The organism is Rufibacter hautae (assembly GCF_008271695.1).
Lineage (GTDB): Bacteria > Bacteroidota > Bacteroidia > Cytophagales > Hymenobacteraceae > Nibribacter > Nibribacter hautae.
Genome location: NZ_VKKY01000003.1, coordinates 517,870 through 575,540, shown reverse-complemented (window position 1 = coordinate 575,540; position 57,671 = coordinate 517,870). Strand labels below are relative to the sequence as shown.

Annotated in this window: 42 protein-coding genes and 1 pseudogene (2 of these 43 only partly in view); 28 read left to right on the top strand and 15 right to left on the bottom strand. The window is 50.9% G+C overall.

The features are described 5' to 3' along the window. On the bottom strand, nt 1–1,032 hold the 5' portion of the coding sequence (locus FOA19_RS18835) for a SusC/RagA family TonB-linked outer membrane protein (protein WP_149092390.1). 2,181 nt of this gene lie to the left of the window's left edge; only the first 1,032 of its 3,213 coding nucleotides appear in the window; it begins with the start codon at nt 1,030–1,032; its stop codon lies beyond the left edge, outside the window. Nucleotides 1,033–2,512: 1,480 nt separating this feature from the next. Between FOA19_RS18835 and FOA19_RS18830 the strand changes: the two genes are divergently transcribed. From FOA19_RS18830 to argH, 12 genes and pseudogenes are all read left to right on the top strand, one after another. After that, complete coding sequence (locus tag FOA19_RS18830; protein WP_149092389.1) at nt 2,513–5,512, top strand: SusC/RagA family TonB-linked outer membrane protein; 3,000 nt, start codon at nt 2,513–2,515, stop codon at nt 5,510–5,512. Between the two features lie 14 nt (nt 5,513–5,526). Continuing rightward, a complete protein-coding gene (locus FOA19_RS18825) occupies nt 5,527–6,939 on the top strand; it encodes a RagB/SusD family nutrient uptake outer membrane protein (protein ID WP_149092388.1) in 1,413 nt (470 codons plus the stop codon). Nucleotides 6,940–7,125: 186 nt separating this feature from the next. Next, nucleotides 7,126–7,806 (top strand): hypothetical protein, encoded by a 681-nt coding sequence (locus FOA19_RS18820; protein ID WP_149092387.1) that lies wholly within the window; start codon nt 7,126–7,128, stop codon nt 7,804–7,806. A 743-nt stretch (nt 7,807–8,549) separates the two neighbouring features. Continuing rightward, a pseudogene (locus FOA19_RS18815) lies at nt 8,550–9,095 on the top strand (GNAT family N-acetyltransferase); the annotation flags it as partial. Between the two features lie 118 nt (nt 9,096–9,213). Beyond that, nucleotides 9,214–10,410, top strand: a complete 1,197-nt coding sequence (argG, locus tag FOA19_RS18810; protein WP_149092386.1) for an argininosuccinate synthase — start codon at nt 9,214–9,216, stop codon at nt 10,408–10,410. Beyond that, entirely contained in the window at nt 10,397–11,389 is a 993-nt protein-coding gene (gene argC, locus FOA19_RS18805; RefSeq protein WP_149092385.1) for an N-acetyl-gamma-glutamyl-phosphate reductase, read from the top strand. Before argG ends, argC begins: the two co-directional genes overlap by 14 nt. 365 nt (nt 11,390–11,754) lie before the next feature. After that, nucleotides 11,755–12,891 carry an aspartate aminotransferase family protein gene (locus FOA19_RS18800; RefSeq protein WP_149092384.1) on the top strand — a complete coding sequence of 379 codons (1,137 nt, stop codon included), beginning with the start codon at nt 11,755–11,757 and terminating at the stop codon, nt 12,889–12,891. A 75-nt stretch (nt 12,892–12,966) separates the two neighbouring features. After that, a complete protein-coding gene (locus FOA19_RS18795) occupies nt 12,967–13,923 on the top strand; it encodes a Rossmann-fold NAD(P)-binding domain-containing protein (RefSeq protein WP_149092383.1) in 957 nt (318 codons plus the stop codon). Between the two features lie 253 nt (nt 13,924–14,176). Continuing rightward, nucleotides 14,177–14,974, top strand: a complete 798-nt coding sequence (gene argB / locus FOA19_RS18790; protein WP_223808982.1) for an acetylglutamate kinase — start codon at nt 14,177–14,179, stop codon at nt 14,972–14,974. 145 nt (nt 14,975–15,119) lie between these two features. Further along, a complete protein-coding gene (gene proC / locus FOA19_RS18785) occupies nt 15,120–15,941 on the top strand; it encodes a pyrroline-5-carboxylate reductase (RefSeq protein WP_149092382.1) in 822 nt (273 codons plus the stop codon). 154 nt (nt 15,942–16,095) lie between these two features. Next, nucleotides 16,096–17,160 carry a M20 family metallo-hydrolase gene (locus FOA19_RS18780; protein WP_149092381.1) on the top strand — a complete coding sequence of 355 codons (1,065 nt, stop codon included), beginning with the start codon at nt 16,096–16,098 and terminating at the stop codon, nt 17,158–17,160. Between the two features lies 1 nt (nt 17,161). Beyond that, nucleotides 17,162–18,493, top strand: a complete 1,332-nt coding sequence (argH, locus tag FOA19_RS18775) for an argininosuccinate lyase (RefSeq protein WP_149092380.1) — start codon at nt 17,162–17,164, stop codon at nt 18,491–18,493. Between the two features lie 294 nt (nt 18,494–18,787). On the opposite strand, the gene FOA19_RS18770 is transcribed toward argH, so the two are convergent. The 3 genes from FOA19_RS18770 to FOA19_RS23440 all read right to left on the bottom strand — a co-directional run bounded on the left by FOA19_RS18770 (nt 18,788) and on the right by FOA19_RS23440 (nt 22,596). Beyond that, nucleotides 18,788–20,563, bottom strand: coding sequence for a cellulase family glycosylhydrolase (locus tag FOA19_RS18770; RefSeq protein ID WP_149092379.1), 1,776 nt, complete (start codon nt 20,561–20,563; stop codon nt 18,788–18,790). 138 nt (nt 20,564–20,701) lie between these two features. Then, nucleotides 20,702–22,099: a sodium:solute symporter family protein gene (locus FOA19_RS18765; protein ID WP_149092378.1), complete on the bottom strand. Its 1,398-nt coding sequence runs from the start codon at nt 22,097–22,099 to the stop codon at nt 20,702–20,704. Between the two features lie 299 nt (nt 22,100–22,398). Next, nucleotides 22,399–22,596 (bottom strand): hypothetical protein, encoded by a 198-nt coding sequence (locus FOA19_RS23440; protein ID WP_190300469.1) that lies wholly within the window; start codon nt 22,594–22,596, stop codon nt 22,399–22,401. Nucleotides 22,597–22,650: 54 nt separating this feature from the next. Between FOA19_RS23440 and FOA19_RS18760 the strand changes: the two genes are divergently transcribed. Continuing rightward, nucleotides 22,651–23,472 carry a T9SS type A sorting domain-containing protein gene (locus tag FOA19_RS18760; RefSeq protein WP_190300468.1) on the top strand — a complete coding sequence of 274 codons (822 nt, stop codon included), beginning with the start codon at nt 22,651–22,653 and terminating at the stop codon, nt 23,470–23,472. A 90-nt stretch (nt 23,473–23,562) separates the two neighbouring features. Here the strand turns inward: FOA19_RS18760 and FOA19_RS18755 are convergent, their stop codons facing one another. Both FOA19_RS18755 and FOA19_RS18750 read right to left on the bottom strand, forming a co-directional pair. After that, nucleotides 23,563–24,312, bottom strand: coding sequence for a LytR/AlgR family response regulator transcription factor (locus tag FOA19_RS18755; protein WP_149092376.1), 750 nt, complete (start codon nt 24,310–24,312; stop codon nt 23,563–23,565). Between the two features lie 194 nt (nt 24,313–24,506). After that, nucleotides 24,507–25,526 carry a sensor histidine kinase gene (locus tag FOA19_RS18750; RefSeq protein ID WP_149092375.1) on the bottom strand — a complete coding sequence of 340 codons (1,020 nt, stop codon included), beginning with the start codon at nt 25,524–25,526 and terminating at the stop codon, nt 24,507–24,509. Nucleotides 25,527–25,734: 208 nt separating this feature from the next. Between FOA19_RS18750 and FOA19_RS18745 the strand changes: the two genes are divergently transcribed. The 4 genes from FOA19_RS18745 to FOA19_RS18730 all read left to right on the top strand — a co-directional run bounded on the left by FOA19_RS18745 (nt 25,735) and on the right by FOA19_RS18730 (nt 31,868). Next, nucleotides 25,735–28,164 (top strand): TonB-dependent receptor, encoded by a 2,430-nt coding sequence (locus FOA19_RS18745; protein WP_149092374.1) that lies wholly within the window; start codon nt 25,735–25,737, stop codon nt 28,162–28,164. Between the two features lie 661 nt (nt 28,165–28,825). After that, a complete protein-coding gene (locus tag FOA19_RS18740; protein ID WP_149092373.1) occupies nt 28,826–29,230 on the top strand; it encodes a DUF983 domain-containing protein in 405 nt (134 codons plus the stop codon). A 69-nt stretch (nt 29,231–29,299) separates the two neighbouring features. Next, nucleotides 29,300–30,172 (top strand): helix-turn-helix domain-containing protein, encoded by an 873-nt coding sequence (locus FOA19_RS18735; protein ID WP_149092372.1) that lies wholly within the window; start codon nt 29,300–29,302, stop codon nt 30,170–30,172. Between the two features lie 100 nt (nt 30,173–30,272). Next, on the top strand, nt 30,273–31,868 hold the full coding sequence (locus FOA19_RS18730) for a PQQ-dependent sugar dehydrogenase (protein ID WP_149092371.1): 1,596 nt from the start codon (nt 30,273–30,275) through the stop codon (nt 31,866–31,868). Nucleotides 31,869–32,082: 214 nt separating this feature from the next. On the opposite strand, the gene FOA19_RS18725 is transcribed toward FOA19_RS18730, so the two are convergent. Beyond that, on the bottom strand, nt 32,083–32,403 hold the full coding sequence (locus FOA19_RS18725; protein WP_149092370.1) for a DUF962 domain-containing protein: 321 nt from the start codon (nt 32,401–32,403) through the stop codon (nt 32,083–32,085). A gap of 293 nt (nt 32,404–32,696) precedes the next feature. Here FOA19_RS18725 and FOA19_RS18720 point away from each other — a divergent pair, with 293 nt between their 5' ends. Beyond that, nucleotides 32,697–33,386 (top strand): energy transducer TonB, encoded by a 690-nt coding sequence (locus FOA19_RS18720; RefSeq protein ID WP_223808981.1) that lies wholly within the window; start codon nt 32,697–32,699, stop codon nt 33,384–33,386. A gap of 125 nt (nt 33,387–33,511) precedes the next feature. On the opposite strand, the gene polX is transcribed toward FOA19_RS18720, so the two are convergent. Further along, on the bottom strand, nt 33,512–35,224 hold the full coding sequence (gene polX, locus FOA19_RS18715) for a DNA polymerase/3'-5' exonuclease PolX (RefSeq protein ID WP_149092368.1): 1,713 nt from the start codon (nt 35,222–35,224) through the stop codon (nt 33,512–33,514). Between the two features lie 599 nt (nt 35,225–35,823). Here polX and FOA19_RS18710 point away from each other — a divergent pair. The 5 genes from FOA19_RS18710 (at nt 35,824) to FOA19_RS18690 (ending at nt 41,856) form a co-directional block, all read left to right on the top strand. Continuing rightward, nucleotides 35,824–36,219 (top strand): hypothetical protein, encoded by a 396-nt coding sequence (locus FOA19_RS18710; protein WP_190300467.1) that lies wholly within the window; start codon nt 35,824–35,826, stop codon nt 36,217–36,219. 70 nt (nt 36,220–36,289) lie between these two features. Next, on the top strand, nt 36,290–36,694 hold the full coding sequence (locus FOA19_RS18705) for an EVE domain-containing protein (RefSeq protein WP_149092367.1): 405 nt from the start codon (nt 36,290–36,292) through the stop codon (nt 36,692–36,694). A 69-nt stretch (nt 36,695–36,763) separates the two neighbouring features. After that, nucleotides 36,764–38,314, top strand: a complete 1,551-nt coding sequence (locus tag FOA19_RS18700) for a hypothetical protein (RefSeq protein ID WP_149092366.1) — start codon at nt 36,764–36,766, stop codon at nt 38,312–38,314. Between the two features lie 217 nt (nt 38,315–38,531). Beyond that, nucleotides 38,532–40,079, top strand: coding sequence for a hypothetical protein (locus tag FOA19_RS18695; protein ID WP_149092365.1), 1,548 nt, complete (start codon nt 38,532–38,534; stop codon nt 40,077–40,079). 226 nt (nt 40,080–40,305) lie between these two features. Next, nucleotides 40,306–41,856 carry a hypothetical protein gene (locus FOA19_RS18690; protein WP_223808980.1) on the top strand — a complete coding sequence of 517 codons (1,551 nt, stop codon included), beginning with the start codon at nt 40,306–40,308 and terminating at the stop codon, nt 41,854–41,856. Nucleotide 41,857: 1 nt separating this feature from the next. Here the strand turns inward: FOA19_RS18690 and nhaA are convergent, their stop codons facing one another. After that, a complete protein-coding gene (gene nhaA, locus FOA19_RS18685) occupies nt 41,858–43,045 on the bottom strand; it encodes a Na+/H+ antiporter NhaA (RefSeq protein WP_149092363.1) in 1,188 nt (395 codons plus the stop codon). A 680-nt stretch (nt 43,046–43,725) separates the two neighbouring features. Between nhaA and FOA19_RS18680 the strand changes: the two genes are divergently transcribed. The 4 genes from FOA19_RS18680 to FOA19_RS18665 all read left to right on the top strand — a co-directional run bounded on the left by FOA19_RS18680 (nt 43,726) and on the right by FOA19_RS18665 (nt 47,413). Further along, on the top strand, nt 43,726–45,174 hold the full coding sequence (locus FOA19_RS18680; protein ID WP_149092362.1) for a hypothetical protein: 1,449 nt from the start codon (nt 43,726–43,728) through the stop codon (nt 45,172–45,174). Nucleotides 45,175–45,253: 79 nt separating this feature from the next. Next, nucleotides 45,254–45,826 (top strand): bifunctional pyr operon transcriptional regulator/uracil phosphoribosyltransferase PyrR, encoded by a 573-nt coding sequence (gene pyrR, locus FOA19_RS18675; RefSeq protein ID WP_149092361.1) that lies wholly within the window; start codon nt 45,254–45,256, stop codon nt 45,824–45,826. After that, entirely contained in the window at nt 45,813–46,736 is a 924-nt protein-coding gene (locus FOA19_RS18670; RefSeq protein ID WP_149092360.1) for an aspartate carbamoyltransferase catalytic subunit, read from the top strand. The genes pyrR and FOA19_RS18670 overlap by 14 nt, the downstream gene beginning before the upstream one ends. A gap of 266 nt (nt 46,737–47,002) precedes the next feature. Then, nucleotides 47,003–47,413 carry an STAS/SEC14 domain-containing protein gene (locus FOA19_RS18665; protein ID WP_149092359.1) on the top strand — a complete coding sequence of 137 codons (411 nt, stop codon included), beginning with the start codon at nt 47,003–47,005 and terminating at the stop codon, nt 47,411–47,413. Between the two features lie 120 nt (nt 47,414–47,533). Here the strand turns inward: FOA19_RS18665 and FOA19_RS18660 are convergent, their stop codons facing one another. Then, complete coding sequence (locus FOA19_RS18660; RefSeq protein WP_149092358.1) at nt 47,534–49,078, bottom strand: TolC family protein; 1,545 nt, start codon at nt 49,076–49,078, stop codon at nt 47,534–47,536. A gap of 108 nt (nt 49,079–49,186) precedes the next feature. Then, on the bottom strand, nt 49,187–50,476 hold the full coding sequence (locus tag FOA19_RS18655; protein ID WP_149092357.1) for an aminopeptidase P family protein: 1,290 nt from the start codon (nt 50,474–50,476) through the stop codon (nt 49,187–49,189). A 222-nt stretch (nt 50,477–50,698) separates the two neighbouring features. Between FOA19_RS18655 and FOA19_RS18650 the strand changes: the two genes are divergently transcribed. Continuing rightward, entirely contained in the window at nt 50,699–52,192 is a 1,494-nt protein-coding gene (locus FOA19_RS18650) for a S8 family serine peptidase (RefSeq protein ID WP_149092356.1), read from the top strand. Between the two features lie 104 nt (nt 52,193–52,296). Here the strand turns inward: FOA19_RS18650 and FOA19_RS18645 are convergent, their stop codons facing one another. From FOA19_RS18645 to FOA19_RS18630, 4 genes are all read right to left on the bottom strand, one after another. Beyond that, the gene (locus FOA19_RS18645; protein ID WP_149092355.1) at nt 52,297–54,768 is read right to left on the bottom strand and encodes a M56 family metallopeptidase; all 2,472 of its coding nucleotides are present in this window, start codon (nt 54,766–54,768) and stop codon (nt 52,297–52,299) included. Beyond that, a complete protein-coding gene (locus tag FOA19_RS18640) occupies nt 54,761–55,138 on the bottom strand; it encodes a BlaI/MecI/CopY family transcriptional regulator (protein WP_149092354.1) in 378 nt (125 codons plus the stop codon). The genes FOA19_RS18645 and FOA19_RS18640 overlap by 8 nt, the downstream gene beginning before the upstream one ends. A 191-nt stretch (nt 55,139–55,329) precedes the next feature. Next, nucleotides 55,330–55,788 (bottom strand): hypothetical protein, encoded by a 459-nt coding sequence (locus FOA19_RS18635; RefSeq protein WP_149092353.1) that lies wholly within the window; start codon nt 55,786–55,788, stop codon nt 55,330–55,332. 227 nt (nt 55,789–56,015) lie between these two features. Beyond that, nucleotides 56,016–57,671 carry the 3' portion of a TonB family protein gene (locus FOA19_RS18630; RefSeq protein ID WP_149092352.1) on the bottom strand. The gene runs 330 nt beyond the window's last position, so the window shows 1,656 of its 1,986 coding nt (coding positions 331–1,986); the start codon falls outside the window, past its right edge — the gene reads right to left on this strand; the stop codon is at nt 56,016–56,018.

Genomic DNA, 57,671 nt, shown 5'->3' with positions numbered 1-57,671 from the left:
TGCCTGACGATACTGAGGAGAAGTTGGGTCCAATGAGTTCCACTGGTACACCAATAAGCTTGGATCAAAAGGGGCACCGTAAGAAGCATCTTCGGTGAAAGGAACAACTAAGTCCAGAACACCATCACCGTTCATGTCACGCTGATTGAAATATTCATCTTCATCTGGGCCGTAGAAAGCACCGTAACCAGCACCATATTGTTTCTGGTATTTAGGAGCAGTGCTTTTGTCAACAAAACCCATGGTCACACCATTGTTCATAGTGATACCCAGGCCTCTTCTACCTTTTTTGGTAGTGATCATGATCACACCGTTAGCGGCACGCGAGCCATAAAGTGCAGTTGCAGCAGCACCTTTCAGCACGCTCATTGATTCAATGTCATCTGGGTTGATGTCAGCGGCAGCGTTACCGTAGTCATAACCACCACGACCGGTTCTTTGGTTAGCAGAGTTAGTGTTCGCGTTGCTGATCGGAACGCCATCCACCACGAATAGAGCTTGGTTGTTACCAGTGATTGATTTGGTACCGCGCATTACCACGTTGGTAGAACCACCCATGGTGTTGTTTTGCGTGATGTTCAAACCGGCCACTTTACCAGCCAAGGAGTTAACCGCGTTTGGGTTACGAGCAACCGTAAGCGCCTCACCTTGTACCTGCTGTGCAGCATAAGGCAAAGAGTTCTTGGTTCTTTCAGCTCCCAAAGCCGTTACCACAACTTCTTTCAATTGTTCTGCATCAGTAGCCAATCTTACGTTGACAGAAGTTTGGTTCCCAATGGCCACTTCCTGGTTTGTGTAACCAATGAAAGTGAAGACGAGTGTACCACCACTTGCAGGCACGCTAATGGTATAACTTCCATTAACATCCGTAGGCACCGCGGTAGTGCTTCCTTTGAGTTGGACAGTCACACCTGGCATTCCCTCGCCAGTGCTTGCGTCTGTGACTTTCCCTGTAATAGTCCTATTCTGTGCCGCGGCTTCTTGAAGCACCACGGAGAACAGAAAAAGAACTAAAAGTAAGACTTTCTTCATGTTAGGTTGTAGTTAGGTTATAAATGGTTTTATCGTTGCCTAATATTAAGCTATTCTAGGCTTACAAACAAGGTTTTTCAGTTTTCAAAAATCTAAAGCGCGCATTTTTTCCAAAATCTGCCATTAGTGGCAAAATCCGAACTTTACTCTAATGTTATTTGAATGTTTTGTTTTGGTCAATTTCTCAGCCTCAAAAGATTATTGTAGGCAAAAAAACCACTCTCACGTGGAAAATACAGGCTTTCACCGTTAAACTCTCTAGTTTTGTTCTTAGTAAACTTTATAACTATATTAAAATAATACAATTGCATTTCCACCCCCTTCTATCTACTTTGACACCATGGCCTTAGTATGTTTATAATCCATAACCTCAAATGGCGGATGATTTTCCATATGGGGAGAAGATTTTTGTTTACAAGCCATTTTCTGAAGATTAAGCAAGAAACTGTTTTCTAGAATTACTTCAATCAAGTTTTCAACTGAGGTATTAGTGGCAAAAAGGACAAACAAGCAACTTTCCGATATAAGAAGTGACTTTCCCTTTGCCTAACTTGACGGCCCTTTCACCAACTCAGGGCCTTATTGCTCACCTTGTGGAATGCTTGTACCTTCTAAACTTCCCAAGGACACTCTATCCGTCTCATCTTATTAACTAGTATACATCATATGTACAATAAAGCTTTACCTCAAGGTATTAAAGGCAAACCTTCTTGGCTTTGCACCTTTCTCATTCTCACAAAATAATTACTATTCTATACAGATAAGATAATATTTAAATTGCGGCTTTAAAAATTGGGTTTTTATCAAATAGACACTTTGTCTAATATTAAAACAATCTAATTTATTATTCTTAGTAAATTGTATTTATAACTTTTCAAATATTTAACAGTTAATTGATAATCTTTTTACAAAATAATTTAATACAGATTTATTTATAGCAATGCCTACTTGGTTTTACACCTTACAATTCAAATAGTCGCTGGCTTCATCCTATATTCAAAGTAGGCATTGCTTACTAGAAGTCTTAGAAGTTTTTGTGGCAGAACTACTTAGCCACTGACTTTTGGATGAACCCAGGCAACTACATGGGGATATTCAAACGTCTAGGTTATGAAACCAACTACAGTTAGTTATGGCAATGCATAAGTACATTCGGCAACCTTCTATCAGTAAAACTATTAGGAGTGAAAATCGTTACAGGTTGTATTCTCTCATTTGTCTTGTTTTCGCTTCCAATCTGATCACCTCTTACTCTCAAATCCTCCTTTAGATATCTAAGTAAAACTATATAGATTACTAAGATATTTATTCCTTTGACTATAAATTAACTCTAAACCATCAATCATCAAATAACCATATGTTAAGTAACCTATATTAGGAGAAAACATAAAAAAACAAACTAATAGCGCAATGGTTATTAGTTCATATTATTAATTGTTATTTTTATAAACTTCATTTACCTAAACAAACAAAAACCAACATGAAGAAAATCTTACTATTAAGTCTTTTCTTGCTGTCTATGGTTCTACAGGAGGCCGTGGCACAATCAAGGACGATCACAGGAAGGGTAACTGATGCTGCGACAGGCGATGCCATGCCTGGGGTAACAGTTCAACTCAAAGGAACCAGCACTGCTGCGCCTACAGATGTAAATGGTAGCTACACCATTTCTGTACCGGCTACTGGGGGAACTCTCGTCTTCTCTTTTATTGGATACACCAACAGAGAAATTGCAATTGGCAGCCAATCAACTATAGATGCACGTTTGTCTACTGATGCTCGCACTCTGAGCGAGGTAGTAGTCACCGGCTATGGTACCCAAACAAAACTGGAGCAAACCGGTGCTGTGTCACAGGTAGGTGGAGCAGAAATTGAGAACATCCCTATGTCTTCTGTTGACAAGGCCCTACAAGGCCGGGTGGTTGGGCTACAATCAGTTGGCGCCTCAGGTCAGCCGGGTTCTGCCCAGCAGATCCGCATCAGAGGTATTGGTTCTATCACAGGCTCTTCCGCTCCGCTCTTCGTGGTTGACGGGGTTCCTATCAACTCTGGTGACTTATCCAGAAACACAACTACTGCAAATGCCTTAGCCGGTATTAACCCCAATGACATAGAGAGCATTAACATACTAAAAGATGCCTCTGCTGCTTCTATTTACGGTTCCAGAGCGGCCAATGGGGTAATTGTAATCACCACAAAAAGCGGTAGAGCCGGAAAGACTAAAGTACGTTTTGACGCCGAGTATGGGGTTGCCAAGCGCGCATACTACAATGAAAACACCCGTATGCTCTCTACTGCAGAAAACATCGAACTGCTTGGTGAAGCTTTGAAAAACGATGGCTACTGGGACTTTTATGAGCTGAATGAAGAAACCATTGGGGCGTTCATACAAGAGAACTTCGGACTAGACCCAGAAGTGAATACTAACTGGGAAGATGAAGTATTGCAAACCGGTAAAACCCAGCAGTATAACCTTGCTGCCTCCGGGGGAGATGAAAAAACTACCTTCAATATTTCTGGTGGTTATTTCAACCAGGAAGGCACCACCCTCAATTCTGAGTTCACCAGATACTCTGGTGGATTTAATATCAGACACAGCTTAAATCAGAAGTTGGCCGTAGGCACTAACCTTTTGCTTTCTACTACTTCACAAACTGGTCCGCTCAACAGTGGTTTCTTTGCCAACCCTATTCTGGCCGGTTTGTTCCTGATGCCTTCCCTAGGCCTTGATTCAGAACCACAAGGTCCTTTCAACCCACTTCGTTTAGCAGAATTGGACAAAAACGAGAGCAACACCTTAAAAGCAATTGGAAGCTTTAATGCTGAATATAAAATCTTGCCAGGTCTATCTTTAACCACTAAATATGGTATTGACTACAACAGTCTGGAAGAAGACAACTACCAAAACCCCTTCTATGGTGATGCAGAATCTGTAGGCGGAAGCTCCACCAGGTATTACACCCGCTATTTTAACTGGGTATGGACCAATCTGTTGAATTACACCTGGGACATCAACCAGGACAATGCTTGGGTAATAAACCTGAAAGGTGGTTATGAAGCGCAGAAATCCTCTATCTACACATCTAATGTGTATGCTGAGAACATGCCATTGAACATTGATTTCACGGCTCCTTCGAATGCTGCCACTCCAATCACTGCCAATGGTGCAAATGAAGGTTATTCTTTCGCCTCTATACTTTCTTTAGGAGATATCTCTTATAAAGGCAAGTATGTATTGTCTGGTTCCTTCAGAAGGGATGGTTCTTCAAGATTTGGTTCTGAAAACAGATACGGTAATTTCTGGTCTGTTGGTGCCAGCTGGAACGTTGACCAAGAAGAGTTCATGCAAGAATACGACTGGATCAATCAGTTGAAACTGAGAACTTCCTATGGGGTAAATGGTAACGCTGGCATTGGTAATTATGATTGGAGAAGAACTTATTCTTATGCCAGTACTTACGAAGGCTCTGTAGCCGCTACGCCGTCATCACTTGGTAACCCAAACCTGACATGGGAGAAAAATAAGCCCTTTGATGTGGGGATTGATGCGATTTTGTTTGACAACCGGTTGAGCTTTACCGCTGACTATTACTCTAGAACTACTTCTGATTTGTTGTTGAACCGTCCGCTTTCCTTAACAACTGGTTTCCCCAGCATTCTGGAAAACATTGGCGCCATGAAAAACAGCGGCTTTGAACTTGCCATTTCCGGCACCCCTATCCAGGTGGGGGATTTCAAGTGGGATTTGAGTTTTAATATCTCTAGAAATAAAAACGAGATCACAGAACTTGCGGTGGACAAGCAACAAACTGGTGGTTTCATCAGACAAGTGGGTTATGATATTTACCAGTTCTACATGCCCATCTGGGCTGGGGTGGATCCTGAGGATGGCATGCCGATGTGGTATACAGATGCTTCTCAGTCAGAGACCACCAAAACTTACTCCCAGGCTGCTTATTCTTTGACAGGAAAATCTGCCTTACCAACCGCTTTTGGTAGCGCAGGCACCACGCTTACCTACAAAGGTCTGACCCTTGATGCCTTGTTTTATTATAGCTATGGCAACTACATCCGTGACCCTTACTTCCAGTATTTAAACAGTGGCGGATGGTACTTGAGCGGATACAATCAAAGAGCAACCCAACTTGACAGATGGCAACAAGAAGGCGATCAGGCTTCTGTGCCTATGCTTTCTTATGATAATGACTTACGTTATCGCAATTTGTCTACAAACAACCTGAACAAAGGTGATTTCATTCGCCTGAGAGATGTTACATTGGGGTATAGCTTACCAGCTAGTTTAATTGGGAACTTAAAAATGTCTAACGTAAGAGTTTACCTAAGAGGAACAAACTTAGCTACTTGGGTGAAAGATGACAATCTTCCTTATGATCCTGAAGCAGGGGGAGTTACGGGAACCACCAACTTTGAAATTAGTGTTCCTAAAACAGTCACTTTTGGTATTAACGTTGGCTTCTAATCTAAAAAGACCTCATGAAAAATAATTATAAGGTAATGCTTTTGGCTGGGCTGCTTTCTGCAGGCATGCTCAGTTCTTGCGGTGATGACTTTCTTGAAGAGACACCCTCAACGGGCATCAACGCAAATGAAGCCCTCCGCACAGACAATGATGTCCTGAGTGCCTTAAGAGGGGCATACGGCGGTTTGGCCTCCACAAACTTGTATGGCCTAAACCTACCAGTGTTAGGAGATATGCTCGCCGACAATTTGTATGTCGCTACTTCAAACTCTGGTTATTTCAACTCTCTTTCTGGCTACAACTTCTTGAACAACAGTGCAGAGGTAACGGAGATCTGGACTGGGGCTTATGACGTTATCAACCGGACAAACGCGATTATCAACTCTTCTCCTACTGTAACTGATCAAGAGGCGGTAGACCAGTACAAAGGCGAGGCATATGCATTAAGAGCCCTACTGTATTTTGAGTTGGTTCGGCACTTTGCAAGACCTTACAATGAAACTGCCAATGCCTCGCATTTAGGTGTGCCGCTTGTCTTGAAAGAGTTTGAATACAATGCGCAGCCAAGTCGTAATACGGTAGCTGAGGTTTACGCCCAGATTCTGTCTGACCTTGACAAAGCCTACACCATGATGACCTTGGATGAAGGAACGGTACGGTTATCCAAATATGCCGCCCGTGCTTTGCAAGCAGAGGTAAATCTTTACAAAGGCGATTACGCTTTGGCTTTACAACAAGCGGAGGAAGTGATTAACGAAAGCGGTGTTGAGCTGCTGCCTTATGAGTCTGTCTTGTCTTATTGGGCAGAGACAGATGCCACTAAACTACAAGGCCTAGAGTCCTTGTTTGAGGTTTCCGCTACCCAAACGGAGAACAACGGGGTAAACGAATACGCATACTTCTTCAACCAGGGTGGTTACGGACAGAACTTGGCAACGCCTAGCCTTTACACCCAGTATTCACCTGATGACATCAGAATACAGTTGATTACAGTAGGTAGAAGAGGTGCCGGTGATAACCCAGCCTACATTGTCACTAAATACAATGCTATTTCTGGCGACGCAGAAGACAAAGTAGTGATCCGGATGTCTGAAGTATACCTCATTGCCGCCGAAGCAGCGCAGCGCACCGGAAACGAGGAACTCGCCCGGACGTACCTGAACACTTTGGTAGCCGAGAGAGAACCAGGCAAAGAGTACACCTCCACCGGAACCCAGCTTTTGGATGACATTATCGCGGAGCGTAGGAAAGAGTTGGCTTTTGAAGGTGATCGTTTTGCTACTCTTAACAGGCTTATGGTTGATATCACCGGAAGAAGAAGAGCTCCCAATACCCTGGCCTACTCTGACCCTAAAAGAGTATTGCCAATTCCACGTACGGAGGTAACTGCTAACCCTAACATTCAGCAGAATCCAGGTTGGGAATAATAGGTAATAGATGAATTTATCTTTCAATTATAACCTAAACTATTAAGCTAATAAGCCCTCAGATCTACTGAGGGCTTATTTTATTTCAACTTGATTCAAAATCACTTGCGCTCAATTTAACTAGCTTCATAAGCGTTGCTATTTTAGTAATACTCTACTTCAACTTACACCTTTCCAGCATTCAACATGAACCCAAACAAACTTTTATGGTTGGTATTGCTGCTCATAGCATGTACCAGCATCAAAACCAGCGCCCAGGTTTATTTAGAAGAAGTAAACGGCAGACCTATCAGGATCAACCAGTACGTGAACGTGGAAGGCTCTCCCTTTTTACAGGAGGATTTTAGCAAAGGAACCATCACGCTCCCCAATGGCACTACCCACAAAGACGTAGAATTGAAGTTTGATATGGTGGAAGGCTTGCTGCAGTTCAAGAACAAACACGGCATAGTGATGGAACTCACCCAACCGGTATCTTCCTTCAGCATCAACTACTCACCAGACAAAATCACAGAACAGACCAGAACCTTTGTAAGTGGGCAAACCGTTGACAAAAATGCATTGGACAACACGTTTTATGAAGTCTTGTCTACCGGCCCAGTGAGCCTGCTGAAAAGGGACTTCAAGGTAATAAGAGAAGACAAGGCATTCAATTCAGCTACGGTCACCAAAAGGATTGCCGAAGTCACGATCTATTACCTTAAACAGGGTGATGAACTTACCAAAATAAAAAACGAGGAGAAATCGGTTTTGTCTGCGCTGAAAAACAAAAAAGATACTCTGAAAGGCTACATCACCGCTAATAAACTGAACCTTAAAAATGACAAAGATTTAACCCAACTCATCAACTACTATAACACCATTTAAGTAAAAACGGGCCATAAACGCCAAAATAGCAACGTCCTTGAAGAACTTATCTTTTATTGTTCTTCAAGGACGTTGCCCTTATATCTCCATGCCCACCAATGATTTTCATGAACCGCACCAGAAGAGATTTCAGATTCATCCTAATTAATCATGCAGGTCAGTTGCATCTAAACTCAGACAGGCAAGGTCAGGACATAGCAGTAATCTAAGCTTTTCATCTATGCTTCGGTTTAGCCTTATTTCTTGAAAAATAGCCCCAAAACGCAAACTCTTCAATAGGGGAAACTCCTGAACTTCATGCTTTGCCTTAATTGAATTACCTGATGTAAATTAATTTTTCATTAAGAAATGAACCAAACCGTTGGTATTTTCATTTTTTTAATGAAATATTTGCGGAAGCTTTCAAGCAGAAGCTACCATTTTTTACACGATCCTAAATCAATGAATAAAAAGTCGCTTTTATCAGTTGTTGTGGCAACGGTAAAACGCTCCGTCCTAAGGAGTGCGCTTTTTTCTGTTCTGTCCAGAACAGTTTTTTGTCAACCTCTTTACCTTACCCGATCCAGGCGCTAGGCCACCGGCGCAGGTTGTGATAGACAACCAACCCGGATGCATTCCTGTATACCACCTCTTAGGCTGGTAGCAGTACCCCCTTTCCCTTTTTTAATTTTATTAACAAACATATAGCGATGCGTACATACGCCTCGGCTGTAGCGTTGCAGCCTATTGCATCTGTTCCTTCCATGGAAACTTCTAATAACGCTTTCACAGTAGTGGTGGCTACTGAGGAGCACACTCCCTTTGCGCAACATATTTGTGATGAAATGGAGTCCTCGGCAAAGGCCCGCGGCACCGGCATTGCGAAGCGCTCCCCAGACTACGTGGCCCTGAAGATGCGGGAAGGCAAAGCCGTGATCGCGTTTGATGGGGAAGGCAACTGGGCTGGGTTCTGCTACATTGAAACGTGGGGCCACGGCGAGTACGTGGCCAACTCAGGCCTGATTGTGTCGCCGCATCTGCGCAAAAGCGGATTGGCCAAGCGCATCAAACAGAAGGTATTTGAGTTGTCGCGCACCAAGTACCCTGAGGCGAAAATCTTCGGGTTAACCACGGCCTTGGCGGTGATGAAAATCAACTCAGATCTGGGCTACCGCCCCGTAACCTATTCAGAACTAACCAAGGACGAGGAGTTCTGGAAAGGCTGCCGCAGCTGCGTGAACTTTGACATTCTTACGGCCAAAAACCGCAGCAACTGCCTCTGCACGGCCATGCTGTTTGTTCCGCCAAAGGCGGACAATGAATGATTGAATGGTTGAATGATTGAGAGAATAATCTTTCCCAATCATTCAACCATTCAATCTCTCAATCATTCAATAAAATTCATTCTCTCAATCACTCATTACACCCATGAAAAAAGTAGTTCTCGCGTTCAGTGGCGGCTTAGACACATCTTTCTGTGTGAAGTACCTGCTGGAACAAGATTATGAAATCTATTCGGCCATCGTGAATACTGGCGGCTTCTCAGAAGAGGAGTTAGCGGAGATTGCCCAAAGGGCTGAGAATTTAGGTGTAACTCACCACGTAACCTTAGACGAAACCGATAACTATTACCAGTCTTGTCTGAAGTACCTGATTTTCGGGAATGTGCTCAAAAACAACACCTATCCCCTATCGGTGAGCGCGGAGCGGATTTCTCAAGCCGTAGCCATAGCCAAGTACGCCCAGGAAATCGGTGCCGAAGCCGTAGCGCACGGTAGCACTGGCGCCGGTAACGATCAGGTTCGGTTCGACATGGTGTTCAATATTCTGGTGCCCAATGTGCAGGTGATTACGCCAATTCGGGATTTGAAACTGTCGCGTGAAGAAGAGATTGCCTACCTGAAAGAACGCGGCGTGGAGATGGATTTTCAGAAGGCGCAGTATTCTATCAACAAAGGCATCTGGGGCACCTCGGTGGGTGGTAAAGAGACCTTGACTTCGCACCAAGCATTGCCGGAGTCTGCGTACCCTACCCAGCTTTCCAAAGATACGCCGGAGCGCATCACGCTGCACTTCAAAAACGGCGAGCCCGTGGGCTTGAATGACGAGCAATTCGATAATCCGGTGCACGTGATCCAGAAACTACAGGAGATTGCCAGCGGCTTCGCGATTGGCCGTGACATCCACGTGGGCGATACTATTATTGGTATCAAAGGAAGAGTTGGCTTTGAAGCAGCTGCTCCTATGGTTATCATCAAAGCGCACCATGCCTTAGAGAAACACACCCTCACCAAATGGCAGTTGTACTGGAAAGACAGCCTGGCTACCTGGTACGGTAACTGGATGCACGAAGGCCAGTTCCTGGACCCTACCATGCGCAACATTGAGACCTTCCTGACCGACACGCAGAAAACCGTGACCGGAAAAGTACACGTGCTGCTGGCGCCTTACCGCTTCCAGGTAGAAGGTATTGAGTCTGCCCATGACCTCATGTCTTCCAAATTCGGTTCCTACGGCGAAATGAACAACACCTGGACCGGCGAAGATGTGAAAGGCTTCTCCAAGATCTTCGGGAACCAGACCATGATGTACCGCTTAATTAACGGCGAAGATGGCGCAGAGTAATCTTATAAAAGTGGGCATCGTGGGCGGAGCAGGCTACACCGGTGGTGAGCTGCTTCGGCTGCTGGTGCACCATCCGCACGTACACATCAGCTTTGTGCACAGCAACAGCCAGGCCGGTAAACCCGTGACCGACACCCACACCGATCTGTTAGGTGACACTGATCTGGTCTTCACCAACGAACTGGGCACCAATGTTGATGCTCTGTTCCTCTGCGTAGGCCACGGTGATGCGAAAAAGTTTCTGGATGCTAACCCTATTCCGGATACAGTAAAGATTATTGACCTAAGCCAGGATTTCCGCTTAACAGCGAAGTCTACTTCTGACAATCGTCAGTTCGTGTACGGCTTGCCTGAGCTGAACCGTGAGAAGATTAAAACCGCCGCTAACGTGGCAAACCCTGGCTGCTTTGCTACGGCTATCCAACTGGCCTTACTCCCGCTCGCGCAGAACGGCTCTTTGCCACAGGAAGTACACGTAAGCGGTATCACAGGTTCTACCGGCGCAGGACAGAAATTAGCCGAGACTTCACACTTCAGCTGGCGCAACAACAACATCTCCAGCTACAAGGTGTTTGGGCACCAACACCTGCACGAGATTACGGAAAGCCTGCAATTGCTGCAAGCTGATGCCAAACCAGCTATCAGGTTTGTCCCGTATCGCGGAAACTTCAGCCGGGGCATCATGTGTACGACCTATTTACAATCTGATTTGAGCTTGGAAGAAGCCCAGCATTTATACCGGCAGTTCTATGAAGGGCACCCGTACACCCTCATCACATCTCAAAATCCAGACCTGAAACAGGTGGTAAACACCAACAAGTGCCTCCTATATCTAGAGAAGCACGAGGACCAACTGGTGATCACCAGCATGATTGACAACCTGCTGAAAGGTGCCTCGGGCCAGGCCGTGCAGAACATGAACCTGCTGTTCGGGCTGGACGAAAGGGCTGGCTTGCAGTTGAAAGCCATCGGGTTTTAGGCTTACGCTTTCGGACTGTTTTCAAAAAACGGGCTGATAACGAAAACAGCTACTAAGGCTCCGCTGGCGCGAGCGACCCGCTCGTGTCCGCACACATGGCTGAGAGTGTTGATTCCCCACTCTTGTCATCTTGGAAAGATCTTGTGGGCAAACTAGAAAAGCAGCAGAAAAATGCCGTTATCGTTCGCTCACAAGATTTTTTCAGGATGACAAAAAGAATGATCTAAAGTGCGTGCGGAAACGAGCAGCAAGCTCGCGCCAGCGCAATTGAAACAGAACTCAGGAAAAGCCGTTTTGCGGTTTTCCTGAAATATCGACTTAAAACAGAAATCGTTTTACGTGTATCGTGATACGTGCTACCGACTATGAACCTCTTTGACGTTTACCCCCTTTTTGACATAACGCCCGTGAAGGCCCTCGGCTCTAAGCTTTGGGACGAGAACGGTACCGAGTACCTGGATTTGTACGGCGGTCACGCCGTGATTTCCATCGGCCACAGCCACCCGCACTATGTGCAGCGCCTCACCGAGCAGCTGAACAACATGGGCTTTTACTCTAACTCTGTGAAGATTCCGCAGCAGCAGGAACTCGCGGATAAGTTGGGTAAATTGAGCGGCTACGAAGATTACCAGCTGTTCCTGATCAACTCCGGCGCGGAGGCGAATGAGAATGCCCTGAAACTGGCCTCGTTCCATACGGGCCGCAAGAAGGTGATTTCATTCAGCAAGTCGTTTCACGGAAGAACCTCGGCGGTAGTAGCGGCGACAGATGACCGTAGCATTGTGGCCCCGGTGAACGAGACCGAGAACATCCTTTTCCTGCCGCTCAATGACGCCGCCGCAGTGGAAGAAGCTTTAGCCACGAACGAGGTAGCCGCCATTATTGTGGAAGGCATCCAGGGCGTGGGTGGTGTGAATATTCCTACCGTGCCCTTTCTGCAGGATTTGGAAAAACTAGCCAAGAAACACGGCGCGTTGCTGATTCTGGACGAGATTCAGTCGGGTTACGGACGTTCCGGTAAATTCTTCGCGCACCAACATGCAGGCATCAAACCAGATCTGATTACCATCGCCAAGGGCATGGGCAACGGTTTTCCGGTGGCGGGCGTGTTGATTTCCCCTGAAATTCCGGCCAAGCACGGTATGCTAGGCACCACCTTCGGGGGCAATTACCTGGCCTGCGCTGCTTCTTTGGCGGTATTGGAAGTGATAGGGCAGGAGAACTTGGTGGAGAACGCCGCTACTATGGGCGATTACCTCATGGAGAAAACCAAAGCAATTCCCGGCGTGCGAGAAGTGCGCGGACAAGGCTTGATGGTAGGCATCGAGCTGGAAAACCCTTGCGCTCCCCTCCGGAAAGCCCTGCTAGACGAGTACCGCATCTTCACCGGCTCCGCGTCCAACAAAAACACCATCCGTATTTTGCCCGCCCTGAACGTAACACAGGCCGAGTTGGATAGATTCTTAGAAGCGTTCGCCGCGCTCGTATCACGTAGCGCGTAGTTCGTCTCACGATTTTAGATGTATGTCAAACCGGTGTCGTGCTACCCAGTACGCGATACTTGATCCCATAAAAAGATGAAGCAATTCACTTCCGTTCACGACGTAGAAGATTTAGAGTCACTGGTGCGGGAAGCGCTGGTGTTGAAGCAGCACCCTTATGCTCATGAGAGCCTGGGCAGACATAAAACCTTAGGTCTCATCTTCCTGAATCCTAGCTTACGGACGCGCCTCAGCACGCAGAAAGCCGCCCAGAGTTTGGGCATGAACGTGATGGTGATGAACATGGGCCAGGAAGGCTGGGCCCTGGAAACCAAGGACGGTGCCATCATGAACGGCACCACCGTGGAGCACATTAAGGACGCCGCCGCGGTGATGGGCCAGTACTGCGATGTACTGGGCATGCGCTCGTTCCCGAAACTGCAGAACGTGGAGGAGGATTACTCCGAGGAGATCCTGAAGAAGTTCATCCAGTACGCCAACGTGCCGTTCGTAAGTCTGGAATCTGCCACTCGCCATCCGCTTCAGAGCCTCGCAGATTTAATCACCATCACCGAGCACGCCCCCAAAGGCCGTCGGCCGAAAGTGGTGTTGACCTGGGCTCCGCACGTGAAAGCGTTGCCGCAGGCAGTCCCTAACTCCTTTGCGGAGTGGATGTGCGCGGCAGATGTAGACTTTGTGATTACCTACCCGGAAGGCTACGAACTGGATCCGCAGTTTACCAATGGCGCCACTATCACCCACAACCAACAGGAGGCCTTAGAAGGCGCTGATTTCATCTATGTGAAGAACTGGTCCACCTTTCAGCCCAACTATGGTGAGGTACTCACGCAAGACGCCAACTGGATGCTCACCAACCAGCACCTTGCCAACACCAACAATGCCAAAGTGATGCATTGCTTGCCAGTCCGTCGTAACGTGGAGTTAAGTGATGAAATCCTGGATGGCCCGAATTCACTAGTGGTGAACACCGCCGCCAACCGCGAGTTCGCTGCCCAAGTGGTATTGAAGCGTCTTTTAGAAGGTATTCAGTAACAATACTGCAAAGACCTCACAGGTTTTGAAAACCTGTGAGGTCTTCCCCCCTCTTTGTCATCCTGCAAGGACCTTGTGGGCAAACCAGATAAGCCGTTGCTAAAAGTGAAGACCTCTTTTAGGGCTGATTTATCGAATATGGGCCAAAAAGAAAGCAAAGCTCTTATCCACCGCTTTCCAAACTCGCCCACAAGGTACTTTCAGGATGACAAAAATAATTTGAGCAAGTCTGGTATCTAACGTCTAACATCTAGTGTCTACCAAAATCAACGTCATCAAAATAGGGGGAAATGTATTGGATAACCCAGCGCAGTTGGAACAGTTCCTCACTGATTTTGCCTCGATACAAGGTCCGAAAGTACTGGTGCACGGCGGCGGGAAAATTGCCTCAGAATTAAGTAAACAGCTGGGCATTGAACCCAACATGGTGAACGGCCGTCGCATTACCGATGCCGATACCCTGCGCGTGGTCACCATGGTCTACGGCGGATTGCTGAACAAGAACCTGGTGGCGCAACTGCAGGCCCGCGGCTGCAACTCCCTTGGCCTGACCGGTGCCGATGCCAACGTGATTCCGGCCCATAAACGCCCCGTTACAGACATTGACTACGGTTTTGTGGGCGATGTGGAAAGTCCCGAACAGGTGAACGTGACGTTCCTAGCCTCTTTGGCCGAACAAGGTTTGACTCCGGTTTTTGCAGCGCTCACGCACGACGGCCAAGGCAGTCTACTCAATACCAACGCAGATACCATCGCCTCTACCCTAGCCGTAGCGTTGAGCCGTCAGTTTGAGGTGAATTTGATTTACCTCTTCGAGAAGAAAGGCGTGCTGTTGGATGTGGAGGATGACACCAGCGTGATTCATCATCTGCAACCGCAGTATTATGCTGAACTGAAAAAGCAGGGCGCCATTTTCTCAGGGATGCTGCCGAAGTTAGACAATGCGTTCGCCGCACTGCAGCAGGGTGTGAAAGCGGTCATTATTGGGGATGCTGCGGAAATCAAGGGAATAGCGACTGGCGAGAAAGCCGGAACCCGAATTACGTTGTAGACACTCGTAGGAACTGCGCAACTCCTGTTTTCAGCCTGATTTTCAGAAAACAAGCCGAAATCGACTTGAGGAAACTGCAAAATACCTTTCTTGCAGGGAGAACTTTTGTACCGAAGCTGGTGCGCCGGCTGCAACCTAAAGAGATATGATTGAACAGTACAAGAAAATAGCCATTCTGGGCGGCGGCAACATGGGCATTGCGTTGGCCAAAGGCATGGTGGCCTCCGGTAAATACCGCGCCGAAGACATTACCCTCACCCGCCGCAACACCAAGTTGTTAGATGCAATGGTGGAGCAAGGTTACCGCGCCTCCAACAACAACGCCCTGGCCGTAGCCGATGCTGATATTGTGGTCTTAAGTATCCTGCCGCAACAACTGGATAGTGTGTTGGACAACATCTCTGAGAGCATCGACCCGAGCCGTCACCTGTTCATCTCCATCGTGACCGGCGTGGCCGTGACCGATATCATTACTCGTTTGGGCAAAGTGGTAGAAGTGGTGCGTGCCATGCCCAACACCGCCATCGCCATCCGGGAGTCTATGACGTGTATCACGAGTAAGAATGCCTCGCCTGAAAACATCAAGCTGGTGAAAGAAATCTTCTCTGCCGTGGGCGAAACCGTGGAAATTGAAGAAGAACTCATGTCCTCGGCTACAGCACTGGTGGCATGCGGCATCGCCTTCTTTTTGCGTTCCATTCGCGCCGCAGCTCAGGGTGGCACCGAGATTGGATTCCACGCGGGTGATGCGTTGCGCATGGCCGCTCAAACCGCCAAAGGCGCGGCCTCGCTCCTACTGCATTTCGGGAGTCACCCAGAAAACGAGATTGATAAAGTGACCTCACCCAAAGGCTGTACCATTGCCGGTCTGAACGAGATGGAGCACAACGGCTTCAGCTCAGCCATGATTAAAGGCATCAAGACCTCTGCAAGCAAAGCCGAGAAATTGTATACCGATGAAAAGTAGAGACCAGGCACTGCCTTGTCTACACGCATTGCTAGTTTCGGCCTAATTTTTAAAAACAAGTCGAAAAAGAATCAGCAGATTTAATCATCCCCCTAAGATTTAATCATCCCCCTACCCCCTTCAAAGGGGGACTATCTAGTAGCGTACCTCTTAAATGAACAACACCTTATACCAAGACGCTTTAAGCTTACTCCAGCAACTTATCTCCATCCAATCCTTCAGCCGTGAAGAGGCAGGAACGGCGAAGGCGATTGCGCAGTTTTTACAGGCTAGAGGCGTGGAGATTCATCGTAAGGAGCACAACCTCTGGGCATTTAACAAACACTACAATCCTGCCTTGCCTACGGTGCTGCTGAACTCCCACCATGACACCGTGAAGCCCCACCCTAGCTGGACCTTTGACCCGTTTACGCCTACGGTGCAAGACGGCAAACTGATTGGTTTGGGCAGTAATGACGCTGGTGGTTGCCTGGTGTCCTTGATAGCTACTTTTCTGCACTTTTATGAGCGGAAGGATTTAGCCTATAATCTGGTGCTGGCAGCTACTGCCGAGGAAGAAATCTCAGGCAGAAACGGCATTGAGATGGTGTACCCAGAACTAGGTGCGGTGGAGTTTGCCATAGTGGGCGAACCTACCCAGATGCACCTGGCCGTGGCCGAAAAAGGCCTAATGGTACTGGATTGTGTGGCCCATGGCCAAGGTGGTCATGCTGCTCGCGAGGAAGGCGTAAATGCCATCTATGAAGCATTACCAGATTTAGAGTGGTTCTGTACGTTCCGTTTCCCGAAGGAGTCCAGCTTTTTAGGGCCAATAAAAATGAGCGTAACCATCATTCAGGCAGGTTCGCAGCACAACGTGGTGCCGGACCAATGCAAATTCACCGTGGATGTGCGCATGACCGATGCCTACCAACCAGAGGAAGTGTTGAGCATCATTCGGGAGCACGTGAAAAGTGAGGTGACACCGCGGTCTACGCGTTTGCGGCCCTCTTCCATTGACAGGGAGCACCCTATTGTGCAGTCGGGGATTAAGCTGGGAAGGAACTTGTACGGCTCCCCTACTACCTCAGACCAAGCGCTGTTGAACATTCCCTCGCTCAAGATTGGTCCAGGTGATTCGGCGCGGTCGCATACAGCCGATGAATTTATTTACCTTTCAGAACTGGAAGAAGGCATCGCCCTTTACATACAATTATTGACACCCGTTATTACCGCTTAGCATGAAACTCTGGCAGAAAGAAACCTCCGTCGCGCAGAACGTTGAAAAATTCACCGTGGGCAAAGACGCCGAAATGGACTTACAATTGGCTCCTTTTGATGTCCTGGGTTCGCTGGCACACACGCGCATGCTGGAGAGCATCGGGCTGATGGAACCGGAAGACCTGGCCGCCGTGCAGCGTGAATTGAAGGAGATTTACAAAAGCATTGAACGCAGTGAATTTCATATAGAACCGGGCGTGGAAGATGTGCACTCGCAGGTTGAGCTTCTGTTAACCCGCCGTCTGGGCGAGGCGGGCAAGAAAATCCACAGCGGCCGTTCCCGCAACGACCAGGTGCTGCTGGATTTAAAATTGTTCATCCGTCATGAAATTCGGGAGACGGTGGAAGCCGTGCATACGCTGTTCAACACCTTGCAGGAACTAAGCGAAAAGAACAAAGGTATTTTGCTGCCTGGCTACACGCACTTGCAGGTGGCTATGCCGTCCTCGTTCGGGCTGTGGTTTGGCGCGTACGCCGAAAGCCTGGTAGATGACCTGCAACTGCTGCAGGCCGCCTACAAAATCAGTAATAAAAACCCACTGGGTTCGGCAGCCGGCTACGGCAGTTCCTTCCCACTTAACCGTCAAATGACAACGGATTTGCTGGGCTTCGAGGCGCTGAACTACAACGTGGTGTATGCCCAGATGGGCCGCGGCAAGACGGAACGCAGTGTGAGCATGGGTTTGGCCTCTATTGCCAGCACCCTTGGCCGCATGGCCATGGATGTGTGCCTGTACATGAGCCAGAACTTCGCCTTCGTGACGCTACCTGATGAACTGACCACTGGTTCCAGCATCATGCCGCACAAAAAAAATCCCGACGTGTTTGAGATCATGCGCGGCAAATGCAACCGCTTGCAAGCCCTACCCACTGAGATTCAGATGCTGCTGGGCAACCTGCCATCCGGTTATCACCGGGAGTTGCAGTTGCTCAAAGAAAGCTTCTTCCCGGCCTTTGGCGAGATTCGGAATTGCCTGGAGATGATGACGTTCATGCTGCCACACCTTAAGCTGAACGAGAACATCCTGAAAGATGAGAAATACCAGTACCTCTTTAGTGTGGAAGTGGTGAATAACCAGGTACTAAGCGGTGTGCCGTTCAGAGATGCGTACAAGAACGTGGGGCTAGCTATTGAGAAAGGTGAATTTATTCGGCCTGAAACGCTGAATCATACGCACGAAGGCAGTATTGGTAACCTGTGCACAGAGCAGATTGAAGGCTTGATGGAGGAGGTACTCAGCGGCTTCCAGTTTGAGAAAGTAGATAAGGCAATTGCTGAGCTGTTGGCATAATTTGTTTTCGGCACTTTTTGCTGAAAACGCAGTAGCCCTCACAGGTTTTGAAAACCTGTGAGGGCTTTTCTTTCGCCAACTGTAGCGGCGTAACACTGTTACGCCGTGGTTCTATGAAACAGAAACACCTCACACCTAGAACTCATCTGCTTCCAAAGCTGGAACATAAAGGCAAAGGCAGGTTCATCAAGACAAGTACGCTATCGCGGTGAGGAGCCACGGCGTAACAGGGTTACGCCGCTACATTTCTGTTTTGGGCCTGATTTCAAGAAAACAGGCCTAAAACAATCGGCCTTACTTCACATTGATCTCCAAAGACTGAAGCTGAAAACCGCCTTGCTCGGCTATTACTCTGAAGACGTTCTTACCGGGTTTAAGCGGGATATTTTTTAGGGTGACGGTTTTCCACTTTTTAGGACCTCCGGTGTTGGGGACGCCCATGCCGGCTTTCACCACGTCTCCGTTCACGCTGAGGGTGAGTTTACTTGTGTTGGTATCCGAAGCGACTAAGAGCTTAAGCGTGCCCGTAGTCGCTTTGTTTTCCTCGAAGGCGGTGGTGTACTGCAGCCACTCGCCGGTTTCTATGTGATTCACAAAAAACTTCTTAGAAACGCTGTCCTGGGTGATGTCGACGCCGTCGTTGCGGTAGGTGGTACCGCGGTTCCAAGGGGTGCGGGGTCCGCCGGTGGAGATGTAGTAGTTGGCGGTGTCTTTGTCCAGGTAGGCGAAACCGTTTCGGCCGAGGTCATAATTTACGGCGGGGATGGTCAGTTTCTTAACAAAACTATAGTTCCCGAACGGAATCGTTTCGGTTGATTTCACCTGGCGGAACATGGCGTCCACTACATCGGGGTGGAAGAGGTTGTTCTCTAGTTTCAGGTTCTCGGCTAGTTCCATCAAGGAGGCGTAGGCTTCGTCGGCGGATGGTTTGGGACCTTTGTTATTCCAGTAATTCAGCAGTTTCTGGTAGCCGGGCGTCATGGGCACCTCCAGCGGATTGTTGAAGCCCAATTTCTTGAGCGGCCACCAGGCCCAGCCGATGCCCTGCCCTTCCACCAGCTCAATCGCTTGCCGGAACCACACGTTGGAGTTCTCGCCGGTCTCGCCCAGCCAGATGGGCACCTTGTGCTGGTCGCGCAAGTCCAGCCATCCTTTGATGGCGCTCAGGTCGTTGTAGTTCCAGTATTTGTGAAAGCTGAGGCCCATGTTTTTGTCCCAGACCGGCAGCACGCCGTTGTAGTTATTGCCCCAGCAGTTGCCTTCAATGAAAATCAGGTGCCGTTGGTCTACCTCCCGGATGGCCTTGGTGATGTCCACCATCAGCTGGCGGAGCAGGGCGTTGTCTTTTTCGGCGCAGCCGTTCTTGTCTTCTTTGCTCTGGAAACCCCAGTTGGGCTCGTTGATGATGTCGTAGGCGCCTATCCAGGGCTCGTCTTTGTAGCGCTCGGCCAGTTTGCGCCACAGCGCGATGGTTTTCTGCTGGTTCGCCTCGCTGTCCCAAAAAGAGGGTTTGGCAGGATCGCGATCCGAGATGTTGGTATCGTTGCCTTGTCCGCCGGGGGAGGCGTGCAGGTCCAGGATGAGGTACATGCGGTTGGCTTTGCACCACTGCAGGAGGCTATCGGTCATCTGAAAACCCTTCTCCAGCCACGTGTTCTGGCCCGCTACCGGCTCCTGCTCCACGGGCAACGTGTACAGGTTATAGTGCATGGGCAGCCTCACCGAATTGAAGCCCCAGGCGGCCATGGAATCAATATCGATCTTGCGGGTGTGATTCTGCAGCCAGGCGTTGTAGAACTCCTGCGTGCGCTCCGGTCCGATCAGTTCCTCCATCTTCGCTTTGATGCGATGCTGCTGACCGGCAAACTCGGCGGTTCTGAGCATGTAGCCCTCCTGTAGCATCCAGCCGCCCAGGCCCATGCCGCGCAGGATGACTGATTGGTTCTGTCCGTTTACAATCTGTTTCCCCTCGGCCCGCAGAAAGCCTTGGGCGCGGGCTCCACCAAGGTTACAGACAAAGACAAGAATAAAAACGAAAAGCAGCTTACACAGCGAAGATTTTAGGTTCATCAAGCCGATGGTTGAAGTGGGAGAACGTGTTTTGATTCCAATATATCGATTTTCCCTCATTCTCTGGGCGGCTCAACCCCTTGTAGCGGAAGGTAGAAAATTGGGGACGTGTTTTGAGCTTCAATTTTTCAAAAAAGGTCAAAAATGCACCTCGGGCTCAGTTACCGGACCTTTGCTCAGAAGCCCTCCTAACACATAACCCGCCGTGCTGCCCAGCAAACCATACCACATAGGCTCCACCTCGGTGCCCGACAGGCGGCAGAAGAGCCACGTGCCCATGCCCAGCACCATGGAAAGGATAGCGGCCGTCGCCGAGGCTTTTTTCAAGAAAATACCCGCCACCAGCGGCACCAGCAAACTTACCAGGCTCAGGGCCGAGGACTCGCTCACCAGCTCGTGGATGTTGTTCCGGGACAAGGCAAACCCTAAGGAAATCACCGAAACGATGAGCACGCTTCCGCGGGAAAGAGCCAGCAACTTTTGATCGGTGATGTCTTTAAAGAACGGGCGCAGCAGGTTCTCGCTCAGAATGGAGGCCGGAGCCAGGATAGCGCCGCTGGCAGTACTGATGATGGCCGAGATCAAGGCCCCGAAAAACAACACCTGGATGAACATGGGACTAGAGCCCAGAATTAAATGAGGCACCAGCATCTGGGCATCGGTACCGGCTAGCTGAGGGTGCAATACTTTGGCGTACAGCGCCAGCACCAACGGCAGCAAGGCCACGGTCAGGTACAGGAACGCCGCCAGCAAGGAAGCCCAAACCGCTACCTTCTCGGACTTAGACGACATCACCCGCTGGAACACATCCTGCTGCGGAATAGAGCCCAAGCCGATGGTCATCCACAGGGCCAAGTAATTGAGCCAACCGGAAAAAGAAGTACCGGTTTTAGGCGTGATTCTGTAAAAATCGGCGGGAAGCGTGGCGGTAATCTCCGAGAAAGGCTTTTCGCGCATGACCCACCAAGTGACAATGATCAAACCCAGAATGATCATGATGGTCTGCAGGTAATCAGTGACAGATACGCTCCACATCCCCCCGAAATAGGTGTACAGCACCACCAGAAAGCTCCCGATCAAAATACCCTGTACCAGCGTGGTGCCCAGCAACAGGTTGAACGAAATGCCCAAGGCCACCATCTGCGCCGCCACCCACCCGAAGTAAGAGATCACCAGGCAGAACGAGGCGATGATCTCGGCGGAACGCCCAAACTTGACCCGGTAAAAATCTCCGAAGGTGAGCAGGTTCATGCGGTACAGCTTCCTGGCGAAGAACAGTCCCACCAGCACCAGACACAGCGCCGCGCCCAAAGGGTCTTCCACCATGCCAATCAGTCCCTCCTCCGCCACCTCGGCGGAGGCTCCCAGAATTGTCTCGGACCCGAACCAAGTGGCAAATACCACCGCCGTGGCCATGGGCAGCGGCAAAGCCCGTCCCGCCAGCATGAAGTCAGAGGTATTGTGTACCCGGCGGGCCGCCCAGAGCCCAAGCAACACATTGAGCACCAAGTACAGGAGCACGAAGAAAATTAGCATAGAAAGGCAGTTTGCTGTTTAGCGGTTGTTTTCTGGAAATTGGGCTAAAAACAGGCGGCAAGATAGCCGTTTTGCCTTATTCAACTTAAAACAAAGGAAATCCATTTCTAAGGAAAAGCGGTGCTTCAGGCTGGAATTCGGGCTTGGTTTTGACAATTACTATAATTCACCTATATTTAGTAGACCCCTGATTTACAAATATCTATCCCATATTAAATATTTTATTAACCATATACTCCCCCTAACTTATGAAAGCCTCCCTACTTATTAAAAAACAAAAAGAACTGTTTCTACTACCCCTATTTTTCCTGAGTCTCTTCTATGGGATATCTGCCCAAGCTTCCCACATAAGGGCCGGAAGCATCTACTACCAAAGTGACACTACCGCGGCCCGAAATCCATTGCGGTATTTTTTTACCCTGGTCACCTACAGTGATGCCCCGCCCGCCTTTGAAGACCTGGAAGCCACGCTGCACTTTGGTGATTGCAACAGCCAAAAGGTTACAAGGACATCGAGGACTCTGGTTACCGCTAGTTCTGGTAATTATTTCATGAATGTCTATAGGTTTGAGCATACCTACACGGGACCAGGCACCTATACCGCTACTTACACCGTAGGGAGCCAGGGAGGCATTGTCAACATCGCTTCTTCCTTAAAACGAGACTTTTATCTGGAGAGCACCATCATCGTAGATCCTACACTAACGGTAAACCACTCTCCCAAATTTCAGCACCACCCTCTGGATGTTCCTGTCCGGAACCATGTTTTCGTGCATAATTCCGGCGCCATTGATGCCGAGGGAGACAGTATCTCGTTCAAGTTGGTAACGCCTAAAGCCTCAAATGGGGTAAGTGCCTGCGGAAACCCTATTGGCGTGAACACCCCGGGCTACAGTGGTCTGGAGAATTTCCTGGGAGCTCCCGTTTCTACCGCCCCTGCCGGCGTGACCCTGAACAGAAGCACTGGTTTACTGACCTGGAATACCCCCAGCATGCAGGGAACTTACAATGTTTCCATCCTGGTGGAAGAATGGCGCAACCGGCGACTCATAGGCACCATGGTACGAGACATGCTTTTCTTTGTGTTGGAAAACCCACCGGTGGTGACGGGTGTCTCTGAAGAATGGCAAACCCAGGTTTCCGCTTTCCCTAACCCTGCCTCATCCACGTTGACCATGAAAGTGCCAGCTTTTATCCAGGTGCGGGGCACCAGCCTGTACAATGCAGTGGGAACGCCTGTTACGCTTCCGGCTCCGGTAAAGACAAAAGAGGGCTGGACCTTTGATATACAGGGTATCACCGAAGGCTTTTACCTCCTTCACCTCAGAACCGCCCAAGGGACCATGGTGCAGAAGTTCATCGTGAAACGTTAGAGAAATGGCTCTGTTTAGGGGCTGATTTCTTCTATCTGGCCCTAAAACGGGTGAACAGAATTTGCTATTCCTGAAAAGGTGGGGCTTGCCTCAGCCTTGCTGGTTCTCTCTGATCAGCCGGAAGAAGCCTTCGCGGTAGGTCTCCCCTATGGGAATGGATTTGTCCTGAATGTAAAGGGTGTTGCCGTCTACCATGCCCACTTTGTCAATGGAGATGATGTAGGATTTGTGCACGCGGTAAAAAGGCGGTTGCGGCAACTGTTCCTCTAAATCACGGAGGGTCTGGTAGGTGACCACGCGCTGTTGCGGCAGGTACAGAGACACGTAGTTCTTGAGGCCTTCTATGAACAGGATATCGGCGTAATTGATGCGCAGGAACTTGTTCTTGCTCTCGCCTTTCACAAACATGTACTCCGGGTGGGTAGGCGCCGCCGGGGCGGAAGGAGGCTGAACAGGAGTTGGACTTGGCGCGGCAAGGGCTACGGGCTGCAAGAGAGCTTGCGCTTTTTGCACGGCCTTCAGGAAACGGTCAAAGGCGATGGGCTTGAGCAGGTAATCCACCACATCGTGCTCGTAGCCTTCCAAGGCGTATTCTGGGTACGCGGTGGTGAGGATAACTTTGCATTTGTTTCCGCACAGTTTCAGGAACTGCAGGCCCGTGAGTTCCGGCATCTGAATGTCCAGGAAGACCAGATCGGCGCGGCTTTCGCTTACCCACCCCAGCGCTTCAATAGGGCTGGTGGTGCTGCCCACAAACTCCAGAAACGGAATTTTCTGGATATAGGCCTTTAACAGGGCAGACGCGTACGCCTCATCATCCACACAAATACACCTGATCATTTGGAAGGGCTTTAGTTGGTTTAGGAAAGGTAAGCGATGGAACGGTAATGTGAAACAGATACCATTTCCAAGCCTAAGCCAAGTAGAAACGTTTCTTGCCTGTTTCCAGGAAAATGGCCAAAATTCGGCTGGCTAACAGGAAGGTTGCTATTCTGTTTCAGGGCTCTTTTCCTTAAAACAGCCTCAAAATAGCGTTATAGGTTTCGGAGTTCCAGCCGGGCCTCGTGGGTAGCGCCACCGTTGGAGATGGTGAGTTGGTGCTGGTTGGGGTACAGCAGTTCTAATCGCCGCTTGATGTTCACCAACCCGATGCCGGTGCTGTGGTCTTTCTCTTGCCGATTGATGCGGTTCCGGACCTCAAACCGGAGGTCTTTCCCTACCATTTGGAGGCGAATCTGCACCGGATTGGCCGGGTCATTGACCACGCCGTGCTTGAAGGCATTCTCCACGAACGGAATAAGCACCAGCGACGCCACCCGCTGCCCGTCCACATGGCCATCCACCTGAAAATCCACGAAGAAATTATCCTCGAACCGCAGCCTGAAGATGTGGATGAAACTGCGCAGGTACTCCACCTCCTTCTGTAGTTCCACCTTGCCGTCGGGGTTGTCATGGAGCATGTAGCGCATCATGTCAGAGAGTTTGAGAATGGCATCAGCCAGTTTCTCAGAGACCGGATAGGCCTGCGCGTACATGTAGTTGAGCGTGTTGTAGAGGAAATGCGGGTTCACCTGCGATTTCAGGAAAGCCAATTCGGCCTGGGTTTTCTCGGCGCGCAGGATTTTGTATTCTTTCTCCTTCCGGAAGGCATCCTGCACGTTCCAAACCACCGCGCTGATGGCCATCATGGGAAAAGCCCTGAAAAGATTATCGGTGAGATAATAGGAGAAGGTGGTATCCGCGCCATAGTTCCTGAACCCGAACAGGACCGGATACATCATCTCTTCCAGAAAATAGCGGGTGAACGCGAACAGGAATGGCGCAAAGACCAGGCAAAGCACCAACGGAATCACCTTCTCGCGCTTCAGGAACCGCGGATACACAAAGGAATAGCAGAAGTAAAAGGTAAGCGCCAGGCTGGTAAAATACGTCAGGAACAGCAAGTACATCCAGGTGAAGGGCGTGGGTTTGCTGATGTAGGCCTCCAGGTAGCTATACCCAATGTAGAGGCCCCACGCCGCCAGATGGTAAAGAAGGGTTCTGCTTTTCTTCATGCCTCAAATCTACACTTGCATCGCCTCCCTTGCTCTTTTTTTATCCCAACCGCCGGTTTCCCGATGTCAACTCCTGTTTCAAGGCTCTTTCTGCTAAAACAGGCAGAAAACCCGGTTGGGATAATTCTTAAAGGGGTTGGGATTATATTTTTTCCCGCGCAGGCAACCTCTTGCACCTTTAGGCATCTATTCACCAAAACCTTCAATTATGCAGCCTCACCGCTACTTCTCTTGCCTCTGGTTCCTCTTGTTTGCTTCCCTGCTGGCTACTTCGGCTTCGGCCCAAACAGGTGCATCGGTCAAAGGCACGGTCTTAGACGCCAAAACCCAGAAGCCGCTGGAGTTTGCCACCATCCTCTTGGTGCAGTTGCCAGACTCCTCCATTGCCCATTCGCAGACCGCCGGTGAGGCAGGCACCTATTTGTTTGAGAAAGTGGCCCCTGGCCGATACCTCATCAAAGCCACCCGCATAGATTTCAATCCCGCTCTAAGTCCCGCTTTCACGGTAGCGGGCCAACCGGTGCAGGTGCCCGTGGTGCAGGCCACCGAGAAAGCCACCGCCCTGAAAGAAGTGGTGGTGCAAGGACAACGACCATTGCTGGAGCAGCAGGCAGACAGGCTCATCCTGAACGTGGAGAAACTGAACACCGCCGGCGAGAATGCCTTGGAAGTACTTAAGAATGCGCCCGGCGTACGGCTTGACAAAGACGATAACATCCTTTTCAGGGGCAGCGGCGGCGTGAACGTGATGCTTAACGGCAAGATGACGTACATGAGCGGCGGTGAACTGAGCATGTACCTGAAATCGTTGCCGGCCTCGGCGGTGAGCAAAGTAGAGCTGATTGCCAACCCTCCCGCGTCTTATGATGCAGCAGGCACGGCGGGGATCATCAACATCGTGCTCAAACGCGAACTCACCAAGGGCATGAACGGCACCCTCACCCTGGGTACCGGGTACGGCACGTATGAAAAAGTCGGGGTAAGCACCAACCTGAACTTCAACCTGGGCAAGGTAAGCTTGTACACGCGCCTCCACACCAGCCACTCCAATTCCTACAACAAACTCACCATGGAGCGCACCATCCGTGACAGCCTGTACCGCTCCGTTAATTACTGGCACCCCATTACCAAAACCGTGAACGTAGTGGCGGGCGCCGATTATTTCATCAGTCCGCAGCACACGGTGGGCATCATGGTCAAAGGCTATACCTCGCCGCAGGATGTGCTCACCACCAGCAACTCGGTGAACTATGACGTACCGGGCTATCCCATTGGCAGCGTGCAGATGCACAACCCGCGCGATGTGGTGTCCAACAACTACAGCCTCAACCTGAACTACAAATTCGACATAGATACTACTGGCCGCTCCCTCACCTTCGATGCCGATTTCGTGCGCTACCGCAACGCCGCCGATGAAGCCTTCACAAACCAATACTTTGCGGCAGCCATCCAAAATGGCCGAGCGTTTGAGAACCTGCGTAGCTTCTCAGACGCCACCACCCAGATCTACGCCCTCAAAGCCGACTATGTGCACCCCTTACCTAATAACTGGAAAGCCGAAACCGGCTGGAAAAGCAGCTGGGTGCGCAATGACGCCGACATCAGGTTTGAAACACAGACAGAAAACACCTGGCAAACCGATGACCGCCGCACCAACCACTTCCTGTATGACGAGAACATCAATGCCGCCTACCTAAGCCTGAGCAAGAAAATAAACAAGGCCCTGAGCCTGAAAGCCGGCCTGCGGGCCGAGCAAACCATCTCCAAGGGTGATTCGCGCACGACCCAGAACGTAGTGGACCGAAACTACTGGGAGCTGTTCCCCAGTGTCTTCGCCAGTTACAACCCCAGTGACGACCACCAATTCTCCACCTCGTACAGCCGCCGCATCAGCAGACCCAATTACCGCAGCCTGAACCCGTTCACCTTCTATTCAGACCCATACACCGGCATCAGGGGGAACCCGTTTCTGCAGCCGTCTTTTTCCAACTCGCTGATGGCCAGTTACACCTACAAGAACTTTCAATTGGTAAGCCTCAGCTACCTGCAGGAGAATGACTTTGTGATGGAAGTAGTAAGCCAGAACGATGCCACCAAAGAAAGCATCAGCACGCCCCAAAATCTTAGCCGCGCCCGTATGCTGAGCATCAGCAGCGGCGGCAATTTGCCCCTGCGCAAGTGGTGGAGCGCCAACGTGCAACTGCAAGGCAACCTAAACAAAGTGAGCACCCCGGTCCAGGGCGAGCAATACAACCAGGAGCGGTTTTCCTGGGACTTCAGCACGGACAATAATTTCACCCTGCCTAAGAACTTCAGCGTGCAGTATTCGGCGTACTACAGTTCGCCCTCGGTGTCTGGCCTGTTCCGGAACAAAGCCTCCTATCTCATGAGCCTGGGCGGCAAGAAAACCTTCCTGGACGGCCGCGCCACCTTCAGCGTGAAACTGAACGACATCTTTGACACCGCCCGTTTCAGAGCCAACCTGAACTACGCAAACGTAAACATGTACTGGGAGAACGAATGGGAAAGTCGCCGCCTCAACCTCACCTTTGACTACAAATTCGGGAACAGCAAAATCAAAGCAGCCCGCAGCCGCAAAACCGGCACCTCAGACGAAGAGAACCGAGTGAGCAAGTAATTTTCCTCCAACCCCGTCCTAAGGACCAAAAATGTCTTGCAGCAGTTCCAAAGCAAAGCTGTTTCCTGCGGCGGGCCGGGGCAAAGGCCTACAGTGAGGCCGAGGACCGGCCTGCCGCAAGCAGGAACGTGTCAAGCAGTAATGGCCTGCGTCTACAATGCAACAGAGGACGCTGGCGGGGTGTCACAACAACTGAAGAAAAGACTGTCTGAGCGTCAGCGAGTTTGAGGCTTCTTGATTCTTTTGGTTACTTTTCTCATCAAGGAGAAAAGTGACAAACGCGGGCAGACCGCGACTGCAGCCAAGAAGTTAAAAGAAGAGAGTTTGCAGCAAAGACCCAAATGTAAACTTGAGGCTAACGCCTCACTGCAGTTGCAAACTGCAGACTATGGTAGGTCCAAGTTGAAAACTTGAACCAGAAGAAAAGACTTGAACCAGAGAAAGTGGAAGAATCAGCAGATTGATGAAAAACCATCATCGGCTTGCAAATCCTTTATGAACCAGAAATTGGACAAAGCGTTTCTCTCCTATTTTCTAAAAAACACCCTGAAATCACCTCTACCCCCGCCCCTCAGGTAAAAATCACCGGAACAACCGCCTTTTGTCCTATCCTTGCCATTCCAATGCACGTACCTTTGTATAGAGAAAACGATAGAAAGCTATGTTAGGAAAAGGCTCTAAACTGTACAGCATTGCCAAACTGAAGTGCCCGCGGTGCCACGAGGGCGATCTGTTTGAGAACAACAGCCTTATGGGTTACCGCAAAATGAGCAAGATGCTGGACCATTGCCCGGTGTGCAACCAGATCTATGAACCGGAGCCCGGCTATTACTATGGCGCCATGTTTGTGAGTTATGGCCTCACCGCCGGACCCACCCTGGCCATTGTGGGCCTCATGATGCTGTTCTCAGAGGAAATCACCCTCTGGATGTTCATGGGCGCGTTGCTGCTGTCGCTGCTGCTGTTCATGCCCGCGCTTTTTAAACTTTCCCGCGCCATCTGGATCAACATCTTCATCAGCTACAACCCCGAGGCCGCTGCGCACCCGTTTGCCCGAGGCCACTAGCAGGCCTTTGTTTTAGCGCTATTTTTCGGAAATTGGGCCAAAACCAGCAAGGCGCTGGTACTTTGCCCTATGCCCGAAAAGCTCCCCGTTTACCGGATCCCGGATTTTACCGCACCCAAACCCCTGAGCCGGGGCATTCACGTAGCTGATCTGCAGGCGCACCGGCAAACCCACGCCTTCGTGCAAGCCCCGCACAAGCATGACTTCTATCTGCTGCTCTGGGTGCGAAGCGGCCAAGGCACGCACACCATTGACTTCACCCATTACGCCGTTACCCCGGGCAGCGTGTTTTTCCTGACGCCCGGCCAGGTGCATGCCTGGGACCTCATCCCCGAAACCGAAGGCACCCTCCTCTTTTTCTCCCCTGAGTTTTACCGCGGCGGCCAGGAGAAAGACACCCTGCGGCAGTTCCCCTTCTTCCGGACCTGGCAACACCCGCCCGTCTTGTATGCCTCGGCCCAAGAGTTGGCTCCCGTAGAACAGTTGTTGCAGCAGATGCAGCACGAGTATGCCCAATCGGCTTCTTTCCAAACGGAAGCCCTGCGCGCGTACCTGGAACTGCTTCTAATCCAGTTGGCCCGGTTGTACCCGGCCGCCCCCGTGCAACTGGAGGAAAACAGCTGGCCTTTTCAGTTGTACCAGCTGGAGAACCTGGTAGAACAGCATTACCTGGAGCATCAGTCTGTGAAGTTTTACGCCGATGCTCTGCACCTTTCGCCCAAATACCTGAACGAGCTCTGCAAAGAGAACCTGGGCAAAACCACCACTGATCTACTCAAAGAAAGGCTCCTACTGGAGGCCAAACGGCTGCTCACCCACTCGCCGCACCTCAACATCGCGCAGGTAGCCCAGGTCCTGGGCTTTGAGGACAATTCCTATTTCAGCCGGTTTTTCAAAAAACACACGGGAAACACCCCGGAACAATTTCGGCAGAAAGGATAAATACTGAATCTGGCTCCTGGTCAGTCATTTAGAACAACCTATTACGGGCGGACCGGGTTAAAGGGGAGGAAAATCATGTGGGTCTTTCCTTTTTTAGCTTATGCCGCGTTGCCTCTTTGTTCTGTCCTTCCTTCTGCTTCTTTCCAGTCCGTTCATCTCGGCCCAGGACCTTACCGGCCCCAAAGGCGAGACCTTTACGGTGCGGGTGGTCAAAGACAAACTCAGCGATCCCTGGGAAGTCACCTACGGCCCCGATAATTACCTTTGGATCACCGAGGCCAAAGGCTACAAAGTAAGCCGACTGAACCCAACCACTGGCGCGCAGACCGTTTTGCTGGACCTTACCCCCGAACGGAAATTCCCGCGCTATGACAAGGTTTCTGACTCCATAGACGGTGGCAAACCCTGGCCCCAGGGCGGCCTGATGGGCATGGCTTTGCACCCTCAGTTGCTTTCGGGCAAAGCGTACGTGTACCTGGCCTATGCTTACCAATATGCCGGCGCCGGCAAGCAGGGCGATGGCTGTGACCCCAAGTTCGGGGGCTGCCATTACACCATGCGCTTGGTGCGGTATGACTATGACACTAAGGGACAAAAACTGAGCAACCCGCAGATCCTCTGCGATACCATCCCCGGCAGCAACGACCATAACTCGGGTAGACTGCTCATTGCGCCGGTGCAGGGCAAATACTATCTCTTCTACACCGTGGGCGATATGGGTGCCGGGCAGTTCAAGAACATCGGGCGGCCCAACCACGCGCAAGCCACGGGCAGTTACGAGGGGAAAGTCCTGCGCTTCAGCCTGGAACCCGATGCCGATAAAAACCAATATGACCGCTGGATTCCCAATGACAACCCGTTTACCAGTGCGCAAAGGCAGAACGCCGTCTGGAGCCTGGGGCACCGCAACGCGCAAGGCTTGGCGTACGCCGTGGTGAATGGCACTGGCCGTATGTACGCCAGCGAGCACGGTCCTTTCTCAGACGATGAGATCAACGTGGTGGAACGCGGCAAAAACTACGGACACCCGCTCATCATCGGGTACCAGGACAACAACTACAACGGGCTGGCCGCCGGCGTGAGCAACCATGCCGAGATTCCGGGCACCTGGCACACCACGTACCCCACCATCAAAAGCGAAAAAGAGAATGCCGCCGCCATCGGGGCCCAGACCTACCGCGATCCTATGTACAGTTTCAACCCCAACTCCAACGCGTTTCTCACCAGGATCATGACGCAGATGCGAAGCGGGGGCGAAAACGAATCGCCGGAGTGGCCTTCGGAGGCGCCCAGCAGCATTGCCGTGTACACCTCCGCGGGCATACCCGGCTGGCAGAACTCCCTGCTGGTGCCCACGCTTAAAACCGGCAAGCTGATCAGGTTATCGCTCAACGCCGCCGGCACCGGGGTCACCGGCGATACCCTCACCTACTTCCGGTCTAAAATCCGCTACCGCGATCTGGCCATCTCCCCCGACGGCAAAAAGCTGTACCTGGCCGTAGACAGTTCCTCGGTGACCTCCGGCCCCTCCGGCGAAGACCCCAAAGGCAGCCAGTACCGCGGTTCCATCCTGGAGTTTACTTACGTGAAAGGCGGCACTGCCATGAAGAGCAACTCAGGTAAGAAAACTGAGGGCAACACCAACATTGAGGCAAAAGCGGCAGCTCACGTTGGGGAGAAAAGACGGCGAGAGTAAAGAAGATACGAAGGGGTAATTCAGCCTCCGTTTGACGCTTGTTTTCTCGAAAATCAGCCTAAAACAGGTTCAATGCCCAACAGGTCTTCACAGAACAGGCCACCTCTTCTTTTGTCATTCTGAAAGGATTTTGCGGGCCAACTGCAATAGCGCTTGCGCGAAGCTCCTCTAGCTTGCTCACAGATGTTTTCAAAAGGACATTGAATAGAGGTGCTTACTTCACCTTGAATTTCTGCTTTCCGGTGAGTAATTGGAAGAACAGCACAAAGTCTGAGGCCAAACTGTAGATCGGGTATCTGAATGTGGCGGGTTTGTTTTTCTCAAAGAAGAAATGCCCCACCCACGCAAAACCGTAGCCAATCACCGGCAACCACCAAAGCCAACCGTACTGCCCCAGCAAAAACGCCACGAGCATGAGTAACAGCAGCAACCCGGTGCCTGTGAAATGCAGCACCCGGCTGGTGGTGTTCTGGTGCTCCAAGAGGTAGAACGGATAGAACTCCCTGAAGGAAGAAATGCGGGTTGGAGTTGCCATGACAAGGAAAGGTTTCTAAAAGGTTATACGAAATATCAGGATAGCAGCATGTTCCTATGGGCCTAAATAAAACAGCAAAGACAGCCCTCTACTACAAAAGCTAAATACTAACTTTAGTCATTTATCATGCTTTCACGAACAGACTAATGCAATTCCGTTTTTCCCCTGCTAGATTACTCTACACAGTTCTCTTTTTTTGCCTGCTTCAAAGCCTAGTTTTCACGGTTCAGGCACAAACTTCTGGGTCTACCCTACCAATAGACTCTTCCAAAGTATACATAGCTGTAGATAAAATGCCGGAATATCCCGGAGGGTTAAAGGCCATGTACCAATACATTCAAATCGGTTTCCATTACCCCGAGGAACTCAGAAAAGACAGCGTAAGCGGTACAACTATCTTCACTTTTGTGGTTAGCCCTACAGGTAAGACGTTAGTGATCGATAAGCTAAAGGGGCTTCATCCACTTATTGACGGACAGATTATCCAGTTATTGAACAACATGCCCAGATGGCAGCCGGGGGAAAAGGATGGCCACTTGGTTCCTGTGAAATTCACGGTTCCGGTAAAGATTGGTCCACCACAACCTGCCCTTAAGGCGGAAGAGGTATATGAGGAAAAAGTCTACATAGCAACCGAGCGGCCTCCAGTTTTCCCAGGTGGAAACGAGGCCTTGTTAAAATTCATCAGAAAGAATTTCAAGGCATCTTCTGAATACAAGACCAAAGGGATAGAGGGTGCTATTGTGATAGCTACTATTTTGGGAATAGACGGCACCATTCGGAAAAAAGACACCCAACTTCTTAAAGGATTGGGCTATGGTACAGATGAAAGTATGCTGGAAGTGGTTAACAACTTACCGGCTTTTACTCCTTCTTACCAAAACAATGTACCTGTCCTACACAAAATAACCTTAGTTATCCGTCTAGATGAATACGGCAAGGTAACCTCAGTCTTACCTCCAGTTCAAGGAAGGCCAAATTAACAAAGGTCCTTGTCAGTCATTTTTATTGAAAGTATACAACCGCTTGAAAAGTAAAGTCCGGTAGGCCAAGAAAATAATTTGGCTCACCGGACATTTACATGATTAAGAAATCCAAGCTTGGCTTTCTACAGTATTCCCTTCGCCCGTTTGCGCTCCGCAAAATAGGTCGCTACCTCATCCCGGGTCTTGGCGTTGAACGTCATTTCTGCCGTAAGCCCGCCTTTGCGGCCAACCAGTACGCCGTAGCGCATGTCATCGTAGCCGCGCATGCTGTGGGCGTCTGGGTTGATGCTGAGCAGTACGTTCTGGCTAAGGGCATATTCTACCCAGCGCCAATCCAGGTCCAGGCGCCAGGGGTTGGCGTTGATTTCTATTATGACTTGGTTCGCAGCGCAAGCATCGATTACCGTTTTGTGGTCTATGGGGTAGCCTTCGCGGCGCAGGAGTAAGCGGCCGGTGGGGTGCCCCAACATGGTGGTGTACGGGTTCTGGATGGCGTTCACCAATCGGTCGGTAGCCTTCACCATGTCCATTTTCAGGTTGCTGTGGATGGAGGCGACAATGAAGTCAAAAGAAGCGAGCACATCGTTGTCATAGTCCAGCGAGCCATCCGTCAGGATATCAGACTCAATGCCTTTGAAAATGCGGAACGGACCCAGTTCCTGGTTCAGGCGGTCAATCTCTTTTTGCTGCTCCTTTACCCTGAACTCCTGCAGCCCGTTGGCATAGTAAGCAGATTTGGAGTGGTCGCAGATGCCTAGGTACTCATACCCCAGTTGCTTGCAGTGCACAGCCATCTGCTCCAGCGTGTGCGCTCCGTCTGAGTAGGTGCTGTGGTTGTGCAGGATGCCTTTCAGGTCGCTGTCTTGAAGGAGCGTGGGCAGTTGGTTTTCGCGGGCCAGTTCCAGCATCCGCAGGCTTTCGCGCAGTTCCGGAGCGATGTAGGGCAGGTTCACGCGCCGGAAAATCTCTTCCTCAGAAGCGGCCGGCTCGCCGTACGCCTCCGAGATGAGCGTATCGCCAGCTTCGTTCACCGGCTGCGATAACCAGGCCGGGCTAGCCGAGTACAACAACGTCTGGTTCGCGAAACGACGCTCGGGCACCAGGCGCACCTCCAGCTTCACGCCGGATGTGTCTACCAGTCCGCGCCACACAAACGGCCCGGAAACAGATTCTTGCGGTGATATTCCCGGCAGCTCGGCCAGGAAGTTGGGCCAGTTCTCCTCACTTTTTAGGCTTAGCAGAAACTGCAGGGTCTCCACGGTCTCCAGGTTGCGGCGGATCTCCCCTACCACTTCGGCGGCTACCGTTTCGGGCCTGTTTTTGAAGAAAGAGAGTAATTCCAGCGCCAGGGTCTCGGCCTCGGCCCACAGCAGTTTGCCTTTGTTGGACTCGGTGTACTGCAGCCCCTGCAGGATGGTCTCCTGGGTTTTCGCCCCGAAACCTTTCAGCTTAGACACCTCGTTTTTCTCGCAGGCTTCGCGCAGGCCTTCAATAGTGTCTACGCCCAGGTCTTTCCAGATGGTTTTGATTTTCTTGGGCCCGATGCCTTTGATGTTGAGCATCTGCACCACGCCCTCGGGAGTGTTTTCCAGCAGCCGTTTCAGGTCGGCGTGGGAGCCGGTCTGGATGGCTTCCATGATCTTGCCGGCCATGCCTTTGCCAATGCCGTCCAGTTTCTCCAGCTGGGCCTGGCTCATCTGGTGAATGGGTGATTCTATGCGTTCCATCACCATCACGGCGCTGGTATAGGATCTTATTTTAAACGGGTTCTCGTCATGCAGCTCCATCAGGGAAGCCGTGAGCCGGAACATACGGATAAGTTCTTTGTTCTCCACGAATGTTGTTGTGAATGGGGTTCAGACAAAGATAGGAAAAGAGTCCTGAGTCTTGAGTTCTGAGTCCTGAGTTGGGAATGAGATTTTGTTGTTTTCGTCCAAGCCATTTTGGGCTTGTTTTTCTGGAAACAACCTCAAAACTGAAAAAGGCACCAATGATTCACTGCGACCTTTTGGAGCCGCTTCAATGCTGGTGTTCGCTGACGTCGCTGCCGTTGTTGGTGTTATCACCAACAACTATCACTGCGTTTCAGGTTCTTTTTACAGAAAACGGGCTATAAACTTAAAAGACATTCCAAGCCGCCAAATCTTAGCCTTAAAAGGCAGTTGGAGACGAGATTATGGTTGTTGGCGATAACACCAACAAAGGCATTAGATAGTTGAAAGCATTGCCATCGGCTTTGTCGATTTAGGTCTGTTTTCAGGAAAACGGCTTTAAAAGAAACAAAGACTCTGCAGGCTGACATTGGCTCTTTTTCCGATGAACATTTTTCCCCAACTCAGGACTCAAGACTCAGAACTCAGGACTACTTTCAGGACTATTTTTTATATTGTGCCTGAATTGTCATGGACGCAAAGTTGAGGCAACCCGCAGACGTATGAAACACTTCTTTTTGCTGAGCCTGCTGGCCCTGGTGCTCATGGGCGCCCGATGCGGCGCCAAAGCCGATTTACCGGCCTCGGTGTACGGGCTTACCTGGCTCAACTCCTATGAAGAAGACTCTGCCGATGTGCGCACCTACCGGCCCAACACCTTTGACTTTCCGCCCTCGCGCGGGCGCACCGGGTTTATGATCCAGGCAGACGGCACGTTCATCCGCTACGGCATCGCCCCTACCGATGGTCTGGAAGAGCAGCCCGGCAAGTGGGAAGCCAAAGCCAAAGACCGCCTGCTGGTGACCTTTGACAATCCCAAACACGCCCCGGAAGAACTGGAAATCATCTCTGTCACCGCAGACCAGATCAAACTTCGGCGCAAGCAAGACCAAGAATAGAATTCTTTTACCTTTAACCATGGCAAGTGGCCTCCTCTCTGGGGAAAACCCACTTGTTTTTAGCTTACCTATGAATTACTGGCTCGTTAAATCTGAACCTGAAAAATACGCCTGGTCTGACCTGCAACGCGACAAACAAACCACCTGGGACGGGGTTAGAAACTTCCAGGCCCGCAACAACCTCCAGCAAATGCGGCAGAACGATCTGGTCCTGTACTACCACAGCGTCTCTGAGAAATCTATTGTGGGCGTGGCCAAAGTAAGCCAGGAAGCCTTCCAGGATCCTACCACCCCAGAGACCCAATGGGTTGCGGTAACCCTGGTGCCGGAGACCGCGTTTGCTAAACCAGTAACCCTGGACCAGATCAAAAAAGAAGAGCGTCTCCAGAACATCGCGCTGCTGCGGCAGTCCCGGTTGTCTGTGATGCCCTTAACGCCGGAAGAGTTTGACCTTTTGTTGGCCATGGGCCAGTAACCGGCATATAACATCTGGCTACAGGTTGGCGTTTTTATTGAGTTCAGCGTGATTTCTTAAAAACACCGTATGTTCCCACTCATCAGAAGCACTTCCTGGCGATACCTTTTTCTCCTGCTCTGCTGGGGCTGGGTTTTCTGTGCGCAGGCCCGCCAGAAGAAAGACAAAGACAAGCAGAAACCAGAACCACCGGCCCAAACCTACCGGACAGAGATAGAAAGCGATTCTTATGACGAGGAGCATTCTGTGCACACGCTCCCAGACACCAGCCTGCTGGTGGTCTCCTTCAAACGGAACAGCTGGTTCAGCAAGGATGACTTTGTGCTCACCAAATACAACCGCGAGCTGAAACAGATCTGGCAGACCAAGTATGAGCACAAGACCAACCATGAGCTGCTGGAGGTAGCCGCCGACCGCAAATTGGTGTTCCTGCTGTTCTCCACGCCCAACAACAAAAAGCTGATGCTGCACAAGGTGAACACCGCCACGGGCGTCTCCACCTTTAGCGAACATACGCTGCCCGCCTCTTACATCACCATCAGAGAAATGGCTACCCTGGACGGACAGGTTTTCCTCAACGGCCTGGACCGCGACAACCTGAACATGTTGCACCTGGACCCCAGCGTGGAGGAGATAAAGCTGCTGCCCGCCGTCTTTGGGATGGAAGATGATTTGGGTGAGTTCAGGGTAGACACGCTTACCCACGCGGTGGAGTTTGTGGTGGCCGAGTCAAACGGCAGGCGCTCGCGGGTGCAGGCCAAACGCATAAATACCAAGGGCGACGTCATTGGTACGTACTTTCTTCAGCCCGAACTGGACGAGCGCAATGACAACACCCTGCAGGCCGGCCGCCTTACCCCCGGCGACACCCTCACCAAGGTGCTGCTGGGCACCTATGGTTTCCGCACATCGGTATTTGCCAAGGGTTTGTACAGCAGCGACCTAATAGGCAACGTCACGTACTATGATTTCAGCAAGCTGGATCATTTCTTTGAGTACATGGGGCCCAGGGCCCAGCGCCGCATGAAAGCCAAATTCGCCCGGCAGGAGGCCAAAGGGAAACCGCCGGTTCTCCGGTATCGCATGTTTCTGCACCCCATCATGCCCCATCCGCAGGGGTATGCTGTGGTGGGCGAGATCTATTATCCACAGTACCGCAACAACAGCCTGAACCAGTACACCAACATCACGGGCCGGTACCCAGACATCCGGCAGTCCAGGAGCAATTTTGACGGCTACCGGTTTACCCACGCCATTGTCTGCGTTTTTGACCGTGAGGGCAAGCTGCTTTGGGACAACTCCTACAAACTCAAGAACGAGACCTATCCGCAACTGGCCCCTACCGTAGAAGCCGGTGTCACCCCCGAGGGAAACATTGCCCTGACTTACCCAGACGAAGAGTACATCTGGTACAAGACCGTAAAACCCAACGTCTCCGTTTCTGACGAAGAGAAAGTAGAGGTGCGGCTGCAGGAGGAAACCGAGAAAAGGATCACCAGCAGCAACGAAGGCATTGTGCATTGGTACGGCGGCAATTTTGTGGCCTTCGGTTTCCAGCGCATCAAGCCCCAGCACGGCTCGGCCCGCACCGTCTTTTACCTGCAGAACATGGTTTTTTAAGGGCCTTTCTTAAGACCTACTTCTTGCGCTTTCAAGCTGTTTTCCCAAAAACGAGGGCAAAACAAGGATTACTTTAGGGAAGACCTAGTTCTCCAAAAAAACCTCAAACCAGAACTCCCAGGGAGTTGATTTTCCAATCACAAGGAAGATTTCAGATCGGATCAAGTCTTTATATAACTTTATTTCTATATTAAGACTTGATTAACCTCCCCTTTTGATGCGTATCTTCTCCCTGTGCCTTTTTCTGAAGACTTTGGCTATTTTGCTGCTCTGCTGGAGCCTTTCATTTACCACGCAGGCCCGCCAGAGAAAGAAAGAAAAAGAGAAATCGGCGGCGCCAGCCCAGACTTACCGGTCAGAACTGGCCAGCAATTCCTTTGATAATGAGCACCACGTGCAGGCGCTGCCAGACAGTGCGCTTCTGCTGGTATCTATGAAACGAAATGCCTGGTTTGGCAAGAACGATTTTGTGCTTACCAAATATGACCGCCAGTTAAAGCCCGTTTGGGAAACCAAGTATGAGCATTTGCCCAATACCGGCTTATTGTTCATCGCCGCAGAGCGCGGCACCATTTACCTTCTTTTCTCTACCCTTACAAGCCAGCGGCTCCTCCTCTACCAGGTAAATGCGAACACGGGCCTGGGAAAGGCCAGTGAACACACCCTGCCTTCCCCGGACATCCTCTTCAAAGAAATGGCTGCGCTGAATGGGCAGGTGTTCCTGAGCGGGGTAAACAAATTCACGTTGAACATGCTGCACCTAAACCCGCAGCATGAAGAAATAAAGCTGCTGCCGGCGGTTTTCGGGACAGAGAAAGATCTGGGGGAGTTTAGGGTAGACACGCTCTCCAAGGCAGTGGAATTTGTGACGGCGGCGGCAAACGGACAGCGCACGCAGGTACAGGTAAAACGCATGAATTCAGATGGTGATGTCACCGGCACTTATTTCATTCAGCCTGATTTAAATAGTCGCGCCAACAACACCTTGCAACCGGCCCGCCTCACACCGGGCGACACGCTGAACAAGCTTTTGGTGGGTACCTACGGGTACCGCACCGACAAATACGCCAACGGTTTGTTCATCAGTACCCTGGCGGGGCAGATCGCTTACTATGACCTGTACAAACTAAGCCGCTTCTTTGAATACCTGTCTCCCCGCGGTGAGCGCCGTATGAAAGCCAAATTAGCCCGTAAGGCAGAAAAGGAACGCGCCATGGTGATGGAGCACCAGGTACTGCTGCACCCCATTATGCCGCATCCGCAGGGATTTGCCCTGGTTGGGGAAGTATATTATCCCCATTATTCCATGATTAAAGGCGAGTACGTAAAGGAAAGCGGAAGAACCCCTGATTTCAATGACAGAAAGGTCAGATTGGACGGATACCAATTCACCCACGCCATTGCCTGTGTCTTTGACCATGAAGGCAAACTGCTGTGGGATAACACGTACAAACTCCAAAACCTGACTTATTCCACCTTAGACCCTACCCTGAAGGCAGGTGTTTCACCGGCGGGCAATATCACGCTGGTGTATCAGGAAAAGGATTTTGTCTGGCATAAAACCCTCAAACCCAATCTCTCAATCACCAACAAAGAGAAAACGCTGGTCCGGCTTCAGGAGAAGACAGAGAAAATGGTCACGAGCAGCAATGAAGGCATTGTGCATTGGTACGGCGGCAATTTCGTGGCTTTCGGGTTCCAGCGCATCAAGCCCCAGCACGGCTCAGCCCGCACCGTCTTTTACTTGCAGAACATGGTTTTTTAACGGCCTTTCTTAAGACGCACTTGCTTGCGCTTTCAAGCTGTTTTCCCAAAAACGAGGCCAAAACAGTACCCGTACTGTTTTGGCCTTATCGAGCCTTTATGCTCTTGCAAGAGTCATCTCAAAGGAAAACCTAATCGGGAATTTGGAAAGAGCTCTGAATTTCTGGTCTGAATCATGATAATATATGTTTTTATAACTATATTAATTTCAGATTAGCTTTTCTTGCATGCGACTCCTTTTTCGCGGTACATATCCACTAACGCTTGCGCTCCTTCTGTTCTGTTGGGGCCAGACCTGTACTGCGCAGGTGCGTCAGAAAAACAGGGGCAAGGAGAAGTCAGCGGCTCCGGCCCAGACGCAAAGAGTGGAGGTGGAAAGCAGTTCCTTTGACGACAAGCATCTGGTACATGCCTTGCCAGACAGCGGTTTGCTGGTGGTCTCCACCAAGCGCCATGCGGTGGTAGGGAAACATGCGTTTGTGCTCACCAAATACAACAAAGCGCTTACGCCAGTCTGGCAAACAAGCCATGGGCATACCTCAAACCAGGCGCTCATGTTTTTGGCCGCCGAGCGGAAAACCCTTTACCTGCTGTTCTACACACTCCAAGACCGGAAAGCACTGCTTTATCAGGTGAATAATGCCAATGGTACCGTTCACTTTACTGAGCACACGCTGCCTTCCTCCAGTATCACCCTCAAAAAAATGCAGGCACTGGCAGGCCAGGTTTTCCTGACGGGCTTGGAGAAAGAAAACCTGAGCCTTTTGCACCTAAACCCCAGCCAGAAAGAAATAAAGACCTTGCCTGTCACCCTTGGGCTGGAAGAGAATGTAGGCGAGTTTAGGGTAGACACCTTGACGCACGCGGTAGAACTTGTCATAGCTGAGTCTAACGGAACGCGGTCCCGGTTGCAGATCAAACGTCTCAATGCCATGGGCGAGGTGAAAGGCACGTACTTTGTCCAGCCCCAGATGGAGTTCCGTTCAGAGAACACGTTGCAAGGTGCCCGTCTCACTCCCGGAGATACCTTAAGCAAAGTTCTGGTAGGCTCTTTTGGCCATCGTTCCTATTCCTTCTCTAAGGGGATTTTTACCAGCAACTTGGCTGGCCACATCAGGTACTTTGATTTCAGCCAGCTGAAGCATTTCTTTGAGTACCTTCCGCCCAGGAAAGAACGGCGGATGAAAGCAAAATTCGCCCGCCAAGAGGCCAAGGGAAAACCGCTTTTGCTGCGTCCCCGCTTACTCTTGCACACCGTGCTGCCTCACCCGCAGGGGTACGCCGTAATTGGCGAGATTTATTACCCCAAGTACAAAAGAGGCGCCTTTCATCTGTACCGCAACACCAGTGCCCCAGACGAGCAATCCACTGACCAGGAGGTAATTGAAGGATATCGGTTCACCCACGCCGTAGTCTGTGTTTTTGATTATGAAGGCAACCTTTTGTGGGACAATTCTTTCCGGCTTAAAAATGAAATCTACCCAATACCGGTTCCTATTCTGGAGGCGGGCGTCTCGCCGGGCGGCAATCTCACCCTGGTCTACCCCGAGGGAGAATACGTCAGGTACAAGACCTTACGGCCCAACATTTCTATCTCTGATGAGGAGAAAGTAGAGGTTAGATTGCAGTCTGATTCTGAGAAACTGTACGCCAGCAATGAAGAGGGAATCGTCCATTGGTACGGAAACCATTTCGTCGCTTATGGTTTCCAGCGCATCAAACCCGCCCAAGGTGAGGACCGCACGGTTTTTTACCTGCAGAACATGACGTTTGAGTAGCCTACCTCGTTTCCATCGCTGGACCTGTGGCAGAAACTGCCCGCAGCAGGAAATACCCTACCACCCCAGACAGCACCGAAGCCACTAAAATGGAAAACTTGGCTCCGGTCTGATAAGCCGGTTCTGAGAAGGAAAGCAGGGCAATGAAGATGGACATGGTAAAGCCTATCCCGGCCAATAAGCCCAGGCCAGCCACCATTTTCCAGTTCACGCCGGTGGGCAGCACGCTCATCCCTAGTTTAACGGCAACCCAACTAGACAGGAAGATTCCCAGGGGTTTTCCTAAAAACAGCCCCAAAACGATCCCTAGTCCCAACGGGCTCAGCAACCCCTCCAGCATCCCTGCCTCAAAGCTGATGTTGGTATTGACCAAGGCAAAGATGGGCATGATGAGAAAATTCACGGGCTTGGTAAGCGCGTGCTCCAGGTGCTCCAACGGTGACTCTCGGGCATCTTCGGTAGTAGGGATGGTGAGGGCCGTCAATACCCCGGCCACGGTGGCATGTACCCCAGAATGGTGAATGAAGTACCACATGAATAGCCCCGGCACCAAATAAAAGACCAGTGACTTTAGTCCAAACCTGTTGAAAGCCAGCAAGAGCAGAAATATTCCTCCGGCGTAGAGAAGGTACGTAACGTGCAAGCCCGCGGAATAGAAAACAGCAATCACCACGATGGCACCTAAATCATCTACAATGGCCAAGGCCGTTAAAAAGATCTTCAGCCCCGTAGGCACCCGGTTGCCCAGCAAGGAAAGCAAGCCAATGGCAAAAGCAATATCAGTAGCCATAGGAATTCCCCAGCCGCTGAATGTTTCCGTTCCGGAATTAACGAGTGCATAAATGGCAGCCGGAACCACCATGCCGCCCACTGCGGCAAAGACCGGCAAAGCAGCTTTTCTAGGGGAAGAAAGCTCCCCTTCCAACAACTCGCGCTTGATCTCCAGCCCCACCAGCAAAAAGAAAATGGCCATTAGTCCGTCATTCACCCAGAGAAGGATAGGGTACCTCAGGTGAATCTGCGCTGTCTCAAAGCCTAGTTCTGTTTGCAGAAACCTGGCAAAGGCGTCACCCCAAGCAGAGTTGGCGATGACCAAGGAAATAACCAGCGAAATGATGAGAATGATGCCGCCCGCCGAGGCTGATCTGAAGAAATCTGGGAATACTTTTAGGTTAATAAATTTAGCCATAACTCAAAACTACGGCAAAAAGCCTTTGAGGTTAGAGGGCTTTTCTAAATTAAACAAGCAGGAACTCTGCTGCTGCTGAGTCGATTCTGATCAAAACCAGACCAAAGGCACTGAAAATAGGGCTTTTGAAACCGCAGGCCAAGCGAGAGGGAAAATGCCCCCTTTTGGTCCCTGGCTGCGAATAAGCCTTGGTCATATGGTTCCTAAACTCAGCCTGTTAAAACGTGCCGTTTTTCCGCGCGCACTCCCTCACACAAGTATTGACAGAGGCTTGGGACCTTCCAGCGCCGCTATCTTGGGCTTACAACTGCTTGGCAAATTTAACCGCACCTCCTTTGGCTCTTAGAGCAAGCCGTTTGAGTAAGGTATTGTTAGTTTTTATGCATATCCATGTAATCAAAACACTATATAGAAGCCAAAATTATTTGAACTCTACAGGTAAGCTGAGTACATTAGAAGCAGGCTTCAAGGAAAGATGGCAGCGTAGCATGGTACTGGAGTTATGGCGCCTCTTTTCGCAACTAGTCACCTAAAAGAGTAATTACAAAACTTTAACTGAATCATAGTTGGCTTCTTTCCCCCTCCTTTTCACCTCTGTCATTTGCTGGTGCTTGTTCATGATAGGCTTTACATCTCCGGCAGTTTGGTTTCAAGCGCCAAAGCCCAGTGCTGAAATAAGAATGCCTAGTTCTCCTAGTGAAGACTTCCAGTGGTTACAGCCGCTCCAGGACAGCACCCTTTTGTTAGTTACCACTAATGCCAGAATGAGAAATCAGGTGGAGCATTTTCTGGTCACCAAACTCAACCATGACCTGCAGACGGTTTGGCAGATGAAATTTGAGCAGCCTATTTTTTCCAGCCTGGTGCAGGTGGGGTCTGAAAGCAATTTCATCTATCTTCTTTTTGGGGTAAGAGATTCGCCTTCCTTGTTTCTCTACACGCTAGACGCCACCACTGGTAAAACGTGGCTTACGCTGCATGACCTTCCTAATGAAGACTTGCCCTTGACAGGAAGGAATGTCACCAAGATGACTGTCAACCAAGGCATGATACTGCTCTCCACCTTAGAAAACGGAACCAGTATGGTACTGCGGTTGAACCCAGCCGAAAAGGAAATCCAGTTACTGCCGGCCGTGTATGGTTTCCAGGAGCAATTGATTGATTTCAAGGTTGATCCTTTCACCAAAGCGACCGAGGCAGCCGTTACAGAGTCTGTTCTTTACAACCCCAGACTTCAGTTGAAGCGGTTTACGTTTGAAGGACAAATCCTGGACAATCGCTTTCTCCCTTCAGGCAAAAACAACAGCCTCCAACAAGTGCTCATTGCCCCAGGCGCACCAGAAAACAAGCTCGTTTTTGGCACCTATGGCTTCCAGAACAACCTTCATAGCCAAGGTTTTTTCAGCGCGAACCTTGCAGGAGAGTTCCAGTTCTTCAGTTTGGGCCAACTCCAACACTTCTTCGCTTACGACCATACCGCAAAAACCAGGAAGATGGAGAGGAAGTACCGCCATAGAATAGAGAAAGAAAAGCCAGTACCAGCCACCAGCCAGGTGTTGCTCCACCCCATTCTTGCCCATCCCCAGGGCTTTGTGGTAGTGGGAGAAGTATACAGTTCCAAATACACCCAACTACCCTACCTGCCTGAAAGTACCAGTTATTACCAAGGAGGCGTTATTGACGGAGTCTTCAAGACCAGCTCTCCTGGATTACCCCTCGCCAAAAACAATTCCGGGCTGTATGTCAGCTACCACTTCAGGTCGGCGGTGGTGCTTCTATTTGACCGGGAGGGCAACCTGCTCTGGGACAACAGTTACGCCATCAACAAGCATACTGCTTTACTTCAGCCAAACGTGAAAGCCACTGTGACCTCGTCTGGAGAGGTGTTACTGGCCGCTTTCAACACAGGCACTCTCCATTACAGGTCCTTCACTGCCAATGGCACCATCTCCTCCAAAGAACCAATTGCTCTGCAAGACACTAATAAGTTAAAGAAACAGCCTTCAGACACGCCAGAGGGACTGGTGAAATGGTACGGCAGTCACTTTGTGGCGTATAATTTTGAGCGGGCCAAGAACGAGAATGGCAAAAGCCACACCATCTTTACGCTCCAGAAGTTTAGTTTTTAGTTCTGGCAGAAGTAAGAGAAATATACATTCTTTTGCCCAAGGCTGCCGGTAAGTCTTTATATTTGCCCAAAACCCGGCTATGCACAAACGCCTCATTGTTCCGCACGCACTGTTTCAGATCATGATCCGGCGCCTGGCGCACCAGCTCATAGAGACGCACCGCGATTTTTCCAATTCCGTTATCCTGGGCCTGCAGCCGCGCGGCATTTTTGTGGCAGACCGGCTCCAGCAGACCCTGCAGGAAATCCTGGGCATCACGGTGCAAACCGGCTACCTGGACATCACCTTCCACCGCGATGACTTCCGCCGCCGCGCCACCCCGCTGGCGCCCAATGCCACCAAGGTTGAATTCTCGCTGGAAGGCAAACGCGTGATTCTGGTAGACGATGTGCTGTACACCGGCCGCTCCGTAAGGGCCGCCCTGGACGCCATGATCTCCTACGGCCGCCCCGCCCAGGTAGAACTGCTGGTACTCATTGACCGCCAGTACACCCGCGATTTACCCATTGAAGCCACCTATACCGGCCAGCGCGTAGACTCTCTGCACTCGCAGCGGGTAGAAGTGACCTGGCAAGGCCCAGATTCAGCAGAGGATGTTATCTGGCTCCTCACCCTTACCCCAGACCAAGAAGAACCCCATGCAACAGCTTAGCGTCCGGCACCTGTTGGGCATCAAAGAGATTACCCCGCAGGATATTCAGTTGATCTTTGAAACCGCTGACCAGTTTAAGGAGGTTCTGAACCGGCCTATCAAGAAAGTGCCTTCGCTCCGCGATGTCACCATTGCCAACGTCTTTTTTGAGAACTCCACCCGCACCAAGCTTTCGTTTGAATTGGCAGAGAAACGCCTCTCGGCGGATGTCATTAACTTCTCGGCTTCGGGCAGCTCGGTGAAGAAAGGCGAAACCCTGCTGGACACCGTGAACAACATCCTGTCTATGAAGGTAGACATGATTGTGATGCGCCACAGCAGCCCCGGCGCGCCGCACTTCTTGTCAAGAAAGATCCAGGCCAATATTGTGAACGCCGGCGACGGCACGCACGAGCACCCCACGCAAGCCTTGCTTGACTCCTTCTCCATCCGGCAGAGATTGGGCGAGGTTGGCGGAAAGAAAGTAGCCATCATTGGCGATATCACCCACTCGCGCGTGGCGCTTTCCAACATTTTCGCCTTGCAGATGCAGGGGGCCGAGGTAGCCGTTTGCGGGCCTCCCACCCTGTTGCCCAAACACATCGCCGATTTGGGCGTGAAGGTTTTCTGGAACGTGCGCGAGGCCTTGCAATGGTGCGATGTGGCCAACGTGCTGCGCATCCAGCTGGAGCGCCAACAGGGCAAACTGTTCCCGTCCTTACGCGAATACGCTCTTTACTTCGGGATCAATAAGAAGATGCTGGATGAGTTGGACAAAGAAATCGTGTTGATGCACCCGGGCCCTATCAACCGTGGCGTGGAACTCACCTCAGACGCCGCCGACTCGCACCATTCCATCATTCTGGACCAGGTGGAGAATGGCGTGGCCATCCGGATGGCGGTTCTGTACCTGCTGGCCAGCAAGGGATAACCAGCAACCCAATGAAGATGAAAGAAAGACCGGCGTTTTAGCCCTACTTTCCTTAAATTGTGCTAAAAACAAAGCAAGTGCCCGGAAGCCAACCTTCCGGGCACTTGCTTTTTGCTTCGTTGGGATTCTAGCGTAATTCAATCAATAACAAACTTTTACCAAATGCTTCTTCTGAACGCGTTACCCCACGGGTGTTCTTATAGCAATTCGTGAATCAAAATATGTATATTTGGGGTACATAAATTAGAAGCAACCGCAATCATACAATGACGAAAGAACTTGTTAATCCCTTTGGAAGAGTTTATCTCACCATTAAAGAGGATTCCCAAAACAGGTTGATCTATGTAAACTGGATGGGGTATTTAACCGAGGAGAATGTGAAAGCCGGGGCCAGAGCCTACACCCAGGCGCTAGCCGAGGCGGGCTACAACTGCGTTCTGAACGACACGCGGCTCATTATTGGCTCCTGGGACCATTCCATTGACTGGGTAGTGAATGATTGGGCGCCCAGCGCGGCCAAAGCCGGCCTCAAACGCTTCGCGATGCTGGCCAACCCAGAGAGTTTCGGGGAGACCTCGGCGTCAACGTTCCTGAGTGAAGTCAAAGCCTTTGAAGCCCGGTCCTTTGACAATCTGGAAACTGCCCGCAAGTGGCTCACAGAGGTTTACACCCGATAATCACCCACAGATACCTAATAAACAGAGGAGCCCGCTGCCATAAGTAGCGGGCTCCTCTGTTTATGGGCCTTTTTATTAGAAATGATGCCAAAACGCCAAGGCATCTACCGCATGGTTGGCTTAGAACGGCAGCGGCATGGTCAAAGGCTGGTTTGTCTCAAAGTCGTAGAGGGTCTGGAGGCGAAGGTTATAGTAGGCATCCCAGAAATTACGCAGGGAACTCACGTAGCTGCGGCGCGCCGAATCCCGCTCGGTGGCGGCTTGGTTCAGTTCCAGTAAACCAATCTTCCCGCTCAGGTACCGGTCTTTGGCGCCCAAGAACCTACGCTCGGCCAAGCCGTTGGCCTGCTGGGCAATCTTCATCTGCTCGCGCAGCATCTTAAATCGTTTTACCTGCAAGAACACATCCTGCTCAAAGCTTACGCGCTGCTGTTCCAGGTTGGCTTTCACCAGTTTCAGGTTAGCTTTGGCGGTTCCGATCTTAGACTTGTTGCGGCCCCAGTCCATCAACGGAACGCTGAACCCCAGATTAACCCGCTGCTGATCCGTAGGGTCTTGGTACACCGGCCCCAGGGAGCCCGCCCGCTGGGTTAAGCCGTACTGCAGGAATAGGTCGGCATTGACGCCGGCACTGGCCTCGGCCCAGTCCAGGTTACGCTCGGCGTCCAACTCCTCCCGTTTGATCCCAATCATACGGGAACGGTTCTCGCGGGCTTGCCTGAGCGCCATTTCCTCACTTACGTCAAACTGCGGGATAAGGTCTGGCGGCAGCAACCGGATGGGGTACGTTTCGGTGAAGCCCAAATATGTTTTCAGGCGCAGGGTGCTGGTCTCAATATCCAGCTTGGCCTGCTCCAGGCTTTGGCGGGAAGTGAGCAGACTCAGCTCTAACTGCAGAAGCTCGTTTACGCTGATCTTGGCCTCGTAGAAGCGGTTCTGCGCTATCTTGAAGAGGGTGTCATTGTTGGCCACGTTCTTCTGGGCAATGTCAAAGCCTATCTGGCTTTGCAATTGCGAGAAGTACAGATCCGTGGCCCTCACGGCGATGCGCTCCATTTCCTCCCAGAAGTTACGCTTGGCTTCTTCGTAGCGCAGGGGCTCGGTTTTGCGGTCCCACTTCAGGCCGTTGTGGTTAAAGATAGGTTGCCGCAGCGTTACTACCACTGGGTTGGAGGCATAGATCAGACTGTGCCCCTGGATTTCGTGGAAGTTATCGATCCGGTTCAGTTTGGAGTCAATGGCAATGGTACCTCCTGTAAGGCCTATGTTCTGCTTCAGCTCTAAATGCGCCGAGGAAATAGCGGATTGGACAGGCACGAAGTTGACGCGCCCCTCCGGGTCTGTGACCCGTTCATAGTCTTTGGTGTAGGACGGCAGGGTGCCATACAAAGCCAATTGGGGCAGGTAATTGCTTTTGTAGGTCTGGTACTGCCAGGTGCGGTTCTCCAGCTGGGTAATGGCCTGCTGGTAGCTGGGCGATTGCTCCCGGGCCATTTTGATCACCTCCTCCAAGGTAAGCCGGCGGGTACCGGGCTCTTCGGTATCAATGGGCAGGGGCGCTTCTTTCTGTTGGGCCACAGCGGTTGACCCCCACAACAGGGCAGCCACCATTCCCGCCCAGGTAAGGGCACGCCCTGCGTTTACAATCTCTTTTACGGTACTCACGTTCTTTCTGAAAATCTATTTCGGCCGCCTGGCCTTGGTTTAAGCATTCCTGTTTAAGGCCGGTTTTTTAGAAAATAGCCCTGAAACAAGTCACCTGAAATCTTTTGCTTAACCGCGCATTTCGCGCTCTATGTCTTCCAACTCCAGCGGGATGTTCTCCATCAAATCTACCGGACCGTTGTGGGTGATGAGGATGTCGTTCTCCAGCCTAATGCCCAGCCCCTCTTCCTTGATGTAGATGCCCGGCTCGCAGGTAAAGACCATGCCCTCTTCAAACGGACGGTATTTGTCGCCTACGTCGTGCACGTCCAGGCCCAGAAAATGGGAGGTACCGTGCGGGAAGTATCTCTTGTAGAGCGGCTGCGCCGGATTCTGGTTGTTCACCTCCTCCTCAGAGAGCAGGTCCAGCTTGATGAGCTCGTTCTCCATCACCTTGCCCACGAATTTGTGGTACTGGTCCAGGGTGTTGCCGGGCACCAGCATCTGCTTGGCGGTTTTCATCACGTGCAGCACAGCGTTGTAGACATCGGCCTGGCGCGGGGTGAATTTACCGTTCACGGGAATGGAGCGGGAAAGGTCCGCGGCGTAGTTCGCGTACTCGGCCCCGAAGTCCATGAGCAGCACGTCGCCGTCCTTACACTCTCTAAAGTTGTCTACGTAGTGCAGAATGCAGGCATTGGCGCCCGAGGCGATGATAGAGTTGTAAGCGGGTCCGCGGGAGCGGTTGCGCAGGAACTCATGGGCTATCTCGGCCTCAATCTCGTACTCCATCACGCCGGGCTTCACAAACGTGAGCAGCCTCCGGAAGGCTTTCTCAGTGATGTTGCAGGCGTTGCGCATGAGCTCTATCTCGCGCGGGTGCTTAAGCGAGCGTAGGTAATGAAGGTGCTGCGTGCTGCGGGTATAATGGTGTAAGGGATATTTCTCTTTTATCTTCTTGATAAACCGGGCATCGCGGGTCTCTACCTCCACCACGGAGCGCAGGTGCTCGTTGGAGTTGAGGTACACATTCTCGACGTACGGCATAAGCGAGTTGAGGATGGAGTCAAACTCATGGGTCCAGAAGATGGTCACAATGCCGGATACCTCGCGGGCCTGCTCCTTCGTGAGTTTGTAGCCTTCCCAGGTAAGGATGTGGTCATTGGTCTCGCGCACGAACAGGATCTCTTTGAGGCGCTCCTCACGGGCATCGGGGAAAAGAATCAGCACACTTTCCTCCTGGTCTATACCACTCAGCCAAAGCAGGTCGTTGTTCTGCCGGAAAGGCATGGTACCGTCTGCGTTGGTGGGCATCACATCATTGGAATGGAAGATGGCCAGTGACTGCGGCTTGAGGTATGGGGTGAACTTGCGACGATTGTGGATGTAAAGGTCTTTCCCGATAGACTCGTATTTCATGGCGGTACGTGTTGGCGTAGTTTGGTGTGCTCCTGGCTTGGGCGCTTCTGGCCTGCTTTTCTGAAATAGACCTTAAAACAAGGTTTTGAGGCTTAAATGTATGACATTAAACGGTAATTTGCAGGCAAATAGCCTTCATTTAATCTTGTGAACGTGAGGGTTTGTACAATAGTATTTTTTTTCTGTGCCTTGGTTATAAGGAGTTTCCTTCCGCCCCAGGCCATGGCGCAGCAACGGTATTGGGTCATCTTCAAAGACAAGCCCGCCGCTGGCCCCGGCCCGCTGGTGAGCGCCGCCGCCCTGGAAAAACGCCGCCTGCAAAACCTGCCCCCCGCCCAGCCTTCTGACCAACCGGTACACCCCGCCTACCTGGACAGTCTGGCCCAAAAAGGCTTTACCGTCACCTCGGTTTCCAAGTGGCTCAACGCCGCCGTGGTCGCTGCCAACCCCGCGCAGGTGAAAAGCCTGGAGCAAAGTTCTTTTGTGCGGGAGCTCAAGCCCATCACCGGGTATTTCACGCCTACCCAGACCTCAACGCCCTACAAGCCGCAGTACGTGAGCAAAGCCCTGACCCAGCTCAAACCCGAGGCCATTCTGGCGGCCGGCCTCACGGGCCGAGGCGTGAAAGTAGGCGTGATTGATGCGGGTTTCTTTGAGGCCCCCAAGAAGGCGGGGTTGCAGCCCATTTTTGAAAACGGCCGCCTCAAAGCCTTCCGCGATTTTGTGACCCCCGCCCTGAGCCAGACTTATCATAAGCGCGAAACCTACATGGACTCCCACGGCACCGATGTGCTGCTCTGCCTGGCTGGCTCTGACCCTAAGGCCCGTGTTCTGAGCGGTTTTGCCTCAGAAGCCGATTTTTACCTGGCCCGCACCGACCAGAGCAACCGAGAGAGCCGGGTAGAAGAAGAATACTTTGTGCGGGCCCTGGAGTGGATGGACAGCCTGGGCGTACAGTTGGTGAACTCGTCTTTGGGTTATGGCACCGGTTTTGACAAACCCGAGGAAAACTACCGGCCCGAGCAGATGGATGGCAGCAGCTACATTGCCCGCGCCGTGCAGATGGCCGTGGAACAGAAGGGTATGATGCTGGTGATTGCGGCCGGCAATGACGGTAGCAACAAGAAGTGGCAGGTAGTGAACACCCCTGCCGATGCTGCTGGCGTGCTCACCGTGGGTGCCACTGATTATTCCACCTGGAGCAAACAGGGCTACAGCAGCATCGGGCCTACTTTCCTGCCGTACCTCAAACCAGACGTGGTGTGTTTCGCGGCCTCGGGGACTTCTTTTTCGGCACCAGTCATTACTGGGTTGGCCGCGTGCCTCCTGGAAGCAAACCCCGCCCTCTCGCCCCAACAACTCACCAGTATCATTCAGAAAAGCAGCCACCTGTACCCCTTCGGGAATAACTATGTGGGCTACGGCGTACCTGATGCGGGCAAAGCGCTGGAGTTGGCGTTGGGCCTAGCTACTCCTAATGTGGTAAATGCCATGATCCGGGTGACGGGCAAGACGTTCAGTTTTATGACGAGTGCAGTGAGCGGTATACAGGAGAACGGCGGCATTGTGCTGTACCGGAAAGCCTCCCCCACCAGGGTCATCCATCAGCAGAAACTATCCAGCCGTCTCAAAAAGATTGTAGTGAAGCGCCTGCCCGGCGAAACCCACACCACGATGCAGGTAGGCCCCAAAGTGATGGAGTTGGTGTGGCAGTAGCCGCCTTTCCTTAGCCTTTCAGTTTAGAAGCCAATTTCAAAAAAAGAGCCCGGAAATAGGTTCCGGGCTCTTTTTTCATTTAAGATGAACTGGTTTGTTCTGCTTTATGGCTTAATGCGGTAGGGGATGACGTACTTCACTGCCACTGGTTTGCCGTTTTGGTAGCCTGGTTTCCAGGTGGGCATGCCAGAGACTACGCGCACCGCTTCCTGGTTAAGATCAGGAGACATGCCTTTCAGGACTTCCACTTTTGACACCTTGCCTTCTTTGGTGATGACGCATGAAATAATCATTAAACCGCCTTCTTCTGCGGCTCCTTTGGGGTATATAAAATTCTCTCCCAGGTACTTGGTCAGGGCTGCTGGTCCGCCCGGAAACTCTGGCATTTGCTCCACGGCGATGAAAACGTTTTCCTCCTGAACAAACGCCGGCTCATTCGTACCCTTGGCAGCCGCATCGGCCACTACCCGGTAAGGAACCGTGTATTTCACCGATACTGCTTTCCCGTTCTGATATCCGGGTTTCCAGGCAGGCATATTCTGCAGTGACTGTACGAAGGCTTGATCCAGGCTGGGGTGCAGCTTTTTTAAGACCTGTACATCGGTTACTTTTCCTTCCGGATTGATGACAAACGTTGCTACCATGGACCCGATGATGTTGGCATCTTTGGCATCCTGAGGGTAAGTAGTGTTTTCCTTCAGGTACTTGAACATGGCCGCTGATCCGCCGGGGAACTCGGGCATCTGTTCCACGGCGATGAATATGTTGTTTTGTGCTGGCGCATTGGCCTTTGTTTCAGCTGAGAAGGCTTTATTAGCGGCTTTTTCCTGTATCTGCTTAGCCTGTTCATACGTTGTCTTGTTACCGTAACCAGTAGCCACGCTAAATTCAATTATCTCTTTAGAAGCAACTGGTTTACCGCCTTTCAGGGCAGGTGCCCATTGAGCCATCTTTGGGGCTGCCCTGAGAAACTCTTTCCCAATGGCTTGATTCACCTCGGCCTTGTTGCCGGGTTCGGTCATGACATTAAGAACTTTTACCTGAGTTACATTCCCATTTTCATCAATGAGTAGTTCTGCTTTGATCTCCCTATAGAAATCTAGGATACTGTCACCGGCAGGTCTCAATTTGAACACTTCCTCAGGCATAATAAATTGCCTATCTATACTATGAACCATAGCTAGTTTTCCGCCGGGGTACTCGGCCCGCTTGGTAACAGCATTACTGGCAACTTCTGCCTTTGACGTGACGAAGGTCTTCTGCTGCCTGCTGGTCAGATAATCTGAATAGGATAGGAAATTACCGCTTACGCTGGCCACCGAGATGGTTTCTTTGGATGCCACAGGTTTGCCGTCTTTCTGGGCTGGGATCCATTTGGGCATCTGGCTTACCATCTTGGCAAACTGCGCATGGATGGCTTTCACCACCTCGGGGTCATTGGGACGTACTTCCAGGCCCCGGCTTTTCCCGTAACGGGGGGTGCCGTCTGGGTCTATCTCCACCTCCATGCTGCCTTTCACCTGCACAAATTCGTTCTGGTTTTTCCTTTTCTCAAAAGCAATTTGGGGCAGCACCAAATGATTCTTCACGTAGGCATTGAGCGCTTCTCGGCCGCCGGGGAATTGAGCAGGTCCGTTCTGCACCTTGGCCGTTGCCTCTGCGCTACTTTCGGGAACCGGGGCCGGACGCATGGCGGCAACCGCCACCAAAACCAGGATAAGGACAGGAACTACCATCAGCATCCGGCTGAGTTTGGGGGATTCATGCAATCTTTTCATCATTTTGATTCTGGTTAAGGTGAGGGATTTATTGAGAAAGAAGTAACTGCCCAATGGAAAATCTGCGGATTTGAGCACCTGCTTTACCAAGAGCGAAGAATACAAGCCTGCACCTGAGGCTTTAGCTACGTGGGCATCGGCAATGAACTCATGGGTTTGCTCCAAGGCCTTTTTATACAGCACCAGCAGCGGATTAAACCAGAACACTACCCCGGCCAGGGACACCAACAGTACATCCAGGGTGTGCCGCTGGTCAATATGCACCTGCTCGTGCTGAAGAATGCGCTCGGTTTCCTCAGGAGTGAGCGTTTGGCTGTTGTCAAAGAAAACCCAGCGCCAGAAAGAGAAAGTGGGGAATTGCCCGTTGGTGAGAATCACAGGCGCCTGGTTGGGCAGGTAAAAGGAAACGCCTTCTTGCCGGGCAAACCGCCGAAGACGGAGGACCTGCACCAGAAACCTTCCCGCGAAGAACACCACCCCAAGACCATAGGCCAAGTACAGCAGGTTCCAGTAGTCAAAGGATTCCTCAGGTGTGATGATTGCCTCAGAGGTAACTAAGGGCATTTCCATTGCCGTTTCAAAAACCAAGGCAGTTTCCGGCTCTTGCTCCTGCGGCCAAATACTGATACCCGGCAAATTGGAGAGCGGCAACAGGCAAGACAGCAAAATAGCCGCCAGCAGGTAGAACCGATTGAACTGGAAACAGGTCTCCCGTTTCAGAACCAGCACAAAGAAGAGGTAGAGTAACACCAGCCCCGCGCCCGATTCCAGCAGGTACTGCAGCAGCGCCTCATTCATCTTCTTTTTTGTCTAGGTCCTCTTTCACGTGTTTCAGCATCTCCTCCAGTTCCTGCAGGTCCATGTTCTCCTCTTTTGCGAAGAAGGACACCAGGCGCTTGAAAGAGCCCCCAAAATAGCCGCTCACAAAGTTCTTCAGGTAGAAGTGGCGGTAATCGTCACGGGCGATGAGCGGATAATACTCGTGGGTCTTACCGTAGGCCTTGTAGCCCACAAAGCCTTTCTTCTCCAGAATTCGCACGATGGTGGAAACGGTGTTGTAAGCGGGCTTGGGCTCGGGCAACTGGTCCAAGATGTCTTTCACGAAGCCCTGCCGCAAATTCCAGAGAATCTGCATGACTTGCTCCTCGGCTTTGGTTAACTCTTTCATAGGTAGGTGGTAATGGTGATGAACTAAACCTACAACTAATATTTTAGTTTTCAAACTAAAGAATTAGTTAATTAATAAAAAAAGAGCCCCATGAAACGATACAACTCCGTTCCATGGGGTTCTCTTAGTGCGGCTGTTCTGCCGCTAAATCCTTACTAGTTTAGGATTCCTAGCAAATGGTTTTTGGCCAATTATTTGAATAACCCACCTAAACCGCCCAGATTGCCTAATCCGCCTAATCCGCCTTTGCCCAACATACCTGTGAGGGATTCTGTGATGCTGGAGGGGGTGATGCTGTGATCATTGGGATCATTGGCCTTATGGGTGAATTTCTGCAGCAAGCCCGGCAAGGCCGCCGCAATGGCGGTGGTGGCTGCCGGAGGTAACCCAAACTTACTTCCCAAGCTACTTACCACATTATGGGTGATGGAGGCAATCACCGGATTTCCGGCAGTCGTCCCGCCGCCCTGCAGCATAGACAACAATCCGCCTATGCCCCCTTGCGTCACCAACTGGCTGGCCAATCCGGTTGTAACCTGGTGGGCAACCTCATTATGTACCGCATCTTCCTTCCCTGGGGGTATGGCTGCTGCTACTTGGGGGTTGTTGCCTAACTGCTGCTTTACTAAGCCTACTATTTGATCAAACATACGTAACTCCTTTACCTGAATAGTTGTAGATTTTTTGTAAACGGAGTTAAATCGAAATTGTTGATTCTGCCTTCCTCATCCTGCCCTCACATGGAGAAACTGAAAAGACATAGATAGCACAGCAAAGCAGGAATTCACGTTTATATAAGCTTTACCTTAATTTCGTGATTTTAGGAAAGACTTGGAACGCTCAGACTGACGCAAAGGCTTTTACTTCTACCTGCATCTTACCAATTCCCAACCGGAACAACTGAATTGTTGGCTATCATCAAGGGAACTCTTACCCGAATAGCCACTTTTCTATCATCTAAGGACGCAGGCCTCCAAGCGGGCATTTGTTTGAAGAGGTTCAGGACGGCATCGTCTACACCCGGGTGTACCCTTTGTACTACCTCCAGAGAATGGATCTGCCCTTTTGAGTCCACTATAAAACTCAGGACGAGGGTACCTGCGGCGTTCTCCTGCCTGGCATCGGGTGGGTAAAGGAGGTTTTTGGCGATATATTTCTGAAGACTTCCTTGTCCTCCGGGAAAGACGGGCATTCTCTCGGCATGTAAGTATACTTTTTCCTCCTTAAATTCTTTTTCCACGACCCTTTTTTCTCCCTCGGTGACTTCATAAGAGAAGGAATGAATCACTGGCACTGCTTTTCCACCCTGTATAGCAGGTTTCCACTCGGGCATCTTCTCCAAGGCGTTCATAACGATGTGGTCGAAATAAGCGTCCAAGGATTTGGTGATGCGTATGTCAGATACTTTACCAGTCTCGGAAATCTGGAACTCTGCTTCCAGGGTACCGGCTACTTTTCTTTGCTTCGCATCTTCCAGAGAGGCCTTGTGTTCTTTCATGAATTGCCACATTCCCTGTTCTCCGCCGGGAAACTCCGGCAGGGCATCCACTATGAGCTGCTTCTGTTCTGCTTTGGCCTTCAAGCGGGCCTGCATTTCCACCGGGTCCGGAATCCCTTGCCAATACCCCTGGTAATATCTTGGTTTCCATACCGGAGGATTTTCCAGCAGCGTGATGGTGTTGTTAGCCACCCTGAAGGAAAACTCGGTGCGCACATTTACAAATCTGCCATTAATCCTACCTGGTTTCCAGGTGGGCATTTTTTTGATAACCTGCATGATAGCGGTATCAACGCTGGGGTGTAAGGCATGGGTCACGTCTAAATACCCTATTTCTCCTTTACGATTGATCACTCCCTCCACTGAAAACAGGCCTTCTACCTTATCCTGCTTGGCGCTTTCAGGGAAAGCGAGGTTAGCTGCCAAAAATTCCAGTAAAGCTTCTCTTCCGCCTAGGAAGGTAGGATCATCCTGCGCAATATGAAATACTTCCAAGGTCAGATGCAGCCTCTCCTGCTCCTCATCTGGTAATCCGGAGAGCCCTTGTTTCACCCCCAGGGAAAACCCCAACGATAGAGGCTCTGGTTTTTGGCTTGTATTTTTCACCTTCCAAAGGGGCATGTTTTTCAAGGCCCTCACTACTGCCTGGTCAAAGACTGGGTGCAGAGATTTGATGATTCCCACATTGTTCACCTTGCCAGTCTCAGAAATCGTGAACTGTACCGCTATGACGCCTTCAGCCTTCGTTTTCCGGGCATCATCTAAAAACGCCTTGTTTTCCCGCATATACTGCCAAAACGCCTTTTCCCCTCCAGGAAACTCTAATGGTTGATCCATCCACAGGTTTTTCTCTTTCTTGGGTAAAGGAGACTCATTTTTAGCAGTGACAGACGCTATGGCTCCCTTAGGCGTCAGTCCTTTCCAAACCACTTTGAAAGGAACCGAGGATCTTACGGCTACAGGCTCACCCTTCACCATCCCTGGTTTCCAATTTGGCATGGAAGAAACCACGCGTACCAATTCCTGATCCAGACT

Coding starts and splice junctions, on each gene's coding strand:
- FOA19_RS18830 (WP_149092389.1), top strand. CDS start 2,513: ATGAAGAAAATCTTACTATTAAGTCTTTTCTTGCTGTCTATGGTTCTA.
- FOA19_RS18825 (WP_149092388.1), top strand. CDS start 5,527: ATGAAAAATAATTATAAGGTAATGCTTTTGGCTGGGCTGCTTTCTGCA.
- FOA19_RS18820 (WP_149092387.1), top strand. CDS start 7,126: ATGAACCCAAACAAACTTTTATGGTTGGTATTGCTGCTCATAGCATGT.
- argG (WP_149092386.1), top strand. CDS start 9,214: ATGAAAAAAGTAGTTCTCGCGTTCAGTGGCGGCTTAGACACATCTTTC.
- argC (WP_149092385.1), top strand. CDS start 10,397: ATGGCGCAGAGTAATCTTATAAAAGTGGGCATCGTGGGCGGAGCAGGC.
- FOA19_RS18800 (WP_149092384.1), top strand. CDS start 11,755: ATGAACCTCTTTGACGTTTACCCCCTTTTTGACATAACGCCCGTGAAG.
- FOA19_RS18795 (WP_149092383.1), top strand. CDS start 12,967: ATGAAGCAATTCACTTCCGTTCACGACGTAGAAGATTTAGAGTCACTG.
- proC (WP_149092382.1), top strand. CDS start 15,120: ATGATTGAACAGTACAAGAAAATAGCCATTCTGGGCGGCGGCAACATG.
- FOA19_RS18780 (WP_149092381.1), top strand. CDS start 16,096: ATGAACAACACCTTATACCAAGACGCTTTAAGCTTACTCCAGCAACTT.
- argH (WP_149092380.1), top strand. CDS start 17,162: ATGAAACTCTGGCAGAAAGAAACCTCCGTCGCGCAGAACGTTGAAAAA.
- FOA19_RS18770 (WP_149092379.1), bottom strand. CDS start 20,563: ATGAACCTAAAATCTTCGCTGTGTAAGCTGCTTTTCGTTTTTATTCTT.
- FOA19_RS18765 (WP_149092378.1), bottom strand. CDS start 22,099: ATGCTAATTTTCTTCGTGCTCCTGTACTTGGTGCTCAATGTGTTGCTT.
- FOA19_RS18760 (WP_190300468.1), top strand. CDS start 22,651: ATGAATGTCTATAGGTTTGAGCATACCTACACGGGACCAGGCACCTAT.
- FOA19_RS18755 (WP_149092376.1), bottom strand. CDS start 24,312: ATGATCAGGTGTATTTGTGTGGATGATGAGGCGTACGCGTCTGCCCTG.
- FOA19_RS18750 (WP_149092375.1), bottom strand. CDS start 25,526: ATGAAGAAAAGCAGAACCCTTCTTTACCATCTGGCGGCGTGGGGCCTC.
- FOA19_RS18745 (WP_149092374.1), top strand. CDS start 25,735: ATGCAGCCTCACCGCTACTTCTCTTGCCTCTGGTTCCTCTTGTTTGCT.
- FOA19_RS18740 (WP_149092373.1), top strand. CDS start 28,826: ATGTTAGGAAAAGGCTCTAAACTGTACAGCATTGCCAAACTGAAGTGC.
- FOA19_RS18735 (WP_149092372.1), top strand. CDS start 29,300: ATGCCCGAAAAGCTCCCCGTTTACCGGATCCCGGATTTTACCGCACCC.
- FOA19_RS18730 (WP_149092371.1), top strand. CDS start 30,273: ATGCCGCGTTGCCTCTTTGTTCTGTCCTTCCTTCTGCTTCTTTCCAGT.
- FOA19_RS18725 (WP_149092370.1), bottom strand. CDS start 32,403: ATGGCAACTCCAACCCGCATTTCTTCCTTCAGGGAGTTCTATCCGTTC.
- FOA19_RS18720 (WP_223808981.1), top strand. CDS start 32,697: ATGCCGGAATATCCCGGAGGGTTAAAGGCCATGTACCAATACATTCAA.
- FOA19_RS18710 (WP_190300467.1), top strand. CDS start 35,824: ATGAAACACTTCTTTTTGCTGAGCCTGCTGGCCCTGGTGCTCATGGGC.
- FOA19_RS18705 (WP_149092367.1), top strand. CDS start 36,290: ATGAATTACTGGCTCGTTAAATCTGAACCTGAAAAATACGCCTGGTCT.
- FOA19_RS18700 (WP_149092366.1), top strand. CDS start 36,764: ATGTTCCCACTCATCAGAAGCACTTCCTGGCGATACCTTTTTCTCCTG.
- FOA19_RS18695 (WP_149092365.1), top strand. CDS start 38,532: ATGCGTATCTTCTCCCTGTGCCTTTTTCTGAAGACTTTGGCTATTTTG.
- FOA19_RS18690 (WP_223808980.1), top strand. CDS start 40,306: ATGCGACTCCTTTTTCGCGGTACATATCCACTAACGCTTGCGCTCCTT.
- nhaA (WP_149092363.1), bottom strand. CDS start 43,045: ATGGCTAAATTTATTAACCTAAAAGTATTCCCAGATTTCTTCAGATCA.
- FOA19_RS18680 (WP_149092362.1), top strand. CDS start 43,726: ATGCCTAGTTCTCCTAGTGAAGACTTCCAGTGGTTACAGCCGCTCCAG.
- pyrR (WP_149092361.1), top strand. CDS start 45,254: ATGCACAAACGCCTCATTGTTCCGCACGCACTGTTTCAGATCATGATC.
- FOA19_RS18670 (WP_149092360.1), top strand. CDS start 45,813: ATGCAACAGCTTAGCGTCCGGCACCTGTTGGGCATCAAAGAGATTACC.
- FOA19_RS18665 (WP_149092359.1), top strand. CDS start 47,003: ATGACGAAAGAACTTGTTAATCCCTTTGGAAGAGTTTATCTCACCATT.
- FOA19_RS18655 (WP_149092357.1), bottom strand. CDS start 50,476: ATGAAATACGAGTCTATCGGGAAAGACCTTTACATCCACAATCGTCGC.
- FOA19_RS18650 (WP_149092356.1), top strand. CDS start 50,699: ATGGCGCAGCAACGGTATTGGGTCATCTTCAAAGACAAGCCCGCCGCT.
- FOA19_RS18645 (WP_149092355.1), bottom strand. CDS start 54,768: ATGAATGAGGCGCTGCTGCAGTACCTGCTGGAATCGGGCGCGGGGCTG.
- FOA19_RS18640 (WP_149092354.1), bottom strand. CDS start 55,138: ATGAAAGAGTTAACCAAAGCCGAGGAGCAAGTCATGCAGATTCTCTGG.
- FOA19_RS18635 (WP_149092353.1), bottom strand. CDS start 55,788: ATGTTTGATCAAATAGTAGGCTTAGTAAAGCAGCAGTTAGGCAACAAC.